Here is a 57,671-nt window from a genome sequence, read left to right on the forward strand (position 1 = left end):
AGAACGGTGGACTGTTAATCCATATGTCGCAGGTTCGAGTCCCGCAGGAGGAGCCAAATTCTAAGAAGCCGCTAAAGTAATTTAGCGGCTTTTTGCTTTTTAGAATTCAGCATTATTCTGTTGTTTTCCTCTCTTTAAAATTTGCTCAAATTTCTCACCGCAGTTTTTTGATCTAGATAAATATTTATGTAAAAAAGTTACATAAAATTGTTAGTGAGATCACACTTTATTATTTTGCACTTTGCAATCAATCCCTAATCTCATCATAATGCAGCCACTAATTTAATGAATGAATAGTCATTAAATAAACGATTTTATAATTTTAACTTTAGAAGGTGATGTATGGACACTACAACTAATAAAAAATGGAATAAATTTGATACAGCTTGGGTATTAAACTTATTTGGAACTGCGGTGGGCGCAGGGGTATTATTTTTACCAATCAATGCAGGGATGGGCGGTTTTTGGCCTTTGGTTGTGATGGCGATTTTAGTCGGACCGATGACATATTTTGCGCATCGTGGCTTGGCTTATTTCGTGTTGTCTTCTTCTAAACCAGGCAGTGATATTACTGAAGTGGTAGAAGAACATTTCGGCCCGACTGCTGGGAAATTAATTACATTATTATATTTCTTTGCGATCTTCCCAATTTTATTGATTTATGGAAACGGGATCACCAATACGGTTGATTCTTTTATCGTCAATCAATTAGGCATGGCTTCACCAAATCGTGCTATTCTTTCTTTTGTATTGATTGCAATATTGATTTCAGTCATGTTGTTCAGTGAAAAAGTGATGTTGAAAATCACCGAATTACTGGTGTATCCATTGGTGTTGATTCTTTTTGCGTTATCAATTTATCTCATTCCTCAATGGAATGCATCAATGCTTTATGAGCTTCCTACAGCGAGTGGTTTTGTGACGACATTGTGGTTAACTATTCCAGTGTTGGTTTTCTCTTTTAACCATTCTCCGGCAATTTCGTCTTTCACTCTTTCTCAACAACGTGAATATAAAGATTTTAATACAACGGAATATCACATCGGTCGTACAGAAAAAGGCACTTCAACCGTATTACTGTTCTTCGTGATGTTCTTTGTATTTAGCTGTGTATTAACCTTAACACCAGCAGAGTTATTAGAAGCAAAAGCACAAAATATTAGTATCTTGTCTTATCTTGCTAACAAATTTGATAACCCATACATTTCTTATTTCGCACCATTAGTGGCTTTCTTCGCGATTACAAGCTCATTCTTTGGCCATTATTTAGGAGCACGTGAAGGTTTAGAAGGTTTATACCTCAAAATGAAAGGCGAAAGTGTGAATCGTAAAAAATTAAATTACGGTACTGCAGTTTTCTTCTTATTGACTTTATGGGGTGTGGCGATCATTAACCCAAGTATTTTAGGTTTGATTGAATCTCTTGGTGGTCCAATCATTGCGATGATCCTTTTCATTATGCCTATGTATGCGATCCGCAATGTACCAGCTATGAAACGCTATCAAGGTCGTTTTAGCAATGTATTTGTTACAGTTATGGGATTAATTGCTATCTCCGCGGTCGTATATGGATTATTATAAGCGGCTTTTTAGTTTAGCTTAGGATTTAAAATAATATGATTAGTGTATTTGATATGTTTAAAGTGGGAGTTGGGCCGTCCAGCTCCCATACTGTTGGCCCGATGAAAGCAGGCAAGCAGTTTATTGACGATTTAATCGAGCGAGGTAAATTTGATGCTGTTGCAACCTTGCACGTTGATGTGTATGGCTCTCTCTCAATGACGGGGCATGGTCATAATACAGATATTGCGATCATTATGGGATTGGCCGGTTATCTCCCGCATGATGTGGATATTGATTTAATCCCAACCTTTATCGAACAGGTTAAACAAACTAAAAAACTGTCGATTGCACAGGGCAAAAAAACCGTTAATTTCGATTGGGATGCCAATATGGTATTCCATAATTCCTTTTTATCATTGCATGAAAACGGTATGACCATTACTGCATTAGATGCTGATCGTAACGTGCTTTATCGCCAAACTTATTATTCTATTGGTGGTGGATTTATTGTAGATGAAGCGCATTTTGGTCAAGAGGAAGAAAATCCGGTGACTGTGCCGTATCCTTATCAACATGCTGAAGATATTTTGAAACATTGTCAGGAGAGTGGCTTAATGCTCTCAACAGTGATGATGAAAAATGAATTAGCATTGCGTGATAAAAAAGAGGTTGAAGCTCATTTACAGAATGTTTGGAAAACCATGAAAGATTGTATTGAACATGGTATTAAAACAGAAGGTGTGTTACCAGGGCCATTAAAAGTTGCTCGTCGTGCGCCATCACTTTATCGTCTCTTGGAGGCAAATAGCGGCCGTTTAGCCCATGACCCAATGTATGTGATCGACTGGGTGAATATGTTTGCTCTTGCGGTAAATGAAGAGAATGCGGCAGGTGGTCGCGTCGTAACAGCACCAACTAATGGTGCGTGTGGCATTGTGCCGGCGGTACTTTCTTATTATGAAAAATTTGTCGCACCTTTAACGCCAGAAGTCATAGAACGCTACTTATTGGCTGCCGGTATGATTGGTTCCCTTTATAAGATGAATGCATCTATTTCGGGGGCTGAAGTCGGCTGCCAAGGTGAAGTGGGTGTGGCATGTTCAATGGCTGCCGCAGGTTTGACTGAGATTTTAGGTGGTACACCAGTACAAGTGTGTATCGCAGCTGAAATTGCAATGGAACATAATCTTGGCTTAACTTGCGACCCGGTTGGTGGTCAAGTGCAAGTACCTTGTATTGAACGTAATGCTATTGCTTCGGTGAAAGCGATTAACGCTAGCCGTATGGCATTACGCCGAACTACTAATCCTCGCGTAACCTTGGATAAAGTGATCGAAACCATGTATGAAACAGGTAAAGACATGAATGCCAAATATCGCGAAACATCGAAAGGTGGCTTAGCGGTGAAAGTAGTGTGTTCTTAATAGCTAATTGATAATAAAAGAGCGGTCATTTTTGACCGCTCTTTTTTATTTCCCTTTCACGTCAATAATAATTACTTCCGACTGTGAACCTAAACGCATTGGAATGCCCCAAAAGCCATAACCTGAAGTGACAAAAACATGTGGATTGCCAATTTTTTCATGACCATAATCCAAACGATACATCATTTTTGTGATTAAACTGGCGGGAAATACTTGCCCTTTATGTGCATGCCCTGAAACTTGAATGTCAAGAGGGAGTGAAGCATGTTTTTCGATATCTGTTGGTCGGTGATCCAATAGAATAATCGGTAAGTCAGTATTCACTTGTTTTAATAACGTCTCGGTACTTGGTCTATCGTGAGCAAGATTGTCATTTCGTCCAATCAGTACCAATTCATTATTTAATGTTAATGTTTCATCTCTTAATACCGTAATACCGGCTTTGCGAATTTCTCGATCAATTCTATCTTGGTCACCGAATAAGTCATGATTGCCTAGTGTGGCATAAACGCCCATTGGGGCTTTGAGTTTCGCTAAATGGGGTTGCATTTTTTCGGCTAAATAAGCATTGACATTATCGTCCATAATATCGCCAGGCAGTAAAATGATATCGACCTTTTCCTGCTGCATAATATCAGCCAGTTTATCCAATTCTTTCCCGCCAAATAATTTACCTAAATGGAGATCGCTTGCCATGCCAATTCGCAATGGTTTAATGGGCTTATCTAGCGTGATTTCATAATGAATAACACGGGTAACATAGGCGTTATACACACTTAAGGCCGTGATACCAATAAATAAAACAGGGTAAGCAATGCGTAAAGTGCGGTCGATTTTGGTGATGGATTTAGATTTTCGGAAAAGAAAATGAATACCTCCCACGGCAATGCTTGCAAAGACTGAAAAAAGAAGCAGCGCGAGCACTAAAGCAATAAGTCGAAATGCCGTAAAAAGCTTTAAAAAATGACAAATAACTAAGACATTAGGAAGCAAAAAACTGGTAAAAGTGATAGTTCGTCTTGTCTTTTGAGAGAGTGGTTTGTTCAGCCACCAAATCAGCGTTTTATTAAAAATATAAATCAGCAGTTGCAACAAAATAATAGCTGCCGTAAATATAAAGTAATAACGAGTTTCCATCTGCAATTCCTAAATAAAAGAGCGGTCGTTTTTGACCCAGTTTTGAAGTGTGGAATAATAAATTTCTCTGTTCCCAAAGGCAAATTTTTTCGCTAAAATGCGGCTCGTTTTAGTTAATTTAAGAAGGAAAATCCCATGTTCGGAAAAGGCGGTTTAGGCGGCTTGATGAAACAAGCCCAACAAATGCAAGAAAAAATGCAAAAAATGCAGGAAGAAATTGCCCAATTAGAAGTAACAGGCGAAAGTGGTGCAGGTTTAGTAAAAATCACGATTAATGGTGCGCACAACTGCCGTCGTATTGAGATCGATCCTTCTTTAATGGAAGACGATAAAGAAATGTTGGAAGATTTAATCGCTGCCGCATTCAACGATGCAGTCCGTCGTGCAGAAGAATTACAAAAAGAAAAAATGGCTTCTGTAACCGCAGGCATGCCATTACCGCCAGGAATGAAACTTCCATTTTAATTCATCGGGTGTGTGAGTTTATCGATTCACACACCATCCATTTTCTCCCATCATAAATACTATGCAAAGCAGTCCACTTTTAGAACATCTTATTGAAAATCTTCGTTGCTTGCCGGGTGTCGGTCCGAAATCAGCGCAGCGTATGGCTTATCATCTTTTACAGCGCAACCGTAGCGGTGGGATGAACTTAGCACGCGCGTTAACGGAAGCAATGTCTAAAATTGGGCATTGTTCACAATGTCGTGATTTTACCGAAGAGGAAACGTGCAATATTTGTAACAATCCTCGCCGTCAAAATTCAGGCTTGCTTTGTGTGGTGGAAATGCCGGCGGATATTCAAGCCATTGAGCAAACAGGCCAGTTTTCTGGGCGTTATTTTGTCTTAATGGGGCATTTATCGCCTTTAGATGGTATTGGTCCGAAAGAAATTGGTTTAGATTTATTGCAAAAACGTCTGGTTGAAGAATCTTTCCACGAAGTGATTTTAGCGACCAATCCAACGGTGGAAGGCGATGCCACAGCCAATTATATTGCTGAAATTTGCCATCAACATAATATTAAAGTGAGTCGTATTGCTCACGGGATCCCTGTCGGTGGGGAATTAGAAACCGTGGACGGCACCACCTTAACCCACTCTTTCTTAGGTCGTCGTCAGATCGACTAATCTTATGCGTCTGTTTATTGCCGAAAAACCCAGTCTTGGGCGAGCTATTGCCGATGTATTACCAAAACCTCATCAACGGGGTGATGGTTTTATTAAATGTGGCAATGATGATGTGGTGACTTGGTGCGTGGGGCATTTGCTCGAACAGGCAGAACCCGATGCCTATGATCCAAAATTCAAACAATGGCGTTTAGAACATTTACCTATCATTCCTGAAAAGTGGATTCTGTTACCGCGAAAGGAAGTAAAAAAACAACTTTCTGTGGTAGAAAAACTCATTCATCAAGCTGATATTTTAGTTAATGCAGGTGACCCGGATAGAGAAGGTCAGTTGTTGGTGGATGAAGTGTTTAGCTATGCCAATTTATCCGCCGAAAAACGTGATGGCATTTTGCGTTGTTTGATTAGCGATCTTAACCCAAGTGCGGTCGAAAAAGCGGTACAAAAACTCCAACCGAATCGTCATTTTATTCCATTGGCTACCTCCGCACTGGCGCGTGCTCGTGCCGATTGGCTTTATGGCATTAATATGACTCGCGCTTATACCATTCGTGGTCGCCAAGCCGGTTATGATGGTGTGCTTTCCGTTGGGCGAGTACAAACGCCCGTATTAGGTTTGATTGTTCGCCGTGATTTGGAAATTGAAAATTTCCAACCCAAAGATTTCTATGAGGTGTTGGCGTGGATAAAAGAAGAAAAAACATCTGAAAATCCGACCGCACTTTTTTCTGCACTTTGGCAACCAAGTAAGGCTTGTGAAGACTACCAAGATGAAGATGGTCGCGTACTGTCTTTAGGCTTAGCCGAAAATGTGGTGAAGCGCATTACCGATCAACCTGCCGAAGTGACTGAATATGTGGATAAGCGAGAAAAAGAAACTGCGCCTTTGCCTTATTCCTTGTCAGCATTGCAGATTGATGCGGCAAAACGTTTTGGCATGTCAGCGCAAAGCGTGCTGGATACTTGTCAGCGGTTATATGAAACCCATCGATTGATTACCTATCCACGTTCTGATTGTCGTTATTTGCCGGAAGAGCATTTTGCTGAACGACATAAAGTGATGAATGCGATTTCACAGCATTGTCAGATTTATCAAACCTTGCCATCAGTGGTGGATAGCGAGCAACGTAATCGTTGTTGGAATGACAAAAAGGTGGAAGCGCACCATGCGATTATTCCAACGGCTAATACACGCTCGATCAATTTAAGTATTGATGAACAACGTATTTATGAATTGATTGCACGCCAGTATTTATTGCAATTCTGTCCAGATGCGGAATATCGCAAAAGTAAAATTACCTTAAGTATTGCGGGCGGTACTTTTGTGGCGCAAGCGCGCAACTTGCAAACCGCAGGTTGGAAGGAATTGCTTGGTAAAGAAGACGAAGATGAAAATCAAGAGCCGCTATTGCCGATCGTGAAGAAAGGACAGATTCTGTATTGTGAACGAGGTGAAGTGGTGAGTAAAAAAACGCAACCGCCGAAACCATTTACCGATGCAACATTACTTTCTGCGATGACGGGGATTGCGCGCTTTGTGCAAGATAAAGAATTGAAAAAAATTCTGCGTGAAACGGATGGACTTGGCACAGAAGCCACCCGAGCAGGCATTATTGAATTGTTGTTTAAACGCGGTTTTTTGACGAAAAAAGGGCGCAATATTCACAGCACAGAAACGGGGCGGATCCTCATTTCAGCGCTACCGGATATTGCCACACAACCTGATATGACGGCACATTGGGAAGCGCAATTAACGGATATCAGCCAAAAACAGGCGAGTTATCAGCAATTTATGTTTACGCTTAATCAAATGTTGCCAGATTTAGTGCGCTTTGTGGATTTCACTGCATTACGTCGTTTAAGTCAGATTTCAAAAGGTTTAAATGCGGCACCTGCTAAACAAAAAAGAGCGGTCAAAAAATCGGAAGATTTAAACGCTGAAAATTGATTAAACTTAATACAATTAAGTAAAAAAAATGGGAAAGCGCTTGCGAAAAGCATGAATTTTATATAACATTTGCTCCCAGTTTTCTTGCGGAATCGCAATTTAGAGAAGAAAGAATAATGTACAATATTTTATTATTTATTTATGTATTAGTTTGTATCGCCTTAATCGGCTTTATCCTTGTTCAACAAGGTAAAGGCGCGAACGCGGGTGCGTCATTTGGCGGCGGTGCATCAGGTACCATGTTTGGTTCTGCAGGTGCAGGTAACTTTTTAACCCGTACCAGCGCAATCTTAGCAACTGGCTTTTTTGTCATCGCTTTAGTGTTAGGTAATATCAACTCTCACCGTGGTAACGTACAAAAAGGTTCATTTGACGATTTATCTCAAACTGCTGAACAAGTTCAACAACAGCAACAACAAGCTGCTCCAGCAGTTGAAAACAAAAATAACGATATTCCGCAATAAGGAATAAAAACAGAATAAACGCTCTGGTGGTGGAATTGGTAGACACGCTATCTTGAGGGGGTAGTGGCCGCAGGCCGTGCGAGTTCAAGTCTCGCCCAGAGCACCAACTATAAACCGACTTAATCAAGTCGGTTTTTTTTTCGCCTAAAATTTGCTTGAATAGCTAGTTATTATCCCCTGTTTTGGTTACAATCGGTCAATTTCTTTTTCTAAAACCCCATTAGGAGAGCACTATGAACTTCCCTCAAATTGCCCAGCAAGTGATTGATAAGCTTGGCGGCAAAGAAAACATCGCCACAGCAGCACATTGTGCAACGCGTTTACGTATTGTGTTAAACGATGAAAGCAAAGTGGATAAAGAAGGCATTGATAACATTGAAGGCGTGAAAGGGCAGTTTGCTGTCGCCGGTCAATATCAAATTATCTTTGGTTCAGGCACAGTGAATAAAGTCCATGCTGAACTTACCAAATTACTTGGTATCGGCGATGTGAGCAAAGCCGAAGTGGCAGAAGCAGCGTCAGGCAACCAAAACTTATTGCAACGTTTGGTGAAAGGCTTAGCAGATATTTTCGTGCCAATCATTCCAGCAATCGTCGCAGGCGGTTTGTTAATGGGTATTCACTCCATGCTTACAGCGAAAGGTTTCTTCGTTGATGAATTAAGCGTGATTGATATGCACCCAGGTCTTGCAGATTTGGTGGACTTCATTAATACCATCGCGAATGCACCGTTTGTGTTCTTACCAGTATTACTTGGTTTCTCTGCGACCCGTAAATTTGGCGGTAACCCATTCTTAGGGGCTGCGCTTGGGATGTTATTAGTTCACCCTGCATTAGCAGATGGTTGGAACTACGCATTAACCCTTGCTCAAGGCAAAATCCAATACTGGAATGTATTCGGTCTTGAAATTGAAAAAGTCGGCTATCAAGGCACCGTTATCCCAACATTAGTTTCTGCTTGGGTATTAGCAACCTTAGAAAAAACCTTCCGTAAGTTTGTGCCTTCTTACTTAGATAACCTCATTACCCCATTATTCTCGCTCTTTATTGCGGGCTTCTTAGCATTTACCGTAATCGGTCCAATTGGTCGTGAAGCAGGGTCATTAATTGCATCAGGTTTAACTTGGTTATATGACACTTTAGGTTTCGTGGGTGGCGCGATCTTCGGGGCATTCTATGCACCAATCGTGATTACCGGTATGCATCAAACCTTCATTGCAGTTGAAACACAATTATTGGCTGAAATGGCAAATACAGGCGGTACCTTTATTTTCCCAATCGCCGCAATGTCAAACATCGCACAAGGTGCAGCCTGTTTAGGTGTGGCTGTCGCATTAAAAGATCCAAAAGTACGCGGTTTAGCGGTACCATCTGGTATTTCTGCATTATTAGGGATTACTGAACCGGCAATGTTCGGGGTGAACTTACGCTATCGTCAGGCTTTCTTTGCAGCGATGATTGGTTCAGGCCTTGCAAGTGCCTTTATCGCATTCTTCAATGTAAAAGCCATTGCATTAGGCGCGGCAGGTTTCTTGGGTATTCCATCTATCAAACCAGATAGCCTTGCGATGTATAGCATCGGTATGGTGATTTCATTTGTGGTGGCATTCACGCTTTCAGTCGTTTTCGTGAAACGCGCACAAGCAAAAGTATAATCGAAATAAAAAAGAAAAAGCACGAGTTTAACCTCGTGCTTTTTTGTTTGGAAAAATGTGCCTAAAAATGACCGCACTTTCAGAGAAAATTAGCCTTCTCGACAGTTTAACCAAGTGCTTCTCATGCCTTGATTATTCTTGTAGTACACAGAATTATTTTCACGTGCGATTAAATCAACATAACTGCCATCAATCGGCTCATAAGAGCGATAAATCACTTCAAAGCGATTTCCTCGTGCATTTAAGGTACGATTTTCCACATGATCAAACGGCACCGCTTTTCCACCATCTAATTGGAAATAAATACCAAAGTTATCTTTCATGCGGCTTTCTCTTGAAAGCGGGAAGTAAGTGGTTAAATAAGAATTTGAACCCGTTTCTGAATTACGGCAAGAATAATAATAACGCTTGTAGTCTTTTGGATTGTTTAATTCCGCTTGGCTAATGTTATTTTTAAGGTATCGTGTTTTTACGGTTTTCTTTGGTTGTTGTGTTGTGGTACAAGCAAACAAACCTACGAATGCCGCCGTCAGTAATGCTAATTTAAATTTATTCATCGATAAAGTTCCGAGAGTAGAGTGAATGAGAAAGGGAGTATGATAGCGGAAATTGGGGATTGTGCAAGGGCGGTATATGTTATTTGGTAGTTAAAGCGCTTGTAGTTTTGATTTGAAGTTAGTGGTGCACTCATCTGAGATGTGTGCACCATGTTTTAGATTATTTTATTAATGGTATTTTATTAATAAGGTTAAGCAATATAGATTTATCAAAAATAATAAAATAGAAAATAAGAATTGCTAGTAAAAAAATGATGATTATACCTGTTAAATTTATGACTTTTTCTAATGTTAATGAATATTTAAAGAATGCAATTGTGAAAAATATATTTATACCAAGTAATAGTGTTACTAATGTTGTGCAAATAAAGAAATAAATAGATCTTACCTTCCACTCTCTTTGCATATTCCAATATTCTGAAAAGTTTTTATTATATGCGTGATTAGCTAATGCCTTAAACTCATCCATTGAGAATAATTCTTTTGCGCATATAAATGATAGCACTCCTATAATTAATATAAGTGATGATTTTAAAATATTGTTTTTTGATAATACTTCTTTTTTATAAATATTATATAAAGCTATAGGTGTTAATGCTAGGATTACATGAGTGTACTTAATTATATTTGATATATAATATGCATGCTTGAATAGAATATAATCCATAAATATTATGAATCCAGTTATAAGAATTCCAAATAGAATAAGCTCATTTCCATCTGATGATGAATTTTGATTGGTTTGATGATAGTGATTATGTACAATATTATTACTATTGTTCTGATTTCCGTAGCCAATTTGGTTAACATTATTTCCATCACCAGAAGTATTATTTTTTCCAATTTGGGCTTTAATGTTATTTTTCATAGATTTCTCCTAATATTTATAAATATAAATTAACATAAACGATAGTTTTGTTTTCTGGTTTGTAGTGTATATCTCCTAACCACATAGCATCTCTATGAGAAGTTTTTATATCAACTATTTTAGCTATTGGAGAATCTAAGATAATAACTTCATACTCTCCATATTCATCTGGAATGGGTAAACATCTAATACCCTCATTTTTAATTTGTATATACCAGTAGATATCATCATTACTATCATGTACATTCGCAATATAGGGATCTAATGTAGCAGAGAAGATCGTATGTAATTGGAATTCCTGTCCTATAGCTAAAGAAACGTTATTCGGTAAGTTACCTGAGTGAAACAGGATTTCATTTTTAGGTAAATACAATTCTACATTGGCTAATTCTTTGGACACTTCTGATAAAGGAAAGGAATTTGGATCGTCAATGTAGCTTAAAGTTTTCGGGAAACAATCAAGTGTGGGATAATCCTCTAACCAGAGTTTTCTATTACTAGAATTAAACAAAGGGTTATCTAAGTCATCAATATTTTTTCTAAAAATAAAATATTCAAAATATTCCTTTATAGTTTGAAAGTTGCCTAGAGGAAATAGATGCTTGTATATATTAGGAAGTTTTTTCATATTAGCTGTTCATTTAATAAAGGTAAAGATGGTATAAATCCCACTCTATAAGTGCGGTCAATTTATGATGAGTTTCTACTTCATCGTCACCCCTAACCATTTCATCATCTCTCTCTCATCCCAACCTTTACGTTTGGCATAATCTTGAGCTTGGTCTTCATCAATGCGACCTAAAGTGAAATAGTTACTTGCCGGGTGGGTGAAGTACCAACCGCAGACAGAAGCTGCTGGCCACATCGCGTAGCTTTCGGTGAGTTTCATGCCGATGCGTTGTTCTACTTCTAATAAATCCCAAATCAAGGCTTTTTCCGTATGTTCTGGGCAACTAGGATAACCCGGTGCAGGGCGGATACCGACATAGTTTTCATTGATTAAACCTTGATTATCGAATTCTTCTTGCGTGTAGCCCCAAATGCGGGTGCGGAGCTCAAAGTGCAGGTATTCTGCCATGGCTTCTGCTAAGCGGTCACCCACAGCTTGTAGCAAGATAGCGTTGTAGTCATCGCCTGCCGCTTTATAGCCTTCCACTAATTCCATTTCTTCAATTCCCGCACAGACTGCAAACATACCCATCCAGTCTTTTTTGCCACTTTCGCGATCAGCAATGAAGTCACTTAAGGCAAAGTTAAACGGACTTTTGCTGTTTTTGCCACGTTCCGTTTGTTGGCGTAAGCCGTAAGCGGTGCCAATGGGGTGTGAGCGTTCTTCATCAGCGAAAAGCACCACATCATCGCCCACACGTTCTGCAGGGAAAATGCCTAAGATACCGCTTGGGTTGAGTTTGTGGTTTTGCTCTAATTCATCTAATACCACTTGCGCATCGTTCCATACTTTGCGTGCTTCTTCGCCGCCTTCCGGATAATCAAAGGCATCAGGATAGCCACCCATCAAGCCCCAAATGCGGAAGAATGGCGACCAGTCGATAAATTTACGTAATGTGGCAATCGGTACGTTTTTAAATTCTACAATACCGGTTTGGTTTGGTTTTGGCGGCACGTAATCTGCCCATTCGCCACTAAAGCCATCAAAGCGGTTTGCACGTGCTTCTTCAATGCTCAGTTGTTTACGAAGTGGTTTACGGTTAGAGAACGATTGCTGAATTTTCTCGTAATCTTTCTTGAACTGTTCCCATAATGCCGCACGGCTTTCAGGGTTCATCAAGGTTGCACACACCGTAACCGCACGGGAGGCGTTAGAAGTATAAAATACGCCGTGTTCTTTATATTTTGGATAAAGTTTAATCGCCGTATGTTCTTTAGAAGTGGTTGCACCGCCAATCATCACAGGTAGATTCAAACCTAAGCGAGTCATTTCCCCCAAGAAATATTCCATCTCATCTAGAGAAGGGGTAATCAAACCACTTAACGCGATGATATCCGCTTTTTCATCAATGGCGGTTTGAATGATTTTGTCCGCTGGCACCATCACGCCCAAGTCAATCACTTCAAAGTTATTACATTGCATCACCACGCTTACGATGTTTTTACCGATGTCGTGTACGTCGCCTTTTACGGTTGCAATCACCACTTTACCGTTGCTTGAACCTTTTTGTTTGGTGGCGTTAATAAATGGCTCTAAATACGCCACGGATTGTTTCATTACGCGTGCCGATTTCACCACTTGTGGGAGGAACATTTTACCGTCACCGAATAAATCGCCCACCACGTCCATGCCTGCCATCAACGGGCCTTCAATTACATCTAATGGACTTGGCAATGTTTGGCGAGCTTCTTCCGTATCTTCCACAATGTAAGTGGTAATCCCTTTTACCAACGCGTGTTTTAAACGTTCTTCAACTGGCCAAGTGCGCCATTCTGCCACGGAATCGCCCGCACTTTCATCGTTGCCTTGATTGCGATATTTTTCTGCAATATCGAGTAGTTTTTCGGTGGCATCAGGGCTGCGGTTTAATACCGCATCTTCTACAATTTCACGCAATTCAGGATCGAGATCGTCATAAATTGCAAGTTGCCCTGCATTCACAATCCCCATATCCATGCCTTGTTTGATGGCGTGATAGAGGAAGACCGCGTGAATGGCTTCACGCATCACGTTGTTACCACGGAATGAGAAAGAGACATTCGACACCCCGCCTGAGATTTTCGCATGCGGTAGTGCGCGTTTAATACGACCTGTGGCATTGATGAAATCCACGCCGTAGTTGTTGTGTTCTTCAATCCCAGTACCAATGGCGAAAATGTTCGGGTCGAAAATAATATCTTCTGGCGGGAAGCCGACTTGATTCACCAAAATGTCATAAGCACGGCTACAAATTTCAACTTTGCGATTTTCAGTGTCGGCTTGTCCCACTTCGTCAAATGCCATGACCACCACGGCTGCGCCATATTTACGAACCAGTTTAGCGTGTTCGATAAAGATTTCTTCGCCTTCTTTCAATGAGATCGAGTTCACAATCGGTTTACCTTGCACCGACTGCAAACCCGCCTCAATCACTTCCCATTTAGACGAGTCGATCATGACTGGCACTTTGGCGGCATCTGGCTCGGTCGCCATAATATTGAGGAAGCGGGTCATGCATTTTTTGCCGTCTAATAAGGCTTCGTCCATATTGACGTCGATCACTTGCGCTCCGTTTTCTACTTGGTCGATGGCAATTTCAATGGCTTCGGCAAATTTGTCTTCTTTAATTAAGCGTTTGAATTTCGCCGAACCTGTCACGTTATTACGTTCGCCCACGTTTACGAATAGGCTTTCATCATCAATATTGAGAGGTTCTAAGCCTGATAAACGCATCGCAGTTTTAATTTCAGGCAATTTACGCGGCGCAATACCTTGCATGGCATCGGCAAAGGCTTTGATATGCTCTGGCGTTGTACCACAACAACCGCCGACAATGTTTACAAAGCCACTTTCAGCCCATTCTTTAAGGTGTGCAGCCATCTCTTCAGCACCTAAATCGTAGCCACCAAAGGCATTGGGTAAGCCCGCATTTGGGTGGACAGACACATAGGTTTCGCTGATTTTAGACAGTTGTTCTACATACTGGCGGAGTTCTTTTGGACCAAGCGCACAGTTTAAGCCGAAAGTCAGTGGTTTAGCGTGACGAAGTGAGTTGTAGAACGCTTCGGTAGTTTGTCCTGAAAGCGTACGGCCGGAAGCATCGGTAATGGTGCCGGAAATCATAATCGGCAATTCCACACCTAATTCTTCAAATACGGTTTCAATGGCAAAAATGGCGGCTTTTGCGTTTAACGTGTCGAAAATGGTTTCGATCATGATTAAATCAGCACCACCTTCGATTAAGCCTTTAGTGGCTTCAGCATAGGCATCGACTAATTCCATAAACGTCACATTACGGAAACCCGGGTCGTTTACGTCAGGAGAAATAGAGGCGGTGCGGTTAGTTGGCCCTAACACGCCAGCAACAAAGCGAGGTTTTTCTGGTGTGCTGTATTTATCTGCGGCTAAACGCGCTAGTTTTGCACCTGCAAAATTCAGTTCGTAGGCAATAGACTGTAAATCATAATCCGCTTGCGCAATGGTGGTAGAACTGAAAGTATTGGTTTCAATAATATCGGCGCCCGCTTGTAAGTATTTCTCATGAATCGCAGAAATTAGCAGCGGTTGGGTTAAGGTGAGCAAGTCATTATTGCCACGTAAATCAACCGCACTTTCTTTAAAACGCTCGCCTCTAAAATCAGCCTCGGTGAGTTTATATTTTTGGATCATCGTCCCCATCGCACCATCTAAAATGAGGATGCGTTCAGCGAGGGATTTTTTCAGTAATTCGGTTTGATTATGTGACATAGACAGCTCTTTTTAAAATCAATCAATATTGGTCGGAATAATAGGGATAAGCATGGATACTGTCAAATAAAAGGGGAGAAAGTGCAGTAAAAAAATGGAATGTTTTCAAAAAGAAAGGCGGACGGACTGTCCGCCGAATGGTTAGCAATATTTGCTGTCCGAGTAAAAAAACAGATTAACGTAAAAATGCCGGAATATTTTTTTCGTATTCACTGATGGCATCTTCGTGTTGTAACGTCAAACCGATGTTATCCAAGCCGTTTAACAAACAATGACGGCGGAATTCATCCAGTTCAAAGTGATAGACTTTGTCACCTACAGTGACCGTCATCGCTTCCAAATCTACATGGATTTGTTTGCCTCCATTTGCCCACACCCATTGGAAGATTTCTTCCACTTCTTCTTCGCTTAAACGAATCGGCAACATGTGGTTGTTTAAACTGTTGTTATAGAAAATATCTGCAAAGCTTGGTGCGATCATCACTTTGAAACCGTAATCGGCTAATGCCCAAGGTGCGTGTTCACGAGATGAACCACAGCCAAGGTTTTTACGTGCTAATAAAATGGTCGCACCTTGATATTGTGGATAATTCAACACAAAATCTGGATTTGGTTTAGTGCCTTCTACATCCAAATAACGCCATTCATGGAATAAGTGTTTGCCAAAACCTACGCGGGTAATGGCTTGTAAAAATTGTTTTGGAATAATCGCATCCGTGTCCACGTTTGCCGCATCCAATGGCACTACTAGGCCTGAAAGTTGTTTAAATCCTGCCATTTTCTGCTCCTTAGTTTAATGTGACGTCACGAATATCAACGAATTTACCGAACATTCCCGCTGCCGCTGCCATCGCAGGACTTACTAAATGGGTACGCCCATTACGACCTTGGCGACCTTCAAAGTTACGGTTTGATGTAGAAGCACAGCGTTCCCATTCACCCAAGCGGTCATCATTCATGCCTAAACACATCGAACAGCCTGGGTTACGCCATTCAGCGCCCGCTTCGATAAAGATTTTATCCAAACCTTCTTTTTCTGCTTGTTCTTTCACTAAACCAGAACCTGGCACCACTAAAATACGTTTTACATTGTCAGCTTTTTTGCGACCTTTCATCACGGCTGCAGCGGCACGTAAATCTTCGATACGAGCATTGGTGCAAGAGCCAATAAACACTTGATCTACTGGAATGTCTTTTAAATCGGTATTCGGTTCTAAACCGATATAATTCAAGGCTTTTTCAGCCGAGGCACGAGTCACCGGATCGGTCATTTCTGCTGGATTTGGCACTGGCTGATCGATACCGATTACTTGGCCAGGGTTTGTTCCCCAAGTTACCTGTGGCGCAATATCTTTCGCTTCTAATGTGATGACCGTGTCAAATTTCGCATCATCATCGGATTTTAAGGTTTTCCAATAAGCAACTGCATCATCCCAATCTTTACCTTTTGGTGCATGTGGACGACCTTTTAAGTATTCGAAAGTCGTTTCATCTGGTGCGATTAAGCCGGCTTTCGCGCCCATTTCAATCGCCATATTACAAACAGTCATACGGCCTTCCATAGAAAGGTCACGAATGGCTTCACCACAGAATTCCACCACATGGCCTGTACCACCAGCCATGGTGGTTTTACCGATAATAGCAAGAATAATATCTTTTGCGGTAATGCCTGGCGCCACTTTGCCACGCACTTCAATTTTCATATTTTTCGCACGAGCTTGTTTTAAGGTTTGGGTGGCTAATACATGTTCTACCTCGGATGTACCAATACCAAATGCTAAGGCGCCGAATGCCCCGTGGGTGGCAGTATGGGAATCACCACACACGATAGTCATACCTGGTAAGGTTAAGCCTTGTTCAGGCCCCATGACATGCACAATACCTTGTTCTTTTGTGGTCATGTCGAATAATTGAATACCGGTCGCTTTCGTATTTTTTTCAAGTTCCAATACTTGAATTTTCGCTTGGCCTTCAAGTTTATTTACATCACGTACTTGGGTAGAAATACTGTGATCCATGGTGCCGAACGTTTTACTGACTTGACGTACTTGGCGGCCTGCCACACGTAAACCATCAAAGGCTTGTGGGCTGGTCACTTCATGGATTAAATGACGGTTAATATATAAAATCGGCGTTTCGCCTTCAGCTTCGTATACCACGTGGGCATCGAATAATTTTTCGTAAAGAGTTTTTGCCATAATTTTTCTCAATTCGTTAGAGGCTTTTGTTAGAGTAGTAAGTGCGGTCAAAATTGAGGGTGTTTTTAAGCCGCACTTTAATTGTTTTTATTAGATTGCGTTAGCGATTAATGTACCCATTTCTGCCGTTGAAACAGGGGCAGAGTCATCGGCTAAATCTCCCGTACGGTGACCACTTGCTAAGACTTTTTGTACGGCATTTTCAATGGCATCCGCTGCTTCGTTTAAGTTGAAGCTATAACGCAACATCATCGCCGCAGAAAGAATTTGTGCGATTGGGTTGGCAATGCCTTTGCCTGCGATATCTGGTGCAGAACCGCCAGCAGGCTCATATAAGCCGAAACCGTCTTCATTTAAGCTAGCAGATGGCAACATCCCCATAGAACCAGTGATCATCGCCGCTTCATCAGAAATAATATCGCCAAAAATGTTAGAGCAGAGGAGCACATCGAAAGATTCAGGCGCTTTGATTAACTGCATGGTCGCGTTGTCGATATAAATGTGATCTAAGGTGACCTCAGGGTAGTCTTTAGCCACTTCAGTCACAGTTTCACGCCATAAGATTGAGGCTTGTAGTACGTTGGCTTTATCCACAGAAGTGACGTGTTTACGACGTTTCATTGCTGCATCAAAAGCCGCACGCGCAATGCGTTCGATTTCATATTTGTAATAAACTTCAGTGTCGAATGCTTTGGTTTGTGCGCCTTCACCTTCACGGCCTTTAGGCTGACCGAAATAAATCCCGCCCGTTAATTCACGCACAACCACCATATCAAAGCCTTTCGCTGCAATATCTGCACGTAATGGGCAGAATTTTTCGAGTCCTTTATAAAGGGTTGCCGGACGAAGATTGCAGAATAATTTGAAATGTTTACGCAATGGCAACAATGCACCGCGTTCTGGTTGTTGATCCGGTGGTAAATTTGTCCATTTAGGACCGCCAACAGAGCCAAACAAAATCGCATCAGCCTCATCACAGCCTTTTAAGGTTTCTGCCGGTAATGGGCAACCACAATGATCAATTGCAGCACCACCTACATAAAATTCATTGAAGTTAAGTTTAAAACCGAATTTTTCTTGAACTTTGTTTAATACTTTAATGGCTTCAGCCATCACTTCAGGGCCAATACCGTCTCCCGGTAGAACAGCGATGTTGTATGATTGCATATTGTTTTTCCTATTTCTTTCACACTAAAGTGCGGTTAATTTTCTCCCCTCTTTTGTAAAGAGGGGCTGGGGGGAGATTTTAACGATATAAAATTCACTGCTGAGGTTGATGTTACTTCTGCCAAATCTCCCCTAACCCCTCTTTGCTAAAGAGGGGGACTCAATCAATTAATGATGTTTATGATTTTTAATATCTGCGACTTTATGTGCACGATAAATGGCATTAATTGCATGAACTAAAGCAAGCGCGGAAGATTCAACGATGTCTGTTGCTAAACCAACACCGTGGAATTTACGGCCTTCGTGTTCAACCACGATATCCACCTGACCTAAGGCTTCAGCACCTTCGCCTTTTGCAGTTAAGTTATAGTGGGACATTTTGATATCTAAGCCGGTTAAATTCAAGATCGCATTGTAAACTGCATCAACTGGACCATTACCACCGATAGAAGAGGTGCTTAATTTTTTGCCATCTAATTCCACTTGAACAAACGCAGTCGCTGGATATTCTTTAGTGGAATGTGCAGAAAGTTTATCTAACACTAAACGATCCTCATCCCCTTGTTGCATATCGATAAAGGCTAAAGCTTCTAAGTCATAATCGAATACTTGGCCTTTTTTGTCTGCTAATTTTAAGAAGGATTCATACAATTTGTCTAAATCGTAATCTTGTTCGGTGTAGCCCATATCCGCCATGTGACCTTTTACTGCTGCGCGACCAGAACGGGCGGTTAAGTTCAATTTCTCTTTCTTCAAGCCGATAGTTTCTGGTGACATGATTTCGTAGGTATTTTGGTTTTTTAACATACCATCTTGGTGAATACCCGATGAATGTGCGAAAGCATTTGAACCTACAATCGCTTTATTCGGTTGGATTGGCATATTGCAAAGTTGGCTCACCATTTGGCTGACACGATGAATTTCTTGTGTGTTGATACGTGTATCCACGCCCATAAACTCTTGACGAACTTTCATTGCCATCACGACTTCTTCAAGTGATGTATTACCCGCACGTTCACCGATGCCGTTTACGGTACATTCAATTTGGCGAGCACCATTTTGTACTGCGGTTAAGGAGTTAGCCGTTGCCATACCTAAGTCATTGTGGCAGTGCACAGAAATGATTGCTTTATCAATATTTGGCACGCGGTTACGTACTTGAGCAATGATATTGCCGTATTCATTTGGTAAGCAGAAACCAACGGTATCTGGAATGTTTACGGTGGTTGCCCCCGCATTGATTGCCGCTTCAACAATACGACAGATATTATCGATGCCCGTACGACCTGCATCTTCGCAAGAAAATTCCACATCATCGGTGTAGTTACGTGCACGTTTTACCGCGGCTACAGCCATTTCAACGACATCATCAAAGGTACGTTTTAATTTGGCTTCAACGTGTAATGCGGAGCTCGCGATAAAGGTGTGAATACGGAACGCTTCCGCGACTTTTAAGGCTTCGTAAGCCGCATCGATATCTTTATTTACCGCACGGGAAAGTGCCGCAACACGACTATTTTTGATATGACACGCGATAGTTTGAACAGATTCAAAATCGCCTTGAGAAGAAACCGGGAAACCCACTTCCATTACATCCACACCTAAACGTTCAAGCGCTAAAGCAATTTGTAACTTTTCTTTTACGGTTAAGCTTGCTTTTAATGCTTGTTCTCCATCACGCAAGGTGGTATCAAAAATAATAACGCGATCTGACATAATAATTTCCTTCTGTTGTCACTCAAAGTGCGGTCGCTTTTAGCACTGTTTTTGAAACAAAAAACCCGCAATCTTGAAAGTGCGGGTTGATAATAGATCTTTTACATAAAGGTGTTTTTTATCCACAACTTAGCCGCACAAAGAATGTGAGAGCAGGAGATTGAGAGATAAAGAAACAGCTTGGTACATAAAAAGATAATCCTGTAAAAAATTCTGTAAAACGCTGTCCATATTACGGATAAAAATGTTGCTGTCAAATCATTTATCAGTGATTTATATCTAAAATGAATATCTCAACATAATCTTAAAAGTTTATTTCTCTTGATATAAGTTTTTTATCAGAATTAATCTCTAAAAATGGCTTTTAAGAAGCAGTTTTTGTCCTGTTTTATTCTTCGTTTCTGGTATGCCGATTTTTTATAAAATTTTTTCTCTTTTTGCGATCTGAATCGCAGAATTAAGACAAACTTTTCATTTTTTGAGACAAATCTCACCATAATTCTCTTTTTAAAGGAGAGATAGATGAGCAATTTTACCTCGATTTTGTTGCGATTAGCTCAAGTGCCCAAATTGGGCAGTGTGCGGATTCAACAAATTTTGGCCCATGTGAATATAGAAGACTTGTTAAATTATGATGAAGTGGCATTTCAACAAATGGGGTGGGATGCGTTGCAGATTCGTCGTTGGTTTCAGCCAGAAATGAAATTTATTGAACCTGCTTTGAGCTGGGCAGAAAAAGAAGGCCATCATTTAATACATTGTTTTTCAGATGAGTACCCTTTTTTACTCAAACAGATTAGTGGCTTTCCGCCTTTATTATTTGTGAAAGGCAATCTGACCGCACTTTCTGCGGAGCAGATCGCCATGGTTGGGAGCCGTTATTGTTCGGCTTATGGTGAATATTGGGCAAAATATTTTGCGACAGAACTTTCTCTTGCAGGATTGACGGTCACGAGCGGGCTTGCATTAGGTATCGATGGATTTAGTCATCAAGCCGTGGTGGATATTCAAGGGCAAACTATTGCCGTATTGGGTAGCGGATTAGAGCATATTTATCCTGCTAAACACCGACGATTAGCGGATCAAATTATCGAGAATAACGGCGCGTTAGTTTCTGAATTTATCCCTACGCAAGCACCGATTGCTGAAAATTTTCCTCGTCGTAATCGCATTATCAGCGGGCTTTCATTGGGGACATTAGTTATTGAAGCCACAGAGAAAAGCGGTTCATTGATTACGGCGTGTTATGCCTTAGAACAAAATCGCGATATTTTTGCGTTGCCAGGGAATATTCAAAGTGAATACAGTCAAGGCTGCCATAAACTGATTAAGCAAGGTGCGATGTTGGTGGAACATGTTAAAGATATTTTAGATAGCCTCAATCACAGCGTTGCTTTTCAGCCGCCAGTACATACGCCAATCAATCAGTCGATAGCGAAACCACTTACAGCCAAAATACCTACAGTGGAGCCGAGTCATCCTGAACTTTATCAACATATCACTTATACACCGATAAGTCTTGATGATTTATCTGCAGCATTGAATTTGCCGGTGGATTTGCTTTTAGTGCAGTTATTAGATTTGGAGTTACAAGATTTAATCGTCAATGAGAATGGACTCTATAAGCGGATAGCATAAACGGGGTAGAGCGATGAGGCAATCCTGTGCTAAGATACGGTTCAGTTTTAGAAAGGAGAACCTATGTTAGCCATTATTTCCCCGGCAAAAACCTTAGATTTTGAAAGTGCGGTCAGAAATCTTCCTGTTTCTCAACCGCACTTGACGGATTATAGTGAGCAACTGATTGAAATCTGTCGTCAATTATCTCCCCAAGATCTTTCTTCCTTAATGTCGATCAGCGACAAGCTTGCAGGATTAAATGCGGCTCGTTTTGCGGAATGGACAAAATCTCACAACGAAAAAAATTCATGCGCAGCCATTTGGGCATTCAAAGGTGATGTTTACACTGGCTTAGATGCTGATAGTTTATCTGATGAAGATGTACAATTCGCTCAACGCCATTTACGTATGCTTTCCGGCTTATATGGCTTATTAAAACCCCTTGATTTAATGCAACCTTACCGTTTGGAAATGGGCACAAAGCTAGAGAATCCAAAAGGAAAAGATCTTTATGCTTTTTGGGGAGATATCATCACTCAATCAGTACAACAAGCGCTTGATGAGCAAGGCGATCGTGTGTTGATCAATTTGGCTTCAGACGAGTATTATAAATCGGTGAAGGAAAGCCAATTAGAGGCACAAATTGTTAAGCCAGTTTTCTTAGATAATAAGAATGGTAAATACAAAGTGGTCAGCTTTTATGCAAAAAAAGCCCGTGGTTTAATGTGTCGTTTTATCATTCAAAATCGTTTGGAATGTGTTGAACAACTGAAAGAGTTTGATCTTGGTGGTTATTGGTTTGATTCAGCATCCTCAACTGAAAAAGAATTTGTATTTAAGCGAGATATCAATGAATAAATTCCTGGTTATATTGACCGCACTTTTACTTTCAGGTTGTGCGGCAAAAGTGAGTCAGCTTCAAACACCTGAAAAAATTGAGTATAACGGTAAAACCTATAAGCTTACCGCAAGCCAAGATTTAGATACGATTGCACGTTACGTTTATATTGCTGAGCCAGAAACCTTGGAAAATTGGAAATCTCAAATTGAAGTATTGCTTGATCGTGATGTCACCCGTTCTATTGAGCAACGTGTAGCATTACGTGAAAAAGTGTATCGTAATTTGGGTGTGCAAGATTTCAAAATTCGTGCCAATTCAACGAATCCGAAAAAGCCCGCGACAGAATTAAACGGTTATGTCATTTATGCACCAACAGAACAAAATCCGTCTTGGCAGGTGGATATTGCGAAAGGGAAAAATATTTCCCATTGTGGTTTTGTGCAATACCAATATTCCCAAAAAATGGAAATGAAAAAGTTTCAGCGCTTAAGCAAAGTAAAAATTGTGAAAAATTTACAAAAGTATCTTGTCGCAAAAGAAAGTAAAATATTACAAAAAGCCGATCTTTCTTGGAAGTGTGAAAGTTATTTCAATCACTAAAATGTATAACTAGATCAAATCTCAAGTAAATTTTTCAAATTTTGCTAGAGCAGAAATTATGGATGGTGTAATCTTAGCACCAATTGTTTTTAAGAATTCAAAGTAGGTAAATATGATTAAAAAAATTGCTGTATTAACCAGTGGTGGTGATGCTCCTGGTATGAATGCTGCTATTCGTGGTGTTGTGCGTGCAGCACTTGCAGAAGGGCTTGATGTATTCGGCATTTATGATGGTTATCAAGGCTTATACAACAATAAAATCAAACAGTTAAACCGTTATAATGTATCAGATATTATTAACCGTGGTGGTACATTCTTAGGTTCTGCTCGTTTCCCTGAATTTAAGGATCCTGCCGTACGTGAGAAATGTGCAGAAATTTTACGTTCACATGGTATTGATGCCTTAGTTGTTATTGGTGGTGACGGTTCTTACATGGGGGCTAAATTGCTTACTGAAGAACATGGTTTCCCTTGCGTAGGTATCCCTGGCACAATTGATAATGATGTGGCTGGAACAGATTACACAATCGGTTATGAAACCGCACTACAAACAGCGGTGGATGCGATTGACCGTTTGCGTGACACTTCAAGTTCTCACCAACGTATTTCTATCGTGGAAATCATGGGTCGTCACTGTAGTGACTTAACCATTTCTGCAGGTATTGCTGGTGGTTGTGAATACATTGTGGCATCTGAAATGGAATTTAACCGCGAAGAATTAATTCGCCAAATTGAGCGCAGTATTATTCGTGGAAAACGCCACGCCATCATTGCGATTACTGAGTTAATCACAGACGTACATTCTCTTGCTCGTGAGATTGAAGCTCGCGTAGGTCATGAAACCCGTGCAACCGTATTAGGCCATATTCAACGTGGTGGTTCGCCTTGTGCCTTCGACCGTATTTTAGGCTCACGTATGGGCGTATATGCGGTAGATATATTGCTACAGGGTAAAGGTGGCTACTGTGTGGGTATTCAAAACGAAAAATTAGTTCACCACGATATTATTGATGCAATCAACAATATGCGTCGTGAATTTAAAGCAGATTGGTTAGAAATGGCTAAACGCTTAGAATAATCTTCTAAAGGTTTATTTAAAACAAAAGAAATCGGGCTAAAACAATCATTGTTTTAGCCCGATTTTTATATGCTCTAGATTAGGCTTTTAGTTTATTTTTCTTACGCTGCAAAATTAAAGAACGACAATCATAGGGATTATCTGCATCTGCTTGGCGATATTCTTCAAACTCGATGCTCCATTCAGCCCAATTAATTTCAGGGAAGAAGGTATCGCCGTCAATGTCAGCTTGAATTTGCGTGAGGTATAGTTTATCTGCTTTAGGTAAATATTGTTTAAATAACTCGCCGCCGCCAATCAACATAATTTCATCAAATTCTTTGACAAAATTGACCGCACTTTCAAAATTCTCTTTCCAGATGACACCTTCATATACGTAAGGCGTGCGTGAAAGGACGATATTGGTGCGTTTAGGCAATGGGCGACCAATACTTTCAAAGGTTTTACGGCCCATAATCACTGGTTTGCCCGTGGTGTTTTTACGAAACCAGGCTAAATCAGCAGGTAAGTGCCAAGGCATTTGATTATCTTTTCCGATGACGTTATTTTTTGTTGTCGCAACGATCAAACTTAATGTCATATTTTCTATCCTATTTTTATTTTTTTGCATTATATCATAGCTATTCACAAAATCTGTATATGAGGTTGGATTTTTCGTGATTTTTATTAATTTTAGTGCTAATTTAACCGCACTTTTCTATTTTTTCACTGAGGATAAACTATGTCGGCAAATCGCAAAACAATCGTCGTAAAATTTGGTACTAGCACATTAACACATGGTTCCCCAAAATTGAATGCGCCTCACATGGTCGATATTGTTCGCCAGATTGCACAACTTCATCAAGCGGGTTTTCGTGTCGTGATTGTGACATCAGGGGCGATTGCTGCTGGACGACATTATTTAAATCATCCTCAACTTCCTCCAACCATTGCGTCAAAGCAGCTTTTGGCTGCAGTAGGGCAGAGTCAACTGATTCAAGCCTGGGAAAAATTATTTGCAATTTATGATATTCATATTGGACAAATTTTATTAACTCGCGCCGATATTGAAGATCGTGAACGTTTTTTAAATGCGCGCGATACATTACATGCGCTGTTGGACAATCACATTATTCCAGTGATTAACGAGAATGATGCGGTAGCAACGGCTGAGATTAAAGTAGGGGATAACGATAACTTATCGGCGTTAGTTGCGATTTTAGTGCAAGCAGAACAACTTTACTTATTAACGGATCAACAAGGCTTATACGAAAGCGATCCTCGTAAAAATCCAGATGCGAAATTGATTCCAGTGGTTGAGCAAATTACTGATCATATTCGTTCGATTGCAGGCGGTAGTGGTACAAACCTTGGTACTGGCGGGATGAGTACAAAAATTATTGCAGCAGATGTGGCAACGCGTTCAGGTATTGAAACGATAATTGCACCAGGTAGCCGACCTGATGTGATTGTGGATTTAGCCTACGATAAACCAATTGGTACGAAATTTATTGCACATCATTCAGATCGTCTCGAAAGTCGTAAACAGTGGTTATTTGCAGCTCCATCAGCGGGTATGCTGACGATTGATGAGGGTGCTGAAAATGCCATGTTAGTACAGAATAAATCGTTGTTGCCTGCAGGGATTACGGCTGTGGAAGGGCGTTTCTCACGTGGTGAAGTCGTCAAAATTAAGAATACCTCAGGTAAAGTGATTGCACTCGGTATGCCGCGTTATAACAGCGATGCGTTGGAATTAATCAAAGGGAAAAAATCCCAAGAAATTGAACAAATTCTTGGCTATGAGTATGGTGCAGTTGCGTTACATCGTGATGACATGATTGTGCTATAGCTTAAAATAGAAATCGGATCTCTTATATTTTCTGAACCTTCCTTTTATTTTGTTGGTCTATAAAACCATAAAAAGGGCAATAGCCCGATATTAAGTAGTAAAAGGAGACAACATGAGATTAATAGCGACCGTTTTAGCTGTTGGGCTATTAAGTGCTTGTACGCAGGGCAATTATGTAAAACATCGTAGCCCAATTTCAGTGAGCAAACACGTAAAGCGTTTAAATACGACGGTCTGTCATGATAAAGATGACTGGTATTTAGATGGTTATCGTGTAGGAAAAGATTTCCAAGCGCAAAGCCAATCTCAATTGAATAAACGAATTAATTATTGTGGCCGGCGTGTACCTGAAGAGCTGAGAACCGCATGGTTTAACGGTTTTGATGCAGGCTCAAATGGCGTTCAGATTGATATAGAGGGGTATGATGAGGATGCTCTCTTAACCTATGATTATGACGATGATGATCGTTATAGCGAAGATGAAGAAGAATAAAAAAGTGCGGTTAATTTTAACCGCACTTTTTCTTTTTAAAGGATATCGAGTAATTCAACTTCAAACACTAAGGTTGAGAATGGTGGGATAGATGCGCCCGCACCACGTTCACCGTAAGCCAGTTCGTGTGGAATAGTGAGTTTCCATTTAGAACCAACAGGCATCATTTGTAATGCTTCAACCCAACCACGAATTACGCCATTTACTGGGAATTCAGCTGGTGCACCACGAGCAACAGAACTGTCGAATACGGTACCATCTGGTAATGTACCTGTGTAGTGAACACGTACTTTATCAGTTGCAGATGGTTTGTTTCCGTTACCTTCGGTTAAAATTTCGTATTGTAAACCGCTGTCAGTGACGTTTACGCCTGCTTTTTTTACGTTTTCTTCTAAGAATTTTTTACCTTCTTCTTCAATCGCTTTGAATTGCGCTTGTTGTGCTTCAGCCGCTTGTTGTTGAAGCGCTTGAACGGAATGCATTAAATCATTAATTTCTAATGCAGGTTGATTACGGTTTAACGCATCGAAAATGCCTTTTGCTACCGCTTCAACAGAAATATCCATTTGGCTATCTGCTAATTGTTGACCGATTTGTAAACCGATACCGTAGCTGCCTTTTTCAGAAATACTTTCTAATTTTACTTGTTCAAAAATTTGAGCTGTCATGTTTTTTCCTTTGTTGTAAAACTATTTTTTCAATGCCAAGATTTCACCCATGCGAACAGGTTCATCAACACTTAAATGATCGGCAATTTTCACTTGGCCGGCTTGGAATAAGTTAATCACGGTAGAACCAAGTTGGAACCAACCCATTTCTTGACCCTTGCTTAATTTAACCGCATTTTCACCTTCATAAGTCCAGACTTTCACTTCGTTATGACGTGGCGGATTAATAACGCCAGCCCAAACAGTGCCGATACTTGCAGTGATTGTTGCGCCCACTAAGATTTGTACCATGGTACCGAATTCAGTATCAAAGACACAAATTACACGCTCATTACGCGCAAAGAGGTTCGGCACATGTTTCGCTAAAAACGGATTGACGGAGAATAAATCACCCGGTACGTAAATCATTTTGCGAAGAGTACCATCACATGGCATATGCACACGGTGATAATCACGTGGTGATAAATAAGTGGTGACGAATTCCCCATTTTTAAAGGTTTCGGTTAAATCTTTATCTTCCGCTAATAAATCGTTTAAGCTGAAGAAGTGACCTTTTGCTTGTAATAGGCGATCATCATCAATGTGTCCACATTCACTCACACGGCCATCCGCAGGGCAGCAAAGTGCGGTGGGATTTTGGTTAATTGGTCGTGCATTTTCTTTTAATGGACGGATAAAGAATTCATTAAAACTGGCGTAATCGCTGAATTTTTCTTTTTCAGCAATGCTCATATCAATGTTGTATTTTTTTGCAAACGCTTTAATCACAAAATGTGTCACTGCGCCCCATTTTTGTTTAGCTAACCAACCTGCTGCTTGTGTCATATAGATTTGTGGCATCACATATTGAAATGCAACTTTTAGGCGTTGCCAATAAGAAATTGGGTTCATTGATTTCTCCGATAAGATTAAAAAGTTGGGCGATTATAACAACTTATTTCACTTGCGCAATGTTAGTTGATATTTTTGCGTAAGATCAAAGCAATAAGCCGACATTTGCCGGCTTATTGTTATGTTTATAAAATCATTTTGACTAATTTATCTGCTTGAATCCGCGCAAATTTCTTCAAGAGTTTTTGCACTGGTTCAGGATATTGCGTTAATTCTTCTAATTCAGAATAATCTTGCAATACTTTGGTATGTTGTCGGATATGCGACAATTCTTTTTCCACTTGTGGCAGAAGTTCTTCTTTCGGGTCGTGGATTAATAATCCATTTTCCGCATCTAAACGCCATGCACGAGGGTTCAGGTTGTTCCCCGTTAAAAGAATATACTGGTTGTCCACCCAAACACCTTTGAGGTGATAAGTGTTATCGCCGTCTTTCCATAAACGCACCGTTAAATGGCCGTTTTTAATGTAAGCATCAAATTTCTCGCAGAAACGACGAAGATTGCTTTCATATAAATAAGGCAATGCACCTGCCATTTTAAATGGCTGCTCTGGTGGAATATAGAAATCGTTTGCGACTTTATCACCCACAATAATTTCGATACGTTTTCCTTGTTCTAATAAGCGTGCTAGCTTACTTCTTAACGTGCGAGGAAAGTTGAAATAAGGCGTACAAATCACCAGTTTTTCCTGCACTTGTAAGAATAAATCTTCGATAACTTGGTTTAATTCATTGCCCGATGCACCTAAACCAAAAAGTGGTGAAATGGTTAAAACATCTGAAAAACCAACCGCACTTTCCAACTGATATTCCGCATGGGCAGATAAGTTTTTACGATAAGCTTTTATTGCACTACGAATTTCTTTGGTGCGAGGACGATTAGCCACATCTAATGGATGTACAGCGCTGAAATCCAATAAATAATCATTGATGAAATTCACCATAGAGTCGGCAAGTGCCGCATTGTGAATTTTTTGATAGCGGTCGTAACGGTATTTATCTTGTTGTTGTAAATACACGTTATTGATGCTTGCGCCGCTATAAAGCACGGTATCGTCAAAGACAAAGCCTTTAATATGCAACACGCCGAAGACTTCACGGGTATTAATTGGCACACCGAAGAACATATTCGGTTCATCGGGAAGTTGATAGGTTTGGCGTTGTTCACAATACCAATCAGCGTTAGTGGCAGATTTTTCTGCACCGAGTAAATTGCGTTGTCCGCGATGCCAATCTACTAAAATTTTCACATCCAATTCAGGATGCTCTTGTTTCACGCGATAAATTTCATTGAGAATTTCTTGTCCCGCTTCATCTTTTTGCCAATAAAGCGCGGTCACGTAAATGCGTTTTTTAGCTTGGCGAATTAATTCTATAATTTGTGCTTTGAATTCAAGCGGACTAAACAGAAACTCAACCTGTTCAGCCTGTAAAGGAAGAAAAGGCAAATTTTTTAAATTTTGTTCTGCTCGTTTAGCTTTATTGATTAACATAATCGATCTCTACACTAAAAATTAATGCTCTAGTTTACAATATTTCCTTTGTGGATTGATAGAAAAAAGGTTTTTTTTCGTTATAATGCTCACAAATTTTCGCATTTTTTGGCGAATTATTATCCAATTTTTCCTTCGAGAAGCAAATTATGAGCAATTCACGCAAACTATCATTCCAAACAAATTCCACCAAATCTTTTCAAGAGCGTAGCCCAAAACGTGCATTTAATGACAAAGAACGTCGTTTTGATGATCGTCGTAATAATGAAAAACGTGAGGGAAATCGACCGCACTTTGATAAAAAACGGGATGATCGTAAACCTTCTCGTGGCTTCCAACAGCAAGAAGTGAGAGAACCGAAAATTGCTGAACTTTCATTAAATAAAGCCAATGGTGAAAGGGGCTCGGTAAAAGTAATGGTGAAAAGTACTGGCGTGAGTTATAAACCGAAAGAAAAGAAAACAGGCGCATTATCACCACGCGCACCGGAGAAAATTAAAAAGAACCGTGCTGAAGAAATGAAAGTGTATGGTGAAAATGCGTGCTTAGAATTGTTTTCTGAGCGTCCAGAGAGCATTGTTCGCGTATGGGCAACGGTGCAAATAGCACATCGAATTGGCGAGATTTTCAGTTATTTAGCCGCGAATAAAAAAGTGTATCACGTGGTGGACAGCGATGAGCTAAGCTTAGTAAGTGGCACGGAGCATCACGGCGGAATTTGTATGTTAGTGAAAAAACAACGTACTTTTTCTTTGCAAGGTTATTTAGATGTACCGCGTCAAGAAGACTGCTTAGTGTTGCTAGATCAAGTTAATAATGCGCAAAACCTAGGTGGCGTTGTGCGTACTTGCGCCTTCTACGGCATTAAAAATGTGGTAACAAATCAAGTTGAACAGCTTTATGCGCCCGCTGCTGTGCGTGTGGCTGAAGGCGGGATGGAGCATATTCGTATTTTAGAAACAGAAAGTACGGAAATTGCGTTAGAGGCTTTACGTAAGGCTGGTTATCAGATTATTCATGTCTCAACCAATAAACAAGGCGTTGCGTTGGAACAACTCAAATTTGCAGCCAAAGTTGCATTAGTCTTGAGTGAAGGCAGCACAGATGATATTCGTGAGAAAGAAGATGTGAATGTGCGTCTTTCTTTAAGTAATCCATTAAAAACCGGATTAAATATTGCGGTAAATACAGGAATTTTATTAGCGCATTGGTATGTAAAATAACCTCAAGTGCGGTTATTTTTACACTTATTTTCAAGGCTGGCAGATGTCAGCCTTTTTTCTTTTTTAAAATGTGTGTCACTCAATTTTTCATCTTTCTTTCATAAAGTTTTTGGGGGAAGTTAGACAAAAGATCTATACTATTCGGAGTAGTTATTTAACAGGGAGTTTTTATGCCTGAACGTTCAGCCAATATTAGTACACATGATCCTTTCGGAAGTTTATTAGGTTATGCACCGGGTGGGATTGCGATTTATTCATCAGATTATCATACAGCCGATGAGAAAGAGTATCCGGATGATGCTGCCTTTCGCAGTTATTTAGGAAGAGAGTACATGGGCTACAAATGGCAGTGTGTAGAATTTGCGCGCCGTTATTTATATCTCAATCATGGCATGGTGTTTACTGATGTAGGAATGGCTTACGAGATCTTTTCTCTACGATTTTTACGTCAAGTGGTAAATGATGCCTTATTACCCTTACAAGCCTTTGCAAATGGCTGCAAACGTAAGCCTGAAGCAGGCGCCCTTTTAATTTGGCAAGAGGGGGGCGAATTTAAACATACGGGGCATGTGGCGATTATTACCGAAGTCTTAGAGGATAAAATCCGCATTGCTGAGCAAAACGTGATTCACTCTCGCTTACCAAGCGGGCAGCAATGGACGCGTGAATTACCGATGACGGTTTCTGAAAGTGGTTATTTTCTACATGATACCTTTGATGATACCGAAATTTTAGGTTGGATGATCCAAACGGAAGACACCGAATACAGTCTTCCACAGCCAACGCCAGAAAAAGAGAAACTTGAAATTCATGCAGAACATATTGAAAACAACGGTCAGTTTGAACACAAATGGCTGAATGAGCAAAATGAATTTGAAGCTGCCTATGTGAAAGCCATGGGAGGGCATAAAGTCAGTCATTCTGATCAATATCGTTACTTTACGATGTCTGAAACAGCACAGCATGAGTTGATTCGTGCAACCAATGAATTACATTTAATGTATTTGCATGCCACAGATAAAGTTTTAAAAGACGATAAATTATTAGAATATTTTAATATTCCAAAATTATTATGGCCTCGCTTACGTTTATCTTGGCAAAATCGCCGTTATCAAACCATTACAGGGCGTTTAGATTTCTGTATGGATAGTCGTGGATTGAAAGTGTATGAATACAACGCAGATTCAGCCTCTTGCCATGCGGAAGCCGGTGAGTTTATGAATCGATGGGCAATCCAAGGCGGATTGAATATTGGTGAAAATCCTGCTGATGGTTTACGTAATGCATTAGCGGATTGTTGGAAACACAGTGAAGCGACGCCGCTTGTTCATATTATGCAAGATCATGATGATGAAGAAGATTACCACTCATTGTTTATGCGTAATGCACTGGTCCAAGCAGGATTTCAAGCCAAAATTATTCATGGTACAGAGGGGCTACATTGGGATAGTCGTGGTCGTTTAATTGATGATGAAGATAACCAGATAAAAACGGTGTGGAAAACATGGGCTTGGGAAACCATGTTAGAGCAACTTCGTGAAGATGCGACAGGCATGGAAGTGGCTCCACCAATTCGTACAGGCTACCCGGAAGATAAAGTGCGGTTAATTGACGTGTTACTTCGTCCGGAAGTCTTAGTTTACGAGCCACTTTGGACTGCCATCCCAAGTAATAAAGCGATCTTACCTGTATTATGGTCATTATTCCCGAATCATCGGTATTTACTTGAAGCAGGATTTGAACTGACACCAGAGTTGGTTAAAAATGGTTATGCACAAAAACCAATTGCAGGCCGTCGAGGTGATAATGTGAAACTCATTGGTGAGTGTAAATCTGTACTCGATAGCACGGACGGTCGTTTTGATAAGCAGGAAAGTATTTATCAACAGCTTTGGTGTTTGCCAAAAGTGGAAGATCAATATGTTCAGGTTTGTACTTTCACTGTAGGTGGGCATTATGGTGGTAGCTGTTTACGCTCAGACCCGAGTTTGGTCATTATGGGAAACAGTGATATGCAACCGTTAAGAGTATTATCTGATAAAGATTTCCTTAAGAAATAAAAACAAAATCGGCACTCAATGAGTGCCGATTTATTATCATCAATTTATTAAATTATTTCGCATCTTTGTTATCAGCAGGTTTTTCATTTGCTTTTAACATATCCGCAGGAATAAAGCTTTGTTGTACTTTTGACATATCTGGAAGATGGTGTGCAATCCCTTTGTGACAGTCGATACAGGTTTTGTTTTGTTCCTGTGCAAGTGCGTGCATTTGTTGTGCCACAGTTTTTTGTTGTGAGTAATCCATATCATTAAAGTTATGGCAGTTACGACACTCTTGTGAGTTATTCGCTTTCATACGCGCCCATTCGCGTTCAGCCATTTCTAAACGATGTTTTTCGAATTTTTCTTTAGTATCTACTTTACCTGTAAAGTATGCATAAACTTCAGTCGATGCCTGCATTTTACGAACCATTTTTGGAATGAATTCATGTGGAACGTGACAGTCTGAACAAATTGCTTTCACACCTGAACGGTTACTAAAGTGGATTGACGCTTGGTACTCAGGTACAACGTCATTAGTATGACAGTCTGAACAGAATTGCTCTGTATTGGTTGTCGCCATTCCAGCATTAAACAGGTTAGTGCCAACGATAGTACCAATGATAGTTAATAAAATAACCCCACCAATTGCCATTTTGCTCGGAGAGCGTAACCAACGGCAAACTTTCTGAATGCTTGATTTAATCATGGTTTAGCTCCTTATTTACCTTGCATTTGACGAATAGTTTCAAATTTATTTTGAATAATTGGATTTACGTTAGTTTGCTGAACGTGGCATTGTAAACAGAAATAACGACGTGGTGAGGTACCTTCTGTTTTTTGACCATCACGTGTTAAGAAATGACTCTCAGGAACACGTGGCGCACCCGTTGTTGGGGCAACATCTGGCGCGTGGCAACCTAAACATTGATTCGCATTTTTAGTCACTTGTAAGCCACGAATGCTGTGTGGAACAAGTGGGGGTTGGTTCGGAAAAGTAACAGGAATATTGCCTACATCTTTATAAGGATTATTAAATGCAGGTGCAAGACTTTCTGCTGTTTTATCGATGCTGTTTGCAACTTGTGGTGCATCAGCAAATGCCAATCCACTACATAAAGCCAGCATGAAAATAAATGATTTTTTCATGAAATCCACTCCATTAAATAATTAAATATTTTTAATTTTTATTTGTTTCTCAAAGCGAGAGCCAAATGTAAATACATTTTCTGCGCACACGTCAATACAGCGTCCACAAGTAATACAATCTTTTGCCAATACAATTTGGCTATCTTCTGGTCCACCGTGTAAAGGAAGCCTTAATACTTGCGGCTCTGGGCAAACATTATAACAATCCATACAACGGTCACAGCGATCACGATCGACTACATTAATTTTTATCAGGCTTTTAGCACCAATGACACCATATATCGCACCAATTGGACAAAGGTGACCACACCAACCATGTTCAGCAACGAGTAAGTCAAACAAAAAGATGACAGCAACTAACCAAAGAGTTGCACCTGTTCCAAAGACAAAGATGCGTCCAAGTGCTGCAACAGGATTTATCCACTCCCATAAGAGTGTACCCGTTATTGCACTACCAACTAAAATCACGACTAAAATCACATAGCGAAGCTGACGGGAGATTTTTAATGATTGTCGAATACCTAATTTTCTACGTAACCAAGCTGCAGCGTCAGTCACCATATTCATTGGGCAGACCCAACTACAGAAGGCTTTGCTTGCAATGACAGCGTAGAATATAACAATAATCAGGGCACCAATAATCGTCGTAATTTCAGGTAAGTAACCTGTCGCTAAACTTTCCGCGGTAATCAATGGATCCGTTAATGGCACGGTATCCAAAAGCATGCTTGAGCTGTAATTGCCTTTTAGAATCCAAACTTGCCAAATCGGGCCACTTAAGAACATCAAAATAATACTTAATTGACTGATTCGACGTAGAATTAAAAAGCGATAAGCATGCCACCAACCGAGTTTTTGGCGAGCTTCTAAGCCTGCATCTTTAGGCTTATTCGGGGTATATTTTTCAGCCATTATTTAACCCCCTTAATGTTTAAGTCCAGATTTGGGAATTGCTCTGCTTCCGGAACTGTTGTTGGATTTGGTACATAATCCATTGTTGCACGGTTTGGTGTTGCAACTTTTTGGTTCGGTTGAACTTGCATTGGCTGATAAACCGGCTCATGTGAGCCTTCTGGCATACGAGCATCCATTGCTGGACGTAAGCCATCTGGATGTTGCTCCTCAATTAAGGATTTTCCGGCGTTTTGTTTTTCTTTCCAGCCTAAGCGATAGTGACGACCGAGTAGCCCTTTGGCGATATCCATCGGTAAGACTTTAATTGCCGCTTCTTCTAACACACAAGCTTGTTCGCATTTACCGCATCCGGTGCAAGCATCAGAGTGAACAGTTGGAATAAGCTTTGCATGAATCCCAGTACGATCATTGTGGATACGCTCAAGTGTAATCGCTTTATCTACTAATGGACAAACGCGATAACACACATCACAACGCAACCCCTGCCAGTTAAGACAAGTTTCATGGTCTAGCAATACGGCTAACCCCATTCTCGCATCATTGATGTCTTTAAGTTCCTCACTTAATGCGCCACTTGGACAAGCATTCATACATGGAATATCCGGACACATTTCGCAAGGTTTATCCCGAGCGATAAAATAAGGTGTGCCAGCTTCCATTGATGAAATCAGCGAAGCTAAATGCAACATATCATATGGACACGCTTGGACGCATTGTCCGCAACGGGTACAAGCTGCCAAGAAATCCTTTTCCGGTAAAGCACCAGGTGGACGCAAGGCGATCCCTTCTTTAGCTTTAGCTTGTTGTTGCTGTAAGCCAAGAATAATACCAACCCCACATACTCCGGCAGCCGTTCTTGTCACATTTTTTAAAAACTGACGACGGTTAGGATCAAGTCTCATCTGCGTTTCCTTTTATAAGCGGCCTGATTTTGTAAAAATATTGCAAAATTTGACCGCTCTTATTTTAAATTCCCTTCTCTTGAAAGAGAGGAGCGACTAGAAACAAAAGGAAAATCCTACGCTTTTTCCACTTTTACCGCACATTTTTTGAAGTCGGTTTCACCTGAAATTGGATCGGTTGCATCCAATGTTAATTTGTTAGCAAGCTGACCCGCATCAAAGAAGGTGGTGTAAATTAAGCCCTGAGGACATTTGTTACGACCACGGGTATCTAAGTAAGAAACCATTTCACCACGACGTGTAATTAATTTCACTTTATCCCCATGACGTAAGCCATATTTTTTCGCATCCGCTGGGTGCATCCAAACTAAGTTATTCGGGAACGCACGGTGTAATTCAGGTACACGACGAGTCATGGTACCGGTATGCCAGTGTTCAAGTACACGACCAGTACATAACCATAATGGATATTCTTCATCTGGTGATTCTGCAGGGTCTTCATAAGGCACACCTAAGATAATTGCTTTTTTATCCGGATAACCGTAGAACGCAACATCTTCGCCTGCTTTAACGTACGGGTCAAAGCCTTCACGGTAACGCCATAAGGTTTCTTTACCGTCAACAACCGGCCAACGTAAACCACGTACTTGGTGGTAAGTATCAAATGGTGCTAAGTCATGGCCATGACCACGACCAAAGCTTGCGTATTCTTCGAATAAGCCTTTTTGTAGGTAGTAACCAAAGTGATCTGCTTCATCATTGATGTATCCTGGAACATCCGTTGGTACTTTATATTTGTTTACTTCACCATTCTCGTAAAGTACTTCATATAAAGTCTTACCACGATATTCTGGCATTTGAGCTAATAATTCTTCGCCCCATACTTCATCTGTTTTGAAGTATTTAGAGAATTCCACAATTTGCCATAAGTCAGAACGAGACTCACCAGGACCTTTCACTTGTTGACGCCATAATTGGGTACGACGTTCTGCGTTACCATAGCCCCCTTCTTTTTCTACCCACATACAAGTAGGGAGAATTAGGTCTGCTGCAACTGCAGAAACGGATGGGTAAGGGTCTGAAACAACGATGAAGTTTTCAGGGTTACGCCAACCAGGGAAAATTTCGTCGTTAATGTTTGGACCACCTTGCATGTTGTTGGTACAAAGTTGCCATAAGAAGTTTAATTTACCATCTTTTAATGCACGGCTTTGTTGTACAGCTGCGTATCCAGGTACAGTTGGAATGGTACCTTTTGGTAATTTCCATTTTTTCTCAGCGATTTCAACGTGTTTAGGATTGGTTACTACCATGTCCGCTGGTAAACGGTGAACGAAAGTACCAACTTCACGCGCTGTACCACAAGCTGAAGGTTGACCCGTTAATGAGAACGGACCACAACCTGGTTTAGAAATTTTACCGGTTAATAAGTGTACGTTATAGATCATATGGTTAACCCATACAGCACGAGTGTGTTGGTTAGCGCCCATTGTCCAGTAAGATACTAAGTTCTGTTCTGGATCCGCGTACATTTTCGCGAGGGTTTCAAGCTGATCTTTTGGTACACCAGAAATACGGTGTGCTTCGTCTAATGTATAAGGTGCAACGATTTTCTTGAATTCTTCGAAGTCAGAGTCATACATTTTACCTGCAGTTTTACGGTTTTTCGCTGCAACTTCAAGTGGGTGTTCTGGACGTAGACCATAACCGATATCAGTTTCACCACGTTTGAATTTAGTATGTTTATTAACGAAGTCCCAGTTTACTTTATCGTTTTGGATAATGTAGTTTGCAATGTAGTTAAGGATTGCAAGGTCTGCATGTGGATTAAATACAATAGGCACATCAGCTAATTCAAACGAACGGTGTTCGAATGTTGACATAACCACCACTTTCACATTATCAGAAGAAAGACGACGGTCAGAAATACGAGACCATAAAATTGGGTGCATTTCCGCCATGTTTGAACCCCAAAGCACAAATGCATCGGTTTTTTCGATGTCGTTATAGCAACCCATTGGTTCATCCATACCGAATGTACGCATAAACGCAACCGCTGCAGACGCCATACAGTGACGAGCATTAGGGTCGATAGTATTTGAACGAAGACCAGCTTTCCAAAGTTTTACTTTTGCATAGCCTTCATAGATAGTAGTTTGACCGGAAGAGAACATCCCAACAGCATTTGGTTCTTTTTTCTTCAAGATGTCTTTGATTTTTTCCGCCATGATAGTGAAAGCTTGATCCCAAGAAACTGGTGTAAAGTCACCTTCTTTATGGAATTTACCATCTTTCATACGTAATAACGGAGTTTGTACACGGTCTGCACCGTACATGATTTTAGAAAGGAAGTAACCTTTGATACAGTTTAAACCGCGGTTTACTTCTGCATCTGGGTCACCTTGCGTTGCGACAACTCGACCATCTTTGGTTCCTACCAATACGCTACATCCTGTACCACAGAAACGGCATGGGGCTTTATCCCATTTGATGCCCATATCTTCGGTCGCATTAACCTGTTTAACAGGGATGGTCATACCGGCAGCCGCTGCCGCTGCAAGTGCAGCATTGGCTTTCATAAAATCTCTACGATTAAGTTCCATAGTTTTCCCCACTCGTTGTTGAATGTTTTAGAATATACAAAAGAGTATGTATTCCTAAATTATTTATTTTTCATCTAAGTAATTAGAAATTAAAGAAACGACAATTACTCCTGGGATATCTTTAATTTCATCCATAAGATCCGCTAATGCTAATTGACGGTTACTTTCAAGGGTTACCACCAATTTGCCTTCATCAGATTTTTCGCCATGAATCTCAGCGGTTGGAATCGCTAAAATGGCTTCTTTGACTTGGTTAAGTTTTTCTGGTCTGGCTTGCACAACAATGCTGCATACATACCAGTTCTCATTTTCGCTAAATTGACTCATCGATATTTGTTTCAATATTAAAAATTTTTATTGCTTTTGTTGGGCAAACACTTAGGCAAGCACCACAACCATTACAACTTTCTAAATCCAATATGGGTTTTGCGACGCCACCAAGTTGTAATCGAAAACGGATGGCATTCATCGGACAGCTATCTTGGCAACTTCGACATTCCACTCGATTTTCTGTGAGACATTGCGTTGTAATTTCAACTTTATGTGCCCAAGGCTCTTCTTCTAATGAACGAAAAATCGGTTGTTCACAGACTAAAACACATTTTTGGCAGAACGTGCATTCGCCCTTGTCAAATTGTATTTCAGGAAAACCGCCATCGCCTTTTACGATAATTTGGGTTTCACATACTAGTATGCAATCACCGCACCGCGTACATTTCTCCGTAAAATCACTTTCGTTTATTGACCAAGGTGGACGTATAGCATTAATACCTTGAATTTTCGCGTTTTCAGAATGTAACGATTGTAAAAATTGCCCACGTAATAATTGTCTGCGAGAAGGATTTTCAATCGCCATATTTTTCTTTAAAGTTCGGTATTTTCAAGGGATGCATTATCTAGTGCTAATAAAAAAATAGTAACTACCTAAAAGGAGTAGTTTTTAAGAAATATACACTTTTGTTGAGATAGATCAATGATATTTTGAAGAAATGTTATTAGTGTAAATAAATTGTTAAAATATAAGTGAAAATGATTATTAAATAGGGCGGAGGATCCGCCCTGAAGTGAGTTTAAAATATTATGCGTTTTGGGTTGGGTAATCCCACCAAATATCGAATAATTCACTGATTTCGATTTGTTGTAATTTATTTTCTTCTAACCATTTTTTCACTAATTGACGATGGCTTTCATCACATTTACCGATTTTCTCTAAGCAAACTAAGCCTTCCCAATGTAAATAGCCGCTACCTTCATAAGCTAAGCCGTTTGGTTGAATCACTTCAGCAATAAAACGATCAACGGTTTCATCGATAGTTTCGATGCTGGTACCTTCAGCAAATTGCCAATTCACTAAAAAGCCTAATTCTTGGAATTCTGCTAAGTGAAGTTTTTTACGTTGACGTTGATTACGAGTTGTCATTTCAATGTTCTCCTATGTTAAGGTAATGGGTATCGTCATCATCTCGATGATTATTTTTTCTTAAAGTATAAATCCCACACGCCGTGACCTAAGCGATGACCGCGCGCCTCAAATTTTGTAAGAGGGCGGAAATCAGGACGTGGAATATAATCTTGTTCGGCAGTATTGATTAAGTTTTCATTGGCTGAAAGGACTTCGAGCATTTGTTCCGCATAGTTTTCCCAGTCCGTTGCCATATGAATAAAGCCATTTGGTTGTAATTTTTGAACGACTTGCTCTACAAAGTGCGGTTGAACAATGCGGCGTTTATGATGTTTTGCTTTATGCCAAGGGTCTGGGAAGAAAAGCTGTAAACCACCTAATTCACCATCTTTCACACAATCACGTAAAATTTCAGTGGCATCATGGCAAATCACGCGAAGGTTTTTCACGCCTTTTTCTACCGCATAAGCAATACAGGCACCCACACCAGGCGTGTGCACTTCAATACCGAGATAATTTTTATCAGGATTCGCTTCAGCCATATCCACTAAAGATTTCCCCATCCCGAAACCAATTTCTAATATAACAGGATTCGTATTGCCATAAATAGCAGCAAAATCAAAAGGGGCGTTTTGATAATCTAATCCAAGATCAGCCCAGTGATCGTTCATCATATTTTTTTGAAAATCACTTAAGCGACCCGTCCGCAACACAAAACTACGAACTTTACGTTTATAACGACCATCTTCTGTAAATTCAGCCGTTTCAACGGTTTTACGTTTTTGATCAGCAAAGGTTTTTTGCTCTTCTGTCATGGTATTTATTCGCTCAATTAAAATTGGCGGCGATTATACACTAAAAGGCAAGGTTGTGGGATTTTTCCACCTAATTCCCGTATAATAGCGAAAATTTTTAATTGTTTTTTGTTATGAATATTGTCCGAGTTGCATTAGCCGTACCGCTTCCCCGATTTTTTGATTATCTCTATTCGCCCGACTTGACGCCAATTGTTGGTGGACGAGTGTTGGTGCCTTTTGGTTCGCAAAAACGAGTCGGGATCGTGGTGGATTTGCCGGCTTCTTCGGATGTAGCAAAAGAAAAGTTAAAACCGATTATTGATGTACTTGATGCTGAATCACTCTTTAATTCGACAACTTGGGATTGGTTGGCTTGGTCCGCTAATTATTATCGTGCAGCATTAGGCGATGTGTTGTTTCAAGCCTTGCCAGTCAAACTTCGTAATGGAGAAAGTGCGGTTAAAAATGACCGCACTTTTTGGCGTATTACGGACCTTGGAAAACAAGCGTTAGAATCAGGTGAATTAAAACGCGCTAAAAAACAAATTGAAGTCTTAAATTTATTGATAACGCAAGATCTAGAAAAAGGTAACAATGAGATTAGTTCCGCGATTTGGTCAGCCTTAAAGGGCAAAGATTATGTGGAAGAGATTATCGTGCCTACTGAACAAAAAAGTTGGCAACAAGCTTTAGGGGATGAGCCTTTAGTTAATCTTGATAACCGATTGACCTTAAACAAGCAACAAGCCCTTGCATTTAGCCAGTTGCTTTTCCAAGAAGGCTTTAATGTGTGGTTGTTAGAGGGCGTGACTGGTTCGGGTAAAACTGAAATTTACCTGCAATACATTGAAGAAGTTTTAAAGAAAGGCAAACAGGTTTTAGTGCTTGTTCCTGAAATTGGGCTTACTCCTCAGACTGTTAGACGTTTCCAAGCTCGCTTTAATGTCGAAATTGATGTATTGCATTCCAACTTGAATGATACACAGCGCTTAAATGTTTGGGAACGCGCAAGAACAGGACAAAGTGCAATCGTAATTGGCACGAGATCGGCGCTTTTCACCCAGTTTTCAGATCTCGGCTTAATCATTTTAGATGAAGAACATGACGGCTCATTTAAACAGCAAGATGGTTGGCGCTATCATGCGAGAGATTTAGGCATTGTGCTTGCTCAAAAACTCAATATTCCTATCTTATTAGGTTCTGCCACACCAAGTTTGGAAAGTGTGAATAATGTACAAAATGGCAAATATCATCATTTGGTGCTATCAAAAAGGGCTGGAAATGCGACCGCACTTCGTCAATTTGTGATTGATTTAAAACATCAACGAATTCAAAACGGCTTATCTGAACCGCTGTTGCAACGTATGCAGGAACACTTAGAAAAAGGTAATCAAGTATTGTTATTCCTTAATCGACGTGGATTTGCGCCTGTGTTGTTATGTCATGAGTGTGGCTGGATTGATGAATGTCATCATTGCGAAAAACCTTATACCTATCACCAACATCAGCGCGTTTTACGCTGCCATCATTGTGGTGCACAAAAAATAGTGCCGATGCAATGTGGTCATTGTGGTTCAACGCATTTAGTCACAACAGGTTTAGGTACAGAACAACTGGAGGAAACTCTAAAAGCACGTTTCCCTCAATATAATATTGCACGTATCGATCGTGATAGTACAGCGCGAAAAGGCAAGCTTGAAGGTTATTTAGACGATATTCAGCAAGGTAAAAGTCAGATTTTAATTGGCACCCAAATGTTAGCCAAAGGGCACCATTTCCCGAATGTCACCTTGGTTGCTTTAGTGAATGTGGATAATGCCTTATTTTCCCTTGATTTCAGAGCCGAAGAACGTTTGGCTCAGCTTTATGTGCAGGTTGCAGGACGCTCAGGCAGGGCGGAAAAACAGGGCGAAGTGGTTTTGCAGACGCATTATCCGGATCACCCGTTATTAACCACCTTACTTGAAAAGGGCTATCAAGCCTTTGCAGAAGAAACCTTGAAGTTGCGGCATAATATGGGTTTGCCTCCATTTAGTTTCCAAGCGTTGTTTAAAGCACAATGCCGTCATTCTGAAGAGGCGGAAAATGCATTATCGCAATTAGCGTCTTTCTTCTATGAACAAAAAATAGAAGGCTTGCAAGTATTGGGGCCGATTCCTGCACCGTTTAGCAAAAAAGCGGGGCAGTATCGTTGGCAGTTATTATTACAGCACGCGTCTCGGAAACAATTACAGGCAGCATTGAGTCGATATTCACCAGAGCTGATAAAGTATTCTCAAGTACGGTTAATTTTAGACGTAGATCCATTGGATTTGAGTTAGCAAAAATTCCCTAGAAAAATGCACAGTTTTTCAGTAGAATTAAGCGTTTTTTATACTCTAAGTTTAATTTATCGAATATTTTAGGATTTTATCGTGGCTCATCGAGATTTTGCCGGTCGAAGCGGCTCAAAAAATAATAAAAAGAAAGCAAAGAAACGTTTTAATCGTAATACCTTAATTGGTCTTGCGTTGGTGGCGGTATTAGGTTTTGGTTTAGGGCTTTACTTCTTAAAAAGTAAAACGCCTGAACCTGTCGTGACAACAACGGTTCAACCGGAAAAACCGCAACCGAAAAGTGTACTACCAAATCGCCCAGAAGAAGTGTGGCACTATATTAAAGAATTAGAAACTCGTACGGTGCCGGTGGATAATAATCCTTCTTCTGTTGAAAAAAATATGCGTTTGACGGAAGAGCAGCGTCAAGTGCTGATTCAAATGGAAAAGGAGCAAAAAGCGGCAGAAGAAGCGAAAAAATTAGAAGCTCAACGTAAAGAGCAAGAAGCGGCGAATGCAGAAAAAGCCGCGGCTCAAGCACAGCAAGCTCAACCAGCACAGACAGCTCAAACTCAGCTAGCTCAGCAAACAGCAAACCCAGAAGCGAAAAAGCCTGAGCCAGTTAAAAAAACAGAGCCAGTTAAAAAGCCTGAACCTCCGAAAAAAGTAGAAGTGGTGAAAGCTGAACCCGCAAAAACGGAACCTGCTAAAACTGAGCAACCGAAAAAAGTAGAACCGAAACCCGCTGAACAACAAGTACAGGCTGGCGGCAAAAAATTCGGTTTACAATGTGGAGCATTTAAAAATCGTGCACAAGCAGAAAGCTTACAAGGTCGTCTAGCGATGGCTGGCGTAAATGCACAAATTGCGACAAGTGAAGAATGGAACCGCGTACGAGTGGGACCATTTGGTAGTCGAGATGCCGCAACAGCAGCACAAGATAAAGCAAAATCAGTGGCGAGTTGCGTAGTGATTGGAATGTAATTCAGAATTTAAAAGTGCGGTTAAAAATAACCGCACTTTTTTTATATTTTCACTTGCCAAAAAACGAAAAATCAATAAAATGAACGTTTATTCATTTTTGATATTCATCTTAAATGACCTTTCTCATATATAACCCTAAGAATTTAATTTTTTATTATGCGACAAGTAAAAGCCTCTAAAACGAAGCTTGGTGTCAGCGAGCAGATCTTTGATGCAACAGATCGTCTTATGGCAAAAGAAGGATTACATCATCTTTCTATGCATAAGTTAGCCAAGGAAGCAGGCATCGCAGCTGGCACGATTTATCTTTATTTTAAGAGTAAAGACGAGTTATTAGCACAATTTGCTCGTCGAGTGTTCAATAAGTTTGTTATGGCGATTGAAGAAGGTTTTGATGAAAATCAACCTTTTTTCGAACAATACAGAAAAATGTGGTGGAATATTTGGCATTTTCTTCAAGAAAATCCAACGGTTTTGTCAAATATGAACCAGTATAAATCTTTGCTGGAGTTTATTGAAACCTGCAAAGAAATGGAGCATTCGTGCTGGGATCAGTTTTGTCTCAATGGACAAGCAGCAAATGTGTTAGCTAATTTAGAACCTCGAATTTTATTTTTGCTGAGTCTAGATACTGCAATAGTTTTAGCCTCAGATAACAAATTTCTCGGTATAGCGGTTACCGATGTTGTGTTAGAATCTGTCATTGAACGCTCTTGGCGTGCAATTCAGAAATAGTCATTTTATTGTCTTAATGGAGTTTTCCAAATGAGTATAACTCAAACTGATAAACCAAAGCGTTCACACGTTTTCTTTTTGAAATTAGCGTTAGGCGTATTTGTGTTAATTTTTGCAGCAATGATTTTCCTTAATCAAATGAAGGCAAAAGGCATTGCTGATTTCTTAGCAAATAAACCAGAAACAGCCTCTCCTGTGACTGCAATGACAGTTAAGGCTTCAGAATGGACGCCGATCATTGAAACAACAGGTCTTGTTCGTCCAAATCAAGGGGCGATGTTAAGTGCACAAAGCGCTGGAACCGTGTCTAAAGTGCTCGTGCAAAATGGCCAAAGCGTGAAAAAGGGTGATTTGTTAGTTGAGTTAGATAGTTCCGTTGAGCGTGCAAGCTTACAAGCGGCTCAAGCTCAAGTGGTGTCATTACGTCAAACTTATCAACGTTATGCAAACCTTGCGGGCAGCGGTGCCGTTTCTCGTCAAGAATTAGATAACGCAAAATCAGCTTATGAAGCACAAGCGGCAAATATTGAGTCATTAAAAGCAACCATTGAACGTCGCCAAATCGTGGCACCATTTGATGGTAAAGCGGGTATTGTAAAAGTAAATGTCGGTCAATACGTTTCAAACGGTGCTGAGATTGTGCGTGTTGAAGATCGTTCTTCCATGAAAGTAGATTTTGCCATTGCGCAAAATCTATTAGATAAATTGCATATCGGTCAAAAAGTAACGGCTACGGCAGACGCACGTAAAGGTGAAACCTTTGCAGCAAAGGTTACCGCAATTGAGCCAGCAATTAATTCTTCAACGGGTTTAGTCGATGTTCAAGCAACGTTTGAACCAGAAGACGGTGCAAAATTATTATCCGGAATGTTTACTCGCTTACATGTGGCTTTACCAACTGAGCATAATCAAATCGTTGTGCCACAAGTGGCAGTGAGCTACAACATGTATGGCGAATCGCTTTATATTTTGACCGCACTTTCCGATGAAGATATTGAGAAATTAGGCGGCGCAGAAAAAGCGGCGAATATGTACCGTGCAAAATCAATCACTGTATTTACGAAAGATCGTCAAGGTATTTATGCACAATTAAAAGGCGATGAAGTTAAAGTCGGCGATAAAATTGTGACCGGCGGTCAGCAAAACTTAAGTAACGGTGCATTAGTCTCTGTTGCAGATAAAGCGGGCGTAGGTACTGAACAACCTGCGAATAAAACGAATCTTTAATTAGGAAAAGCGAATGAAATTTACCGATATATTTATTCGTCGTCCTGTTTTGGCGGTTTCGATTAGCTTGTTAATCATTATTTTAGGATTACAAGCGATCTCGAAATTGGCTGTGCGCGAATATCCGAAAATGACCACGACGGTGATTACGGTGACCACTGCATATCCAGGGGCGGATGCGAACTTAATTCAAGCGTTTGTTACTTCCAAAATTGAAGAGGCGGTAGCGCAAGCAGATAATGTGGACTATATGTCTTCAAGCTCTAGCCCAAGTACGTCAACTGTCACCGTAAAAATGAAATTAAATACGGATCCGAATGCGGCCTTGGCAGATGTTTTAGCTAAAGTTAACTCAGTTCGTTCTGAATTACCAAGTGGTATTGAAGATCCAACGATTTCTTCATCAACCGGTGGTTCGGGGATTATGTATATTAGTTTCCGTTCTGACAAGCTTGATGCAAGCCAAGTGACTGACTATATTCAACGCGTAGTCAAACCTCAGTTCTTTACTGTAGAAGGGGTGGCGAGTGTGCAGATCTTTGGTGCATCTGAGTACGCACTTCGTATTTGGTTAGATCCAGAAAAAATGGCGGCTCAAAACCTTTCAGCCACAAAAGTGATGTCTGCATTATCAGCGAATAACGTTCAAACGGCGGCTGGTAATGATAATGGCTATTTTGTAACCTATAAAAACAAAGTAGAAACCACAACAAAATCGGTTGAAGAATTAGGTAACTTAATTGTGACGTCTAACGGTGATAAGTTAGTACGTTTACGCGATATCGCTGATATTGAGTTAAATAAATCAAGCGATAGCTCACGTGCGGTAGCCAATGGCGCAGATTCTGTTGTATTAGCGATTAACCCAACCTCATCAGCAAACCCATTAACGGTAGCTGCGAAAGTACGTCCGCTATATGACAGTATTAAAAATAATCTACCGGATGCTATTGAATCTGACATCTTATATGACAGTACAATTGCGATTAATAACTCAATTAATGAAGTAATCAAAACGATTGTTGAGGCAACGATAATCGTGTTAGTGGTGATTACCATGTTTATTGGTTCATTCCGCGCGATTTTAATCCCGCTTATCACCATTCCGATTTCATTAATTGGGGTAATCATGTTGCTTCAATCATTTGATTTTTCTATTAACCTGATGACGTTGCTGGCATTGGTTCTAGCCATCGGTTTGGTGGTGGATGATGCAATTGTGGTATTGGAAAACGTAGACCGCCACATTAAGTTAGGTGAAACGCCATTCCGTGCGGCGATTATCGGTACGCGTGAAATTGCCGTTCCGGTTATTTCCATGACCATTACCTTGATTGCGGTATATTCTCCAATGGCGTTAATGGGCGGTATTACGGGTACGTTGTTTAAAGAGTTTGCTTTAACCCTTGCTGGAGCAGTATTTATTTCCGGTATCGTAGCATTAACGCTTTCACCAATGATGACCAGTAAATTGCTAAAATCCAATGAGGCTCCAAGTAAATTGGAACAACGAGTAGAGCATACCCTTAGTAAAGTGAATGCAGCTTATGCGTATGTACTTGATTTGGCGATGGTAAACCGTAAATGTATGTTGATGTTTGCGGCAATCATTTTTGCAACCTTACCGGTGTTGTTTAAATCACTTTCAAGTGAATTAACACCAACGGAAGACAAAGGCGTATTTTTGGCAATCGGTTCTGCACCGTCTAACGTAAACGTGGATTATGTGCAAAATGCGATGACACCTTATCAAGAGATTTTAACCAATACGCCAGAAGTACAGTTTGCGATGACGATTTCAGGGGCACCAAGCTCTAACCAATCTTTAAACGTTGTAACTTTAAAAGATTGGAAAGAACGCTCAAAAAGCCAAACAGCTATCATGAATGAGCTGAATGAAAAAGCGAAATCTATTCCTGAAGTGTCTGTACAAGGCTTTGCGTTCCCAGAAATTAATACAGGGGAGCAAGGTCCTCCAATTGGTTTTGTGATCAGCACATCACAAGACTACGGTGATTTAGCAAATGTGGCGGGTAAATTCTTAGAGGATATGCAAAAATCCAGCAAGTTCGTTTATACCAATCTCGATCTTAAATTTGATACTGCTCAAATGCGTATTAAGATCGATCGTGAAAAAGCAGGAACTTATGGCATTACAATGCAACAAATCAGCCGTACGTTAGGCAGCTTCTTATCTGCCGCAACCATTGAACGTGTGGATATTGATGGTCGAGCTTACAAAATTATTTCCCAAGTAAAACGTGACAATCGTTTATCTCCGGAAAGTTTTAATAAGTATTACATCACCGCAGCAAATGGTACCTCTGTTCCATTAAGCAGCTTGGTGACGGCTACATTGGAACCACAACCAAGTACATTGCCTCGTTTCAGCCAGTTAAACTCTGCGGTGATTAGTGCTGTACCGATGCCAGGTACTTCAATTGGTGATGCGATCCAATGGTTACAGGACAATGCGAAAAATACGTTACCACAGGGTTATAACTATGACTTTAAAAGTGAAGCGCGTCAGTTAGTACAAGAAGGTAATGCGCTTGCTGTAACGTTCTTACTTGCGGTAGTGATTATTTTCTTAGTCTTGGCAATTCAGTTTGAATCAATTCGCGATCCAATCGTGATTATGATTTCTGTGCCGTTAGCTGTAAGTGGTGCGTTATTAGCCTTAAATGCCTTTGGATTTGTAGGGATTGCTGGAACGACACTCAATATCTACTCACAAGTGGGTTTGATTACCCTGGTTGGTCTTATTACGAAACACGGTATTTTGATGTGTGAAGTAGCGAAAGAAGAGCAGTTAAACCACGGTAAAACGCGTATTGAAGCGATCACTGAAGCGGCTAAAGTACGTTTACGTCCAATTTTGATGACTACCGCTGCGATGATTGCAGGTCTTGTACCGTTGCTTTATGCAACAGGTGCGGGTGCGGTATCTCGTTTCAGTATTGGTATCGTTATTGTGGCAGGCTTGGCTATCGGTACATTGTTTACCTTGTTCGTGTTGCCAGTGATTTATTCTTACATTGCAAGCGAACACAAACCGTTACCAGTGTTTGATGAAAATGTAAAACCAATTGAAGGTCACATTAACGAACAACATTAATTGAAAATACGATAAAAACAAACCGCACTTTGATTTTTCAAGTGCGGTTTTCTTTGAGAGATTAAAAAAGCGAACATAATGTTCGCTTTTTATTTATGAAAGTGCGGTCAAATTTTTAACCATTTTTATTTAGCCATTTTTATTTTTAGTGGCTTTGTAAAGTTCCATCGCTTCTGGTAATAAGCGTTGTAAGTTTTCTTGGCGGGATTCATCACTCGGGTGAGTAGAAGCTAACACATCAAGTGCACCTTTAGAACCACCAGAGGCTTTTGCCATTTTTTGCCATAAACCTGGGGCAACTTCAGGATTGTAACCTGAGCGAGCCATTAGCATTAATCCAACTTCATCCGCTTCAGTTTCTGCGCTACGAGAGTAAGGTTTATCTAAAGCAAAGTCTTTGGTCAGTGTGACTAAATCAGTCACGTCGGCTCCAACGACAACAGACAGAGCTGTTCCACCAATAGCGCCCGCAATCGCACTCATGGTGCCGAAGTTGGCTTTGGCTTTACCGTGCTCTTTTAAGGCGTGTGCCATTTCATGACCCATTACAACCGCGATTTCGTTATCGTTTAGTTGTAAAGTATCCACTAAACCTGTGTAGAAAGCCATTTTCCCCCCCGGCATAGCCCAAGCATTGAGCTCTTTAGATTTAATAACATTGATTTGCCAATTAAACTTTAAGCCGGTTTCATTCTCTTGGTTTGCATAAGGCACCATTTTGTTAAAGACATGATGAATACGTCTTGCAGTATTTGATGTAGTATCAATCGCACCTTGTGAGCGAATTTTCCCCATTTCTTGTGTATAGCTGCTTGCTGCTTCTTGATTGATTGAGGCAGAATCCGCACAAGACGTGATAACCGTCCCTGCTAATACAGCAAAAGCAAAACTTTTGAGTTGTTTTTTCATAAATTATCCTTTTGTTGAGATGGCTGATTATATGAATTTATTGCGTTTTGTCGATACAAAAAGATTGTCTTTTAAATTTGTACTACTATAATAGTGCAAATTTTTATTTTAGGACTTAACGATGACAATAAAAAAATCTCCTTCTTTATTAGGCGGCGCCATGATTATTGCGGGTACCGCAATTGGTGCAGGTATGCTTGCAAACCCAACCTCAACGGCTGGCGTATGGTTTATCGGCTCTATTCTTGCTTTGGTTTACACTTGGTTCTGTATGACCACATCAGGTTTGATGATCTTAGAAGCCAACTTACATTATCCTACCGGCTCAAGCTTTGACACCATCGTAAAAGATTTGTTAGGTAAAGGCTGGAATATTATCAATGGTCTTTCAGTTGCTTTTGTTTTGTATATTTTGACTTATGCCTACATCACTTCAGGCGGTGGTATTACACAAAACTTGCTTAACCAAGCTTTTGGTTCTGCTGAAAGTGCGGTCGATATTGGACGTACTTCTGGATCCTTAATTTTCTGTTTTATTCTTGCGGCTTTCGTGTGGCTTTCCACTAAAGCTGTGGATCGTTTCACCACTATATTGATTGTTGGGATGGTAGTCGCTTTCTTCCTTTCTACCGCAGGTTTATTGAGCTCTGTAAAAACAGAAGTGTTATTCAATACTATTGCAGAAGGTGATCAAACTTATTTACCTTATTTATTGACCGCACTTCCTGTTTGCTTAGTGTCTTTTGGTTTCCATGGAAATGTACCGAGTCTCGTCAAATATTACGATCGCGATGGTAGTCGTGTAATGAAATCGATCTTTATTGGTACAGGCTTAGCCTTAGTGATTTACATCTTATGGCAGCTTGCGGTGCAAGGTAATTTACCACGTACAGAATTTGCCCCCGTGATTGAAAAAGGCGGCGATGTATCAGCATTATTAGAAGCATTACACAAATATATTGAAGTGGAATACATTGCGGTTGTATTGAATTTCTTTGCTTATATGGCTATTGCAACCTCATTCTTAGGGGTAACGTTAGGTTTATTTGATTATATTGCCGATTTATTTAAATTTGATGACAGCTTATTAGGCAGAACAAAAACCACATTGGTAACATTCTTACCTCCACTATTGTTAAGTTTACAATTCCCTTATGGTTTCGTGATTGCCATTGGTTATGCTGGATTAGCTGCAACTATTTGGGCTGCAATCGTGCCAGCACTGCTTGCTAAAGCAAGTCGCCAAAAATTCCCAAATGCGACTTATAAAGTGTATGGAGGTAATTTTATGATTGGCTTTGTGATCTTATTCGGTGTGTTAAATATTGTGGCACAAGTAGGCGCAAACTTAGGATGGTTTGCAAGTTTCGCAGGATAAGTTTTCGCGTTAATATTGTAGGGGCGTATCGAATACGCCCTTTTTAATTTTACATAGGAAACGAGATGAGTAACCAAACGAGCGTTTATGATAAAGAAAACTTCTTTGCGCTTTATCAAAAACTTCGATCTAACCCAATCAGTCTCAATGAAATAGTGGAAAAGCCGACTATGCTTTCCCTGTTACCTGATTTACAAGGAAAAAAATTGCTCGATCTAGGTTGTGGAACTGGCGGACATTTGCAACGCTATTTAGAACGCAATGCGGAGAGAGTAGTAGGAACAGATCTTTCAGTTAAAATGCTCGAGCAAGCTGAACAAGATCTGCAAAAGTGCGGTCAATTTTCAGGATGTTTTTCGTTATATCAGTTACCGATGGAAAAATTAACGGAATTGCCAGAAAGTGATTTTGATGTCATTACCAGCTCTTTTGCTTTTCATTATATTAAGGATTTTCCCGCTTTATTAGCGATGATAGGCAACAAGCTTAAGCCTAACGGCACATTAGTTTTTTCCCAAGAGCATCCGATTGCGACTTGCCATAAAGAAGGGGAACGCTGGGAAAAAAATGAGCAAAAACAGCAAGTCGCTTATCGTTTAAATCATTACCGTGATGAAGGACTGAGAGAACGAAATTGGTTTCAACAACCTTTTAAAACGTATCACCGCACGACAGCAACGATTATTAATGATTTAATTGCCGCAGGTTTTCAAATTGAACAAATGGCGGAACCAATGTTAGCCGAGCAGCCACAATGGCATGATGAATTTAAAGATTTGCGGCATCGTCCCCCTTTATTGTTTATTAAAGCAAGAAAAGTGATGAATTTAACAAAATAAACTGGTTTTTGACCGCACTTTATGGTATAAATCGCACCGCTGTTTTTGGGTTTCAAAAGCAGCGTTTTTAATTATTAACAACACACACATATCATTAAGGCTTAATCGGGGTGCCAAACGGTCGATTAGCTGATATGTGGAGGCTCAACCCCAACAAAAGGAAAATATTATGGCACAAGTTTCAATGCGCGACATGATCAACGCGGGCGTACACTTTGGACACCAAACTCGTTACTGGAACCCACAAATGAAACCTTTCATTTTTGGTGCTCGTAATGGTGTTCACATCATCAACTTAGAAAAAACTTTACCTTTATTCAACGAAGCTTTAGCGGAATTAACTCGCATTGCTAGCAACAACGGTAAAGTATTATTCGTTGGTACTAAACGCGCGGCTCAAGAAGCAGTACAAGCTGCAGCATTAGACTGTCAACAATATTACGTAAACCACCGTTGGTTAGGTGGTATGTTGACTAACTGGAAAACCGTTCGTCAATCAATTAAACGTTTAAAAGATTTAGAAACTCAATCTCAAGACGGTACTTTTGACAAATTAACCAAAAAAGAAGCGTTAATGCGTACCCGTGAGATGGAAAAACTTGAATTAAGTCTTGGTGGTATCAAAGATATGGGCGGCTTACCAGATGCGTTATTCGTTATCGGTGCAGACCACGAACATATCGCTGTTAAAGAAGCAAACAACCTAGGTATTCCTGTATTTGCTATCGTTGATACTAACTCAACTCCAGCTGGCGTAGATTTCGTTATCCCAGGTAACGATGATGCGACTCGTGCTATCCAACTTTACGTTTCTGCAGCTGCAGCAGCGGTTAAAGAAGGTCGTGGTAACGAAGCTCAAGTTGCTGAAGAATTAGCAGCTGACGCAGAATAATTTAAGTTTTGCAATAAGGCGAAGCCCTTAATAATCAAACGATTAATTGGCATAGGGGCTAAAATTTAGCCCCTATATTTTTATCTAAAAGTGCGGTCAAAATAAATCGCATTTTCGACAGAGGATTTTTAAAATGGCTGAAATCACAGCATCATTAGTAAAAGAACTTCGTGAACGTACCGGTGCCGGTATGATGGAATGTAAAAAAGCATTAGTTGAAGCAAACGGTGATATCGAGTTAGCAATCGACAACATGCGTAAATCTGGTCAAGCTAAAGCAGCTAAAAAAGCAGGCCGTGTTGCCGCTGAAGGTGTTATCCTTGCTCGTGTAGAAAATGGTTTCGGTGTATTAGTTGAAATGAACTGTGAAACTGACTTCGTAGCAAAAGATGCTGGCTTCTTAGGTTTAGCAAACGAAGTAGCTGATTTCGCAGCAGCACACAAAGGCACTACTATCGAAGCATTACAAGCACAATTTGAAGAAAAACGTGCGGCATTAGTGGCTAAAATCGGTGAGAACATGAACATCCGTCGTGTTGCTTACTTAGAAGGTCAAGTTATTGCTCAATACTTACACGGTGCAAAAATCGGTGTATTAGTGGCAGGTGAAGGTTCAGAAGATGAACTTAAAAAAGTGGCAATGCACGTAGCGGCATCTAAACCAGAATTCGTGAACCCAGAAGATGTACCTGCAGATGTTGTTGAACACGAGCGTCAAATTCAAATTGATATCGCAGTTAACTCTGGTAAACCAAAAGAAATCGCAGAGAAAATGGTTGAAGGTCGTATGAAGAAATTCACTGGTGAAGTTTCATTAACAGGTCAACCATTCGTAATGGATCCTTCTGTATCTGTAGGTGACTTCTTAAAATCAGTAAATACTTCAGTGTCTAACTTCATCCGTTTAGAAGTGGGTGAAGGTATCGAGAAAAAAGAAGAAGATTTCGCAGCTGAAGTTGCAAAAATCACTGGCGGTAACGCTTAATTTTCTCCATTGAGATATAAAAAAGCCGATATTGAATATCGGCTTTTTTGTTGCCTTAAATTTGAGAGATTTCCCTATTTATTCGGACGAATATCAATGGCAGGGTCTGCATCTTTACGATATTTCTCTTCAATCAGTTTTTTCAGTCCATAGTCATCTTTGTCAGCTTGTTCAGAGAATAAATCTTCCTCTAATGTGAGTTTCGGATTTTTAATCCCTATCCAATTAGCAATACCTTCTAAGAAATTCAAACCAGATTTAAAGGCTTTGTATTCTTTACGTGCCGTATCATCAGATGAAATCTTAAAGAGCGGAATATTATGATGTAATTGGCTGTGACAGTTTTGATTAAATAAGGTTACACCATGTTTATCATCTTCTTGGTGACATAAACCATGATCGGAGAAATAAATCATTGAGAAAGTGCGGTGCGTTTTTTGCTCGTTTTCTTTGAGGGTTTCATACACTTTCTTGATGAAATCATCGGTTTTCTTAATGGATGTAATATAGCAATTTAAGTATTCGTTCTTTTTCTCAATGTCATTGTCATTGAAAATTTTCGGGTAATCTTCAACGCGATCGCAAGCAAGCGGATGTGAGCCATAAATGTGTAATACAATAAAGCGTTTACCTTGCGTTGGATCTTCTAAAACTTGGGCAAATTTAGGGATTAAATCAAAATCGCTGTAGTTTGTCGAATTAAAGCTCCCGCCTTTTTTCAAGAAAATGGTTTCATCAGATTTTGATGCAAGCGAAGCAACTGGCGTGTCATATTCACCTAAGAAACCTTGATTAGAAAGCCAGTAGGTTTTCAGACCAGCAGACTTAATGAGATCCACTAAGCTTAAGTCATAGTTTGGTTCCCATTTTTCTTTATCAGGTAACGTTAACATCAATCGCAATGAGGCGACAGTGTTGGTTCCGGCGGATGTCATGCCATCAATCAGTGTACCATTTGCTGATGACATAAATGGTGTGTCATTGATGGGGTATCCATACGCATGCAAGTAGTCTTTTCGCGCACTTTCACCCAAAATAATCACATAATCTTGGTATTTAGAATTTTCTAATGTGGATTGTCCCCAGCTGCTTTCCTGTGACATTTTTTTCAATTTTTGCCATTCATTAACAATTTCCACACTCGAATCTATCGTTTCTTTTAATGGCGCAGCAATCGGTAAGTTGTAGCCAATCAACAGGGTAGCGAGGGCAATGAATGTTTTATTGCGATAAAATTTCACCCCAAATTTGACCGCACTTTTGTAATGTAAAAAGACTAAAACTGGAATAGCTAATGCGGCTAAATAGCTGCTCACAGGGATTTGCATGAGAAACTCTTTGGTCTCTAACATATCTGTCGCGAGAACCGATGCAATATATTGGTAGCTTGGCGCACCAAAATTTAAGCCTGTCGGCGTATAAATTGCGTGTAAGCAAACTAAGGGTAATAAAATAAAATAGAAAGATTTTCGGCTACTACTTAATAAAATAATGAAAATAGCCGTGAGTAAAATTAGACTAATAGATGGCTCAGGAAACATCCCTGAACCTCGTAAAATCAAATAACCCGCAGCAATGGCGCAAGCCAAAGAAAAAAGTGCGGTTAAAATTTGTGAGGTTTTTGAAATCTTCATAAAGTTTACCTATAAAATCAAAACGGCGATATTTTATCGCACTTTTCTGACCAATTTCCATTTTTAACTTTTTCGCTCTTTTGCTAGAATAAGCCAATTTTTGTAACCGATAAAGGAAAAGACAAATGAGCCAACCAATTTACAAACGTATTTTATTGAAATTAAGTGGTGAAGCATTGCAAGGTGATGAGGGCTTCGGTATCGATCCTTCGATCCTTGATCGTATGGCGTTAGAGATTAAAGAATTAATTGAAATGGGCGTGGAAGTTGGTGTTGTGCTCGGTGGTGGTAACTTATTCCGTGGTGCAAAATTAGCTAAAGCGGGGATGAATCGAGTAGTAGGCGATCATATGGGGATGCTTGCAACCGTGATGAATGGTTTGGCGATGCGCGATGCGCTTCACCGTGCAGATGTGAATGCAAAATTAATGTCTGCTTTCCAATTAAATGGGATTTGCGATACCTATAACTGGTCTGAAGCCATCAAAATGTTGCGTGAAAAACGTGTAGTGATTTTCTCAGCCGGTACGGGTAGCCCGTTCTTTACTACAGATTCAGCTGCATGCTTGCGTGGTATTGAAATTGAAGCGGATATCGTGTTAAAAGCGACCAAAGTTGATGGCGTGTATGATTGCGACCCTGCAAAAAATCCTAATGCGAAGCTATACCATAAATTATCTTATGCAGAAGTGATTGATAAAGAATTACAAGTAATGGATTTAGCTGCGTTCACACTCGCTCGTGACCACGGTATGCCAATTCGTGTATTTAATATGTGCAAACCAGGTGCGTTACGCAAAGTCGTACTCGGTACAGAAGAAGGCACAACGATTAGTTAATTTTTTAAAGAATAAAATGGCGAGAGACTATCTCGCCTTTTTTATGAATAAATTTATTCAAAACTCCCTAAAAATCCAGTAAAATCACTGTGTTTTATCTTTATTTATTGAAAAGGACAGATGAATGATTAATGAAATCAAACAAGATGCTGAAGCTCGCATGGAAAAAAGCCTTGAAGCCTTACGTGGGCATATTGCAAAAATCCGTACAGGTCGTGCTCAACCTAGCTTATTAGACGCAATCCAAGTGGAATACTATGGTGCAGCGACCCCACTTCGTCAATTAGCTAACGTTGTTGCAGAAGATGCACGTACTTTAGCGGTAACAGTATTTGACCGTTCTTTAATCAGTGCAGTAGAAAAAGCAATTTTAACGTCTGATTTAGGTTTAAACCCATCTTCAGCAGGTACAACAATTCGTGTGCCTCTTCCTCCATTAACTGAAGAACGCCGTCGTGATTTAATCAAAATCGTAAAAAGCGAAGGTGAGCAAGGTAAAGTTGCGATTCGTAATGTACGTCGTGATGCAAATGATAAAATCAAAGCATTATTAAAAGACAAAGAAATCAGCGAAAACGATCAACATAAAGCGGAAGAAATCATTCAAAAAGTGACTGATAGTTATATCAAAAAAGTGGATGAGATCTTAGCAGATAAAGAAAAAGAATTAATGGATTTCTAATTGTCGAACCATGTTTTGGGGCAGACCAAGTGTCTGCCCTTGTTCTATTCTGATAAAAAAATAAAAGCACAAAGTGCGGTCGAAATTTTATGCAAAAACAAAATCTTGTTATTTTAGGATCAACTGGTTCTATTGGTCATAGCACCCTTTCTGTTATCGAACATAATCCTGACAAATACCATGCCTTTGCGTTAGTAGGGGGCAAAAATGTTGAGACAATGTTTGAACAATGCGTGAAATTTCAACCGCACTTTGCTGCATTAGATGATGAAAATGCAGCAAAGATATTGCGAGAAAAATTAGCTTCACACCACATTAAAACGGAAGTGTTAGCAGGCCCAAAAGCGATTTGTGATTTAGCAGC

The 57,671-nt window shown here is 40.2% G+C and carries 51 protein-coding genes and 1 tRNA gene (1 of these 52 running past the window's edge); 28 read left to right on the forward strand and 24 right to left on the reverse strand.

Annotated elements, in window-relative coordinates:
- Nucleotides 1–342 precede the first annotated feature (342 nt).
- Together ADA56_RS01535 and ADA56_RS01540 are read left to right on the forward strand one after the other, a co-directional pair.
- Nucleotides 343–1,581, forward strand: coding sequence for an HAAAP family serine/threonine permease (locus tag ADA56_RS01535; RefSeq protein ID WP_049368879.1), 1,239 nt, complete (start codon nucleotides 343–345; stop codon nucleotides 1,579–1,581).
- A 35-nt stretch (nucleotides 1,582–1,616) separates the two neighbouring features.
- Complete coding sequence (locus tag ADA56_RS01540) at nucleotides 1,617–2,987, forward strand: L-serine ammonia-lyase (RefSeq protein WP_049368880.1); 1,371 nt, start codon at nucleotides 1,617–1,619, stop codon at nucleotides 2,985–2,987.
- Between the two features lie 45 nt (nucleotides 2,988–3,032).
- On the opposite strand, the gene ADA56_RS01545 is transcribed toward ADA56_RS01540, so the two are convergent.
- Nucleotides 3,033–4,124, reverse strand: coding sequence for a metallophosphoesterase (locus ADA56_RS01545; RefSeq protein ID WP_049368881.1), 1,092 nt, complete (start codon nucleotides 4,122–4,124; stop codon nucleotides 3,033–3,035).
- A 135-nt stretch (nucleotides 4,125–4,259) separates the two neighbouring features.
- On the opposite strand from ADA56_RS01545, the gene ADA56_RS01550 reads away from it, so the two are divergent.
- From ADA56_RS01550 to ADA56_RS01575, 6 genes are all read left to right on the forward strand, one after another.
- Nucleotides 4,260–4,589: a YbaB/EbfC family nucleoid-associated protein gene (locus tag ADA56_RS01550; RefSeq protein WP_005696839.1), complete on the forward strand. Its 330-nt coding sequence runs from the start codon at nucleotides 4,260–4,262 to the stop codon at nucleotides 4,587–4,589.
- A 61-nt stretch (nucleotides 4,590–4,650) separates the two neighbouring features.
- Nucleotides 4,651–5,253 (forward strand): recombination mediator RecR, encoded by a 603-nt coding sequence (gene recR / locus ADA56_RS01555; protein WP_005696838.1) that lies wholly within the window; start codon nucleotides 4,651–4,653, stop codon nucleotides 5,251–5,253.
- A gap of 4 nt (nucleotides 5,254–5,257) precedes the next feature.
- Nucleotides 5,258–7,201 carry a DNA topoisomerase III gene (locus ADA56_RS01560; protein ID WP_049368882.1) on the forward strand — a complete coding sequence of 648 codons (1,944 nt, stop codon included), beginning with the start codon at nucleotides 5,258–5,260 and terminating at the stop codon, nucleotides 7,199–7,201.
- A 116-nt stretch (nucleotides 7,202–7,317) separates the two neighbouring features.
- Nucleotides 7,318–7,665 (forward strand): preprotein translocase subunit SecG, encoded by a 348-nt coding sequence (secG, locus tag ADA56_RS01565; protein ID WP_005696834.1) that lies wholly within the window; start codon nucleotides 7,318–7,320, stop codon nucleotides 7,663–7,665.
- A gap of 20 nt (nucleotides 7,666–7,685) precedes the next feature.
- A tRNA-Leu gene (locus ADA56_RS01570) sits at nucleotides 7,686–7,771 on the forward strand.
- 127 nt (nucleotides 7,772–7,898) lie between these two features.
- Nucleotides 7,899–9,320, forward strand: a complete 1,422-nt coding sequence (locus ADA56_RS01575; protein ID WP_049368883.1) for a sucrose-specific PTS transporter subunit IIBC — start codon at nucleotides 7,899–7,901, stop codon at nucleotides 9,318–9,320.
- A gap of 89 nt (nucleotides 9,321–9,409) precedes the next feature.
- Here the strand turns inward: ADA56_RS01575 and ADA56_RS01580 are convergent, their stop codons facing one another.
- The 8 genes from ADA56_RS01580 to leuA form a co-directional block, all read right to left on the reverse strand.
- Nucleotides 9,410–9,877, reverse strand: a complete 468-nt coding sequence (locus tag ADA56_RS01580) for a hypothetical protein (protein WP_049368884.1) — start codon at nucleotides 9,875–9,877, stop codon at nucleotides 9,410–9,412.
- A 160-nt stretch (nucleotides 9,878–10,037) separates the two neighbouring features.
- On the reverse strand, nucleotides 10,038–10,745 hold the full coding sequence (locus ADA56_RS01585) for a hypothetical protein (protein ID WP_049368885.1): 708 nt from the start codon (nucleotides 10,743–10,745) through the stop codon (nucleotides 10,038–10,040).
- Between the two features lie 16 nt (nucleotides 10,746–10,761).
- Complete coding sequence (locus ADA56_RS01590) at nucleotides 10,762–11,373, reverse strand: hypothetical protein (protein ID WP_049368886.1); 612 nt, start codon at nucleotides 11,371–11,373, stop codon at nucleotides 10,762–10,764.
- A gap of 75 nt (nucleotides 11,374–11,448) precedes the next feature.
- Nucleotides 11,449–15,141 (reverse strand): methionine synthase, encoded by a 3,693-nt coding sequence (metH, locus tag ADA56_RS01595; RefSeq protein ID WP_049368887.1) that lies wholly within the window; start codon nucleotides 15,139–15,141, stop codon nucleotides 11,449–11,451.
- A 175-nt stretch (nucleotides 15,142–15,316) separates the two neighbouring features.
- Entirely contained in the window at nucleotides 15,317–15,919 is a 603-nt protein-coding gene (gene leuD / locus ADA56_RS01600; RefSeq protein ID WP_049368888.1) for a 3-isopropylmalate dehydratase small subunit, read from the reverse strand.
- Nucleotides 15,920–15,929: 10 nt separating this feature from the next.
- Complete coding sequence (gene leuC, locus ADA56_RS01605) at nucleotides 15,930–17,339, reverse strand: 3-isopropylmalate dehydratase large subunit (protein ID WP_049365624.1); 1,410 nt, start codon at nucleotides 17,337–17,339, stop codon at nucleotides 15,930–15,932.
- Between the two features lie 90 nt (nucleotides 17,340–17,429).
- Entirely contained in the window at nucleotides 17,430–18,506 is a 1,077-nt protein-coding gene (leuB, locus tag ADA56_RS01610; RefSeq protein WP_049368889.1) for a 3-isopropylmalate dehydrogenase, read from the reverse strand.
- Between the two features lie 168 nt (nucleotides 18,507–18,674).
- Complete coding sequence (gene leuA / locus ADA56_RS01615) at nucleotides 18,675–20,222, reverse strand: 2-isopropylmalate synthase (protein WP_049368890.1); 1,548 nt, start codon at nucleotides 20,220–20,222, stop codon at nucleotides 18,675–18,677.
- Between the two features lie 522 nt (nucleotides 20,223–20,744).
- On the opposite strand from leuA, the gene dprA reads away from it, so the two are divergent.
- The 4 genes from dprA (at nucleotide 20,745) to pfkA (ending at nucleotide 24,361) form a co-directional block, all read left to right on the forward strand.
- Nucleotides 20,745–21,860 carry a DNA-processing protein DprA gene (gene dprA / locus ADA56_RS01620; RefSeq protein ID WP_049368891.1) on the forward strand — a complete coding sequence of 372 codons (1,116 nt, stop codon included), beginning with the start codon at nucleotides 20,745–20,747 and terminating at the stop codon, nucleotides 21,858–21,860.
- A 63-nt stretch (nucleotides 21,861–21,923) separates the two neighbouring features.
- Complete coding sequence (gene yaaA, locus ADA56_RS01625) at nucleotides 21,924–22,700, forward strand: peroxide stress protein YaaA (RefSeq protein ID WP_049368892.1); 777 nt, start codon at nucleotides 21,924–21,926, stop codon at nucleotides 22,698–22,700.
- On the forward strand, nucleotides 22,693–23,283 hold the full coding sequence (locus ADA56_RS01630; RefSeq protein WP_049368893.1) for a hypothetical protein: 591 nt from the start codon (nucleotides 22,693–22,695) through the stop codon (nucleotides 23,281–23,283). Before yaaA ends, ADA56_RS01630 begins: the two co-directional genes overlap by 8 nt.
- Before the next feature lie 112 nt (nucleotides 23,284–23,395).
- Nucleotides 23,396–24,361, forward strand: coding sequence for a 6-phosphofructokinase (pfkA, locus tag ADA56_RS01635; RefSeq protein ID WP_049368894.1), 966 nt, complete (start codon nucleotides 23,396–23,398; stop codon nucleotides 24,359–24,361).
- 79 nt (nucleotides 24,362–24,440) lie between these two features.
- Here pfkA and folA read toward each other — a convergent pair whose 3' ends face one another.
- Nucleotides 24,441–24,941: a type 3 dihydrofolate reductase gene (folA, locus tag ADA56_RS01640; protein WP_049368895.1), complete on the reverse strand. Its 501-nt coding sequence runs from the start codon at nucleotides 24,939–24,941 to the stop codon at nucleotides 24,441–24,443.
- A 141-nt stretch (nucleotides 24,942–25,082) separates the two neighbouring features.
- On the opposite strand from folA, the gene proB reads away from it, so the two are divergent.
- Together proB and ADA56_RS01650 are read left to right on the forward strand one after the other, a co-directional pair.
- The gene (gene proB, locus ADA56_RS01645) at nucleotides 25,083–26,192 is read left to right on the forward strand and encodes a glutamate 5-kinase (protein ID WP_049368896.1); all 1,110 of its coding nucleotides are present in this window, start codon (nucleotides 25,083–25,085) and stop codon (nucleotides 26,190–26,192) included.
- A 112-nt stretch (nucleotides 26,193–26,304) separates the two neighbouring features.
- On the forward strand, nucleotides 26,305–26,685 hold the full coding sequence (locus ADA56_RS01650) for a hypothetical protein (RefSeq protein WP_049368897.1): 381 nt from the start codon (nucleotides 26,305–26,307) through the stop codon (nucleotides 26,683–26,685).
- Nucleotides 26,686–26,720: 35 nt separating this feature from the next.
- Here ADA56_RS01650 and ADA56_RS01655 read toward each other — a convergent pair whose 3' ends face one another.
- The 3 genes from ADA56_RS01655 to pssA all read right to left on the reverse strand — a co-directional run bounded on the left by ADA56_RS01655 (nucleotide 26,721) and on the right by pssA (nucleotide 29,737).
- On the reverse strand, nucleotides 26,721–27,353 hold the full coding sequence (locus ADA56_RS01655) for an FKBP-type peptidyl-prolyl cis-trans isomerase (protein WP_049368898.1): 633 nt from the start codon (nucleotides 27,351–27,353) through the stop codon (nucleotides 26,721–26,723).
- Nucleotides 27,354–27,374: 21 nt separating this feature from the next.
- A complete protein-coding gene (gene asd / locus ADA56_RS01660; RefSeq protein WP_049368899.1) occupies nucleotides 27,375–28,244 on the reverse strand; it encodes an archaetidylserine decarboxylase in 870 nt (289 codons plus the stop codon).
- A 125-nt stretch (nucleotides 28,245–28,369) separates the two neighbouring features.
- On the reverse strand, nucleotides 28,370–29,737 hold the full coding sequence (gene pssA, locus ADA56_RS01665; protein ID WP_049368900.1) for a CDP-diacylglycerol--serine O-phosphatidyltransferase: 1,368 nt from the start codon (nucleotides 29,735–29,737) through the stop codon (nucleotides 28,370–28,372).
- A gap of 149 nt (nucleotides 29,738–29,886) precedes the next feature.
- On the opposite strand from pssA, the gene ADA56_RS01670 reads away from it, so the two are divergent.
- Nucleotides 29,887–30,960, forward strand: a complete 1,074-nt coding sequence (locus ADA56_RS01670; protein WP_049368901.1) for a tRNA/rRNA methyltransferase — start codon at nucleotides 29,887–29,889, stop codon at nucleotides 30,958–30,960.
- A 170-nt stretch (nucleotides 30,961–31,130) separates the two neighbouring features.
- A complete protein-coding gene (gene gss, locus ADA56_RS01675) occupies nucleotides 31,131–33,020 on the forward strand; it encodes a bifunctional glutathionylspermidine amidase/synthase (RefSeq protein ID WP_049368902.1) in 1,890 nt (629 codons plus the stop codon).
- A gap of 52 nt (nucleotides 33,021–33,072) precedes the next feature.
- On the opposite strand, the gene ADA56_RS01680 is transcribed toward gss, so the two are convergent.
- From ADA56_RS01680 to trmB, 9 genes are all read right to left on the reverse strand, one after another.
- Nucleotides 33,073–33,711 carry a NapC/NirT family cytochrome c gene (locus tag ADA56_RS01680; protein WP_049368903.1) on the reverse strand — a complete coding sequence of 213 codons (639 nt, stop codon included), beginning with the start codon at nucleotides 33,709–33,711 and terminating at the stop codon, nucleotides 33,073–33,075.
- A gap of 11 nt (nucleotides 33,712–33,722) precedes the next feature.
- On the reverse strand, nucleotides 33,723–34,151 hold the full coding sequence (locus ADA56_RS01685) for a nitrate reductase cytochrome c-type subunit (protein ID WP_049365639.1): 429 nt from the start codon (nucleotides 34,149–34,151) through the stop codon (nucleotides 33,723–33,725).
- 21 nt (nucleotides 34,152–34,172) lie between these two features.
- Nucleotides 34,173–35,063 carry a quinol dehydrogenase ferredoxin subunit NapH gene (napH, locus tag ADA56_RS01690; protein WP_049368904.1) on the reverse strand — a complete coding sequence of 297 codons (891 nt, stop codon included), beginning with the start codon at nucleotides 35,061–35,063 and terminating at the stop codon, nucleotides 34,173–34,175.
- Nucleotides 35,063–35,968: a ferredoxin-type protein NapG gene (gene napG, locus ADA56_RS01695; RefSeq protein WP_049368905.1), complete on the reverse strand. Its 906-nt coding sequence runs from the start codon at nucleotides 35,966–35,968 to the stop codon at nucleotides 35,063–35,065. Before napG ends, napH begins: the two co-directional genes overlap by 1 nt.
- A 116-nt stretch (nucleotides 35,969–36,084) precedes the next feature.
- A complete protein-coding gene (gene napA, locus ADA56_RS01700; RefSeq protein WP_049368906.1) occupies nucleotides 36,085–38,571 on the reverse strand; it encodes a nitrate reductase catalytic subunit NapA in 2,487 nt (828 codons plus the stop codon).
- 63 nt (nucleotides 38,572–38,634) lie between these two features.
- Complete coding sequence (locus ADA56_RS01705; RefSeq protein ID WP_049367905.1) at nucleotides 38,635–38,898, reverse strand: chaperone NapD; 264 nt, start codon at nucleotides 38,896–38,898, stop codon at nucleotides 38,635–38,637.
- Complete coding sequence (gene napF / locus ADA56_RS01710; RefSeq protein WP_049367904.1) at nucleotides 38,885–39,427, reverse strand: ferredoxin-type protein NapF; 543 nt, start codon at nucleotides 39,425–39,427, stop codon at nucleotides 38,885–38,887. Before napF ends, ADA56_RS01705 begins: the two co-directional genes overlap by 14 nt.
- Before the next feature lie 222 nt (nucleotides 39,428–39,649).
- On the reverse strand, nucleotides 39,650–39,991 hold the full coding sequence (locus ADA56_RS01715) for a YggL family protein (protein WP_049368907.1): 342 nt from the start codon (nucleotides 39,989–39,991) through the stop codon (nucleotides 39,650–39,652).
- A gap of 50 nt (nucleotides 39,992–40,041) precedes the next feature.
- On the reverse strand, nucleotides 40,042–40,788 hold the full coding sequence (trmB, locus tag ADA56_RS01720) for a tRNA (guanosine(46)-N7)-methyltransferase TrmB (protein ID WP_049368908.1): 747 nt from the start codon (nucleotides 40,786–40,788) through the stop codon (nucleotides 40,042–40,044).
- Between the two features lie 113 nt (nucleotides 40,789–40,901).
- Between trmB and priA the strand changes: the two genes are divergently transcribed.
- From priA to ADA56_RS01745, 5 genes are all read left to right on the forward strand, one after another.
- Nucleotides 40,902–43,091, forward strand: a complete 2,190-nt coding sequence (priA, locus tag ADA56_RS01725) for a primosomal protein N' (RefSeq protein WP_049368909.1) — start codon at nucleotides 40,902–40,904, stop codon at nucleotides 43,089–43,091.
- A 93-nt stretch (nucleotides 43,092–43,184) separates the two neighbouring features.
- Nucleotides 43,185–44,069 (forward strand): cell division protein FtsN, encoded by an 885-nt coding sequence (gene ftsN, locus ADA56_RS01730; RefSeq protein WP_049368910.1) that lies wholly within the window; start codon nucleotides 43,185–43,187, stop codon nucleotides 44,067–44,069.
- A 156-nt stretch (nucleotides 44,070–44,225) separates the two neighbouring features.
- Nucleotides 44,226–44,804 carry a TetR/AcrR family transcriptional regulator gene (locus tag ADA56_RS01735; RefSeq protein ID WP_049368911.1) on the forward strand — a complete coding sequence of 193 codons (579 nt, stop codon included), beginning with the start codon at nucleotides 44,226–44,228 and terminating at the stop codon, nucleotides 44,802–44,804.
- A gap of 30 nt (nucleotides 44,805–44,834) precedes the next feature.
- Nucleotides 44,835–46,031 (forward strand): efflux RND transporter periplasmic adaptor subunit, encoded by a 1,197-nt coding sequence (locus ADA56_RS01740; protein ID WP_049368912.1) that lies wholly within the window; start codon nucleotides 44,835–44,837, stop codon nucleotides 46,029–46,031.
- Between the two features lie 13 nt (nucleotides 46,032–46,044).
- Nucleotides 46,045–49,149, forward strand: a complete 3,105-nt coding sequence (locus ADA56_RS01745) for an efflux RND transporter permease subunit (protein ID WP_049368913.1) — start codon at nucleotides 46,045–46,047, stop codon at nucleotides 49,147–49,149.
- A 129-nt stretch (nucleotides 49,150–49,278) separates the two neighbouring features.
- On the opposite strand, the gene ADA56_RS01750 is transcribed toward ADA56_RS01745, so the two are convergent.
- A complete protein-coding gene (locus ADA56_RS01750; RefSeq protein WP_049368914.1) occupies nucleotides 49,279–50,058 on the reverse strand; it encodes a M48 family metallopeptidase in 780 nt (259 codons plus the stop codon).
- 121 nt (nucleotides 50,059–50,179) lie between these two features.
- On the opposite strand from ADA56_RS01750, the gene mtr reads away from it, so the two are divergent.
- The 4 genes from mtr (at nucleotide 50,180) to tsf (ending at nucleotide 54,152) form a co-directional block, all read left to right on the forward strand.
- Nucleotides 50,180–51,436, forward strand: coding sequence for a tryptophan permease (gene mtr, locus ADA56_RS01755; RefSeq protein ID WP_049368915.1), 1,257 nt, complete (start codon nucleotides 50,180–50,182; stop codon nucleotides 51,434–51,436).
- Between the two features lie 65 nt (nucleotides 51,437–51,501).
- Nucleotides 51,502–52,275 (forward strand): class I SAM-dependent methyltransferase, encoded by a 774-nt coding sequence (locus tag ADA56_RS01760; protein ID WP_049368916.1) that lies wholly within the window; start codon nucleotides 51,502–51,504, stop codon nucleotides 52,273–52,275.
- A gap of 169 nt (nucleotides 52,276–52,444) precedes the next feature.
- The gene (gene rpsB, locus ADA56_RS01765) at nucleotides 52,445–53,167 is read left to right on the forward strand and encodes a 30S ribosomal protein S2 (RefSeq protein WP_005698638.1); all 723 of its coding nucleotides are present in this window, start codon (nucleotides 52,445–52,447) and stop codon (nucleotides 53,165–53,167) included.
- Nucleotides 53,168–53,300: 133 nt separating this feature from the next.
- The gene (tsf, locus tag ADA56_RS01770; RefSeq protein ID WP_049368917.1) at nucleotides 53,301–54,152 is read left to right on the forward strand and encodes a translation elongation factor Ts; all 852 of its coding nucleotides are present in this window, start codon (nucleotides 53,301–53,303) and stop codon (nucleotides 54,150–54,152) included.
- Nucleotides 54,153–54,226: 74 nt separating this feature from the next.
- Here tsf and ADA56_RS01775 read toward each other — a convergent pair whose 3' ends face one another.
- Complete coding sequence (locus ADA56_RS01775; RefSeq protein ID WP_049368918.1) at nucleotides 54,227–55,786, reverse strand: phosphoethanolamine transferase; 1,560 nt, start codon at nucleotides 55,784–55,786, stop codon at nucleotides 54,227–54,229.
- A 125-nt stretch (nucleotides 55,787–55,911) separates the two neighbouring features.
- Between ADA56_RS01775 and pyrH the strand changes: the two genes are divergently transcribed.
- From pyrH to ispC, 3 genes are all read left to right on the forward strand, one after another.
- The gene (gene pyrH, locus ADA56_RS01780) at nucleotides 55,912–56,625 is read left to right on the forward strand and encodes a UMP kinase (protein WP_005698626.1); all 714 of its coding nucleotides are present in this window, start codon (nucleotides 55,912–55,914) and stop codon (nucleotides 56,623–56,625) included.
- Nucleotides 56,626–56,749: 124 nt separating this feature from the next.
- On the forward strand, nucleotides 56,750–57,307 hold the full coding sequence (frr, locus tag ADA56_RS01785; RefSeq protein WP_005696784.1) for a ribosome recycling factor: 558 nt from the start codon (nucleotides 56,750–56,752) through the stop codon (nucleotides 57,305–57,307).
- Between the two features lie 89 nt (nucleotides 57,308–57,396).
- Nucleotides 57,397–57,671, forward strand: the beginning of a protein-coding gene (ispC, locus tag ADA56_RS01790; protein ID WP_049368919.1) for a 1-deoxy-D-xylulose-5-phosphate reductoisomerase. Its footprint extends 925 nt past the window's final position; the window shows 275 of its 1,200 coding nt (coding positions 1–275); the start codon lies at nucleotides 57,397–57,399; its stop codon lies beyond the right edge, outside the window.

It is taken from the genome of Parahaemophilus parainfluenzae (genome assembly GCF_001055095.1).
Classification (GTDB): domain Bacteria; phylum Pseudomonadota; class Gammaproteobacteria; order Enterobacterales; family Pasteurellaceae; genus Haemophilus_D; species Haemophilus_D parainfluenzae_Z.

Bases quoted from the DNA above. Each gene is read 5' to 3' on its own strand.
- recR (WP_005696838.1), top strand. From the start codon at position 4,651: ATGCAAAGCAGTCCACTTTTAGAACATCTTATTGAAAATCTTCGTTGC.
- ADA56_RS01585 (WP_049368885.1), bottom strand. From the start codon at position 10,745: ATGAAAAATAACATTAAAGCCCAAATTGGAAAAAATAATACTTCTGGT.
- ADA56_RS01735 (WP_049368911.1), top strand. From the start codon at position 44,226: ATGCGACAAGTAAAAGCCTCTAAAACGAAGCTTGGTGTCAGCGAGCAG.
- ADA56_RS01705 (WP_049367905.1), bottom strand. From the start codon at position 38,898: ATGAGTCAATTTAGCGAAAATGAGAACTGGTATGTATGCAGCATTGTT.
- ADA56_RS01560 (WP_049368882.1), top strand. From the start codon at position 5,258: ATGCGTCTGTTTATTGCCGAAAAACCCAGTCTTGGGCGAGCTATTGCC.
- leuA (WP_049368890.1), bottom strand. From the start codon at position 20,222: ATGTCAGATCGCGTTATTATTTTTGATACCACCTTGCGTGATGGAGAA.
- ADA56_RS01535 (WP_049368879.1), top strand. From the start codon at position 343: ATGGACACTACAACTAATAAAAAATGGAATAAATTTGATACAGCTTGG.
- ADA56_RS01685 (WP_049365639.1), bottom strand. From the start codon at position 34,151: ATGAAAAAATCATTTATTTTCATGCTGGCTTTATGTAGTGGATTGGCA.
- folA (WP_049368895.1), bottom strand. From the start codon at position 24,941: ATGACATTAAGTTTGATCGTTGCGACAACAAAAAATAACGTCATCGGA.
- secG (WP_005696834.1), top strand. From the start codon at position 7,318: ATGTACAATATTTTATTATTTATTTATGTATTAGTTTGTATCGCCTTA.
- ADA56_RS01550 (WP_005696839.1), top strand. From the start codon at position 4,260: ATGTTCGGAAAAGGCGGTTTAGGCGGCTTGATGAAACAAGCCCAACAA.
- priA (WP_049368909.1), top strand. From the start codon at position 40,902: ATGAATATTGTCCGAGTTGCATTAGCCGTACCGCTTCCCCGATTTTTT.
- dprA (WP_049368891.1), top strand. From the start codon at position 20,745: ATGAGCAATTTTACCTCGATTTTGTTGCGATTAGCTCAAGTGCCCAAA.
- ADA56_RS01775 (WP_049368918.1), bottom strand. From the start codon at position 55,786: ATGAAGATTTCAAAAACCTCACAAATTTTAACCGCACTTTTTTCTTTG.
- frr (WP_005696784.1), top strand. From the start codon at position 56,750: ATGATTAATGAAATCAAACAAGATGCTGAAGCTCGCATGGAAAAAAGC.
- napF (WP_049367904.1), bottom strand. From the start codon at position 39,427: ATGGCGATTGAAAATCCTTCTCGCAGACAATTATTACGTGGGCAATTT.
- pssA (WP_049368900.1), bottom strand. From the start codon at position 29,737: ATGTTAATCAATAAAGCTAAACGAGCAGAACAAAATTTAAAAAATTTG.
- leuD (WP_049368888.1), bottom strand. From the start codon at position 15,919: ATGGCAGGATTTAAACAACTTTCAGGCCTAGTAGTGCCATTGGATGCG.
- ADA56_RS01590 (WP_049368886.1), bottom strand. From the start codon at position 11,373: ATGAAAAAACTTCCTAATATATACAAGCATCTATTTCCTCTAGGCAAC.
- ADA56_RS01545 (WP_049368881.1), bottom strand. From the start codon at position 4,124: ATGGAAACTCGTTATTACTTTATATTTACGGCAGCTATTATTTTGTTG.
- ADA56_RS01630 (WP_049368893.1), top strand. From the start codon at position 22,693: ATGAATAAATTCCTGGTTATATTGACCGCACTTTTACTTTCAGGTTGT.
- ADA56_RS01740 (WP_049368912.1), top strand. From the start codon at position 44,835: ATGAGTATAACTCAAACTGATAAACCAAAGCGTTCACACGTTTTCTTT.
- ADA56_RS01760 (WP_049368916.1), top strand. From the start codon at position 51,502: ATGAGTAACCAAACGAGCGTTTATGATAAAGAAAACTTCTTTGCGCTT.
- ADA56_RS01580 (WP_049368884.1), bottom strand. From the start codon at position 9,877: ATGAATAAATTTAAATTAGCATTACTGACGGCGGCATTCGTAGGTTTG.
- tsf (WP_049368917.1), top strand. From the start codon at position 53,301: ATGGCTGAAATCACAGCATCATTAGTAAAAGAACTTCGTGAACGTACC.
- metH (WP_049368887.1), bottom strand. From the start codon at position 15,141: ATGTCACATAATCAAACCGAATTACTGAAAAAATCCCTCGCTGAACGC.
- pfkA (WP_049368894.1), top strand. From the start codon at position 23,396: ATGATTAAAAAAATTGCTGTATTAACCAGTGGTGGTGATGCTCCTGGT.
- leuB (WP_049368889.1), bottom strand. From the start codon at position 18,506: ATGCAATCATACAACATCGCTGTTCTACCGGGAGACGGTATTGGCCCT.
- gss (WP_049368902.1), top strand. From the start codon at position 31,131: ATGCCTGAACGTTCAGCCAATATTAGTACACATGATCCTTTCGGAAGT.
- ADA56_RS01575 (WP_049368883.1), top strand. From the start codon at position 7,899: ATGAACTTCCCTCAAATTGCCCAGCAAGTGATTGATAAGCTTGGCGGC.
- napA (WP_049368906.1), bottom strand. From the start codon at position 38,571: ATGGAACTTAATCGTAGAGATTTTATGAAAGCCAATGCTGCACTTGCA.
- ADA56_RS01750 (WP_049368914.1), bottom strand. From the start codon at position 50,058: ATGAAAAAACAACTCAAAAGTTTTGCTTTTGCTGTATTAGCAGGGACG.
- ADA56_RS01715 (WP_049368907.1), bottom strand. From the start codon at position 39,991: ATGACAACTCGTAATCAACGTCAACGTAAAAAACTTCACTTAGCAGAA.
- asd (WP_049368899.1), bottom strand. From the start codon at position 28,244: ATGAACCCAATTTCTTATTGGCAACGCCTAAAAGTTGCATTTCAATAT.
- ADA56_RS01680 (WP_049368903.1), bottom strand. From the start codon at position 33,711: ATGATTAAATCAAGCATTCAGAAAGTTTGCCGTTGGTTACGCTCTCCG.
- napG (WP_049368905.1), bottom strand. From the start codon at position 35,968: ATGAGACTTGATCCTAACCGTCGTCAGTTTTTAAAAAATGTGACAAGA.
- napH (WP_049368904.1), bottom strand. From the start codon at position 35,063: ATGGCTGAAAAATATACCCCGAATAAGCCTAAAGATGCAGGCTTAGAA.
- rpsB (WP_005698638.1), top strand. From the start codon at position 52,445: ATGGCACAAGTTTCAATGCGCGACATGATCAACGCGGGCGTACACTTT.
- leuC (WP_049365624.1), bottom strand. From the start codon at position 17,339: ATGGCAAAAACTCTTTACGAAAAATTATTCGATGCCCACGTGGTATAC.
- ADA56_RS01670 (WP_049368901.1), top strand. From the start codon at position 29,887: ATGAGCAATTCACGCAAACTATCATTCCAAACAAATTCCACCAAATCT.
- trmB (WP_049368908.1), bottom strand. From the start codon at position 40,788: ATGACAGAAGAGCAAAAAACCTTTGCTGATCAAAAACGTAAAACCGTT.
- ADA56_RS01540 (WP_049368880.1), top strand. From the start codon at position 1,617: ATGATTAGTGTATTTGATATGTTTAAAGTGGGAGTTGGGCCGTCCAGC.
- mtr (WP_049368915.1), top strand. From the start codon at position 50,180: ATGACAATAAAAAAATCTCCTTCTTTATTAGGCGGCGCCATGATTATT.
- proB (WP_049368896.1), top strand. From the start codon at position 25,083: ATGTCGGCAAATCGCAAAACAATCGTCGTAAAATTTGGTACTAGCACA.
- pyrH (WP_005698626.1), top strand. From the start codon at position 55,912: ATGAGCCAACCAATTTACAAACGTATTTTATTGAAATTAAGTGGTGAA.
- ADA56_RS01655 (WP_049368898.1), bottom strand. From the start codon at position 27,353: ATGACAGCTCAAATTTTTGAACAAGTAAAATTAGAAAGTATTTCTGAA.
- ADA56_RS01650 (WP_049368897.1), top strand. From the start codon at position 26,305: ATGAGATTAATAGCGACCGTTTTAGCTGTTGGGCTATTAAGTGCTTGT.
- yaaA (WP_049368892.1), top strand. From the start codon at position 21,924: ATGTTAGCCATTATTTCCCCGGCAAAAACCTTAGATTTTGAAAGTGCG.
- ADA56_RS01745 (WP_049368913.1), top strand. From the start codon at position 46,045: ATGAAATTTACCGATATATTTATTCGTCGTCCTGTTTTGGCGGTTTCG.